The sequence below is a fragment of the Streptomyces sp. NPDC046977 genome (assembly GCF_040644455.1).
Lineage (GTDB): Bacteria > Actinomycetota > Actinomycetes > Streptomycetales > Streptomycetaceae > Actinacidiphila.
Genome location: NZ_JBEYWO010000049.1, coordinates 1 through 42,382, shown reverse-complemented (window position 1 = coordinate 42,382; position 42,382 = coordinate 1). Strand labels below are relative to the sequence as shown.

The window sequence follows — 42,382 nt, the reverse complement described above, 5'->3', positions numbered from 1 at the left end:
CACCGGCCCCTCCGGGCTTTCCCTTCGTTGTCACCAGCTTATCAGACTCTTTCGGGCCCGATTCCCGCCGGCGGGGATTCTTGCTTTCCTGCTTTTGCGTTCCGGCCTTTCGGCTTTCCCGCTTCACCGACTTTAGCAGATGCTTTCCGTCGGATTTACCACCCGAATACGAGGACACGCGTTTCCGCAGTGACTCGTCCCGGGGGTTGTGACAACGTACTGGAGCGGGCCGCCCCGATGCAAATCGGGGCGGCCCGCTCCTGGTGGGTCGTCAGACCTCCACGACCACAGGGAGGATCATCGGGCGCCGGCGGTAGGTGTCGGAGACCCACTTGCCGACCGAGCGGCGGATGAGCTGCTGCAGCTGCCGCACCTCGGCGACACCGTCGGACGCCGCGCGGGCGAGGGACTCCTCGACCTTGGGAAGCACGGCGGCGAATGCCTCGTCGTCGATGCCGGAGCCGCGGGCCTGGATGAACGGGCCCCCGACGAGCTTGCCGGTGCTGGCGTCCACGACGACGAAGACCGAGATGATGCCTTCCTCGCCGAGGATGCGCCGGTCCTTGAGCGAGCTCTCGGTGATGTCGCCCACGGAGAGCCCGTCGACGTACACGTAACCCGCCTGCACCTTGCCGACGACCTTGGCGACGCCGTCCACGAGGTCCACCACGACACCGTCCTCGGCGATGACGCAGCGCTCCTGGGGAATGCCCGTCGCCGCGCCGAGTTCGGCGTTGGCGCGCAGATGGCGCCATTCCCCGTGGACCGGCATGAGGTTGCGCGGCTTGCAGATGTTGTAGAAGTACAACAGCTCGCCCGCGGAGGCGTGGCCCGAGACGTGCACCTTGGCGTTGCCCTTGTGCACGACGTGGGCGCCCCACCGGGTCAGGCCGTTGATCACGCGGTACACCGCGGTCTCGTTGCCGGGGATGAGGGAGGACGCCAGGACCACGGTGTCGCCCTCGACGATACGGATCTGGTGGTCCCGGTTGGCCATGCGCGAGAGCGCGGCCATGGGTTCGCCCTGGGAGCCGGTGCAGACCAGCACGACCCGCTCGTCGGGGATGTCGTCGAGCGTCTTGACGTCGACGATCAGGCCGTTCGGCACCCGGAGGTAGCCGAGGTCGCGGGCGATGCCCATGTTGCGGACCATGGAGCGCCCGATGAAGGCGACCTTGCGGCCGCGTTCGTGGGCGGCGTCCAGGACCTGCTGGATGCGGTGGACGTGGCTGGCGAAGCTGGCCACGATGATCCGCTTCTCGGCCTTGGCGAAGACCTGCCGCAGCACCGGCGCGATGTCCCGCTCGTGCGGGATGAAGCCGGGGACCTCGGCGTTGGTGGAGTCCGACAGCAGGAGGTCGATGCCCTCCTTCGACAGCCGCGCGAACGCGTGCAGGTCGGTGAGGCGGCCGTCGAGCGGCAGCTGGTCCATCTTGAAGTCACCGGTGTGCACGACCATGCCGGCCGGCGTCCGGATCGCGACGGCCAGTGCGTCGGGGATGGAGTGGTTGACGGCGACGAACTCGCAGTCGAAGGGGCCGATGCGCTCGCTCTGCCCCTCGGCGACCTCCAGGGTGTACGGCCGGATCCGGTGCTCGGCGAGCTTGGCCTCGATCAGGGCGAGGGTCAGCTTGGAGCCGATCAGCGGGATGTCCTCCTTCTCCCGCAGGAGGAAGGGGACGGCGCCGATGTGGTCCTCGTGCCCGTGCGTCAGGACGATGCCGACGATGTCGTCCAGGCGGTCCCGGATCGACGTGAAGTCCGGCAGGATCAGGTCGACTCCGGGCTGCTCCTCCTCCGGGAAGAGCACCCCGCAGTCGACGATCAGGAGGCGTCCCGCGTACTCGAAGACCGTCATGTTGCGGCCGATCTCACCGAGACCGCCGAGTGGGGTGATCCGCAGGCCGCCCGTGGGCAGCGCGGGGGGTGGGCCGAGCTCAGGGTGCGGATGGCTCAAAGTCTCTCCTCACCACACACGCCGCATCCCCCGGGGGAATCCCCCGGGGGCACGGGACGCGTGTGACATCGTGTTTTCTTCTGTCTGGTGCTTCTCTTGGCCGGTATTCAGTTGTGAAGTCTGTGATTACAGCTGTACCCCGCCGGCGGCCAGATCTTCCTTCAGCTGCGCGGTCGCCGCCTCGCCGAGCGCGTCGAGGCCGACGAGCGGCAGTCGCAGCGGTCCGGCCGGGAGTCCCTGCCAGGCCAGCGCGGCCTTGGTGGTGATCACGCCCTGGGCGCGGAACATCCCGGTGAAGACGGGGAGCAGCTTCTGGTGGATCTCGGTCGCCTTGTGGGCGTCACCGGAGAGATACGCCTCCAGGAGGGCGCGGAGCTCAGGGGTGACCAGATGTCCCACGACGGAGACGAAGCCGACGGCGCCGACGGACAGCAGCGGCAGGTTCAACATGTCGTCGCCGGAGTACCAGGCGAGACCGCTGCGGCTGATGGCCCAGCTCGCGGCGCCGAGGTCGCCCTTGGCGTCCTTGTTGGCGACGATGCGGGGGTGCTCGGCGAGCCGGACGAGGGTCTCGGTCTCGATGGGCACCCCGCTGCGGCCGGGGATGTCGTAGAGCATGACCGGCAGGCCGGTGGCGTCCGCGACGGCGGTGAAGTGCCGGTACAGGCCCTCCTGCGGGGGCTTGTTGTAGTACGGCGTGACCGCGAGCAGGCCGTGTGCGCCGGCGCGCTCGGCCTGGCGGGCGAGTTCGACGGTGTGGTGGGTGTCGTTGGTGCCGATGCCGGCCACCACGAAGGCGCGGTCCCCGACCGCTTCCAGGACGGCCCGGACGAGCTGCTCTTTCTCCACGTCACTGGTGGTCGGGGACTCACCGGTGGTGCCGTTGACGACCAGGCCGTCATTGCCTGCGTCGACCAGGTGCGCGGCGAGGCGCTGCGCGCCGTCGAGGTCGAGAGCACCGTCCGCGGTGAACGGTGTGACCATTGCGGTCAAGACCCGGCCGAAGGGGGTCTGCGGGGTGGAGGTCGGAGCCATGAGTACAACGCTACTCGGTGCCGGTGTCCGGAGGACCCCTCGGGACCTGCGAGGAGGACTCCGGCGCTGCCTGCTCGGGGGTTCAAGCAGCACCGGAATCCGTTTCTGCAGACTAGACGAACTGCAGGAAACCCGGCAATCGGAACATTCCGGATGAGTGGCGCACCGCTACGGAGCGATCCGGCCGTTCGCGTTGAACGCACTGTGCGTGAGCGGCATGAGCTTCGCCCATTCGGCTTCCATCCGCTCCCCGACCATCTCGATCTCGCGCTGCGGGAAGGACGGCACCTTGGCCAGCTCGTGCTGGGTGCGCAGGCCCAGGAAGTGCATCAGCGAGCGGGCGTTGCAGGTGGCGTACATCGACGAGAACAGGCCGACGGGCAGCGTCGCCCGGGCCACCTCGCGGGCCACGCCGGCGGCGAGCATGCTCTGGTACGCCTCGTAGGACTGGCGGTAGGAGGCCTCCATGGCCTCGCTGACCGCCTTGTGCTGCTCGGGGGTGCCGTGCACGAACTCGTACTTCCCCGGCCGCCCCTGCTGCACCAGTTTGCGGTCCTCGCCGGGCACGTAGAACACCGGCTGCAACTCGCGGTAGCGGCCCGACTCCTCGTTGTACGAGTTGTGCACGACGATGCCGTCGGCGAGGAAGTTGTGCCACGGGCCCTCGACCGACAGGTCGTAGGTCATCTCCTCGCCGTCCTGCGCGATGGAGACGATCGGGTCGGGCAGGGCAGGGCCGGCCGCGGCGCCGTCGCGCGCCTGCGCCCGCTCCTCGGCGCTCCTGCGGGTGTGGCACTCCTCGCAGACGGCGGCCAGGTTGCGCTCGTCCAGGGCCAGCGCGAGGTCCGCGGCGACGGGGACCCGGTGGTCCAGAGCCAGTTCCTCACCGGGGAAGGACCGGGCGCACACGTGGCACGTGCCGGTCGCGCCGATCAGGCGCTCGCGCTGCCGGGCGGTCCACACCCCGATGCCGCGCTCCAGGGCCGGGGGCACCGGCGGCCGCGAGGGCTCCCGCTCGGGGCCCGCGCCCAGGACGGCGTCGCCCACGGCCAGCTCGCCGGCCTTGGCCCAGCCCTCGGGCGTCAGGACGGCATGGTCCACTGAGCAGCGCAGGACCCGGCCGGAGGACGTGGTGATCTTCAGGAGTTGCTTGGTCCCCGACTCCATCACGTCGGTGATCCGGGCCCGCCCCGGCAGCAGCGTCTCCTCGTCGTAGCAGCGCACCTGCGTGCGGCGCACCGACTCCAGGGTGCGCAGCCGGGTGCCGGGGTCCTGCTCGCGGAACTCGACGACCGCGCTCTCGGCGGCCTCCCGGCTCCCGTACAGGCCGAGGTAGTGACTCCGGTCGGTCCCGTGGACCTCCGCCCGCCAGCGGCCCGCCGCGGGGTGCCAGGTCACGCCGCCCGCGGAGGCCGGCAGCCGGTCCTCGGCGTCCAGGTGCCACAGGCGGTGCAGCTCCCTGATGCTCCTGCGGCGGAGGGTGCCGGCCTCGCTCTCCAGCGTGATCTCGGTGTCGCCGGCGAGGCACCAGCCGACGCGGTGGCGCATGAACTCGCGGAAGACGAAGATCGGGGCGCTCACGAAGAAGGTCATCGAGTTGTGCTCGAAGGGGCTGCCGTGGCGGTCCCGCATGAGGTAGTTGATCAAACCCTTGGACCGCTCGGGGTCCTTGCTGAGCTCCGCGAGGGACTGCTCGCCGGCGGTGGACACGCGAGCGGCCCACAGGACGTCGGAGTCCGAGGCACTGTGCTTGACGAGCTCGACGGTCACGTCGTCGCGGAACTGCACGGACTCTGCGGACTCCGCGAACTCTGCGGAATCGTCGGCGGGGGTGTCGGTCACCGGGGCGTCCTTCCTCTGGCGCTGTGGACGGCGACCACTTTATGGGGCGGCGCAGACGGCGCCGACAGCACCGATATCGCCGACAACGCGGCACGCGCGGCAAAGCGGCGCAAAGGCCGACGGTGGCCGACCAGCGGTGGCCCGGTCCAAGAGTCCCCTATAGCCTCACGGTGTGTCTCTGCCCTTCCTCGCCGCGGACAGCGGCCATGACGAGCACTTCTCTGACGCCGCACTCCCCCACCGGTCCGTGGACCGGTGGACGCGTCCGTACCGGCCGGGCCCCTGGCGGGTCGGGGCGGCGGCGCTGCTGCTGGTGCTCGCCTCGTACATGCTCTTCGCCGCCGTGGTCATGGGGCTCGCCGGGAGCGGGTCCGGTGTGACATGGACGGCGGGCGGCGCGGTGCTGGTGATCGCCGGCGTGCTGCGGCTGCTGCACATGGGGTTCTGGGTGAGCGCCCGGGGCGTGCGACAGGTCGGGCTGCTCCACACCGTGACGCTGCCGTGGGACCGGGTGGCCTCGGTCCGTACGGTCCAGCAGCCGGTGAAGTGGCTTGCGATGCCGCGGACCGTGCAGGGCCAGGCGCTGGTCGTCACCCGGACGGGCGGCGAGCGGCTGCGCCCGCTGCTGACGGACCACAACGCGGACTTCCTGGGCCGCACGGAGGCCTTCGACCAGGCGGCCGACGCCATAGAGGCCTGGGCCGCGGGGCCCCGCTAGGACCCCGCCGCTTCGCGGGACCGGATCGCACGCCCAACCACCCCGGGGGACCGGGGTGGTTGGGCGTGCGGCATGTGGACGGCTCCCCTCCCCGGGGCCCGGACGGGCGGGCACGGCGGTGTGACACCCACGACACGTCCCGCCGGGGCCGGCCCGACAGCCGGCCGTCATCGCGCGTTTCCCTGGGCCTGTTACGTTCCGGCGCGGCCCACGCGACGCCCTGGCGACGGCGACCGGCGGGCCGACCCCGACGAGGATCTGGAGCGACTGGTGCACGGACCGTTCGGCCCGTTCGGCCCCCCTTCCGACGCGTTCCCCCGCGACGACCGTCCGGCCCGTCCGTGACCGCCCTCCTCACCTCCGCCTCGCCGGGTCCCGCGCTGGAACTCCTGCGCGGACGCACGGTGGTGGTCAAGTACGGGGGCCACGCCATGACGGACGACGCGCTGCTCGCCGCCTTCGCCGACGACGTGGTACGGCTGCGGCACGCCGGGGTGCGGCCGGTCGTCGTGCACGGCGGCGGCCCGCAGATCAGCGCGCACCTGGAGCGGATGGGCGTGCAGGCCCGCTTCCTGGCCGGGCTGCGGGTCACGACGCCGGAGACGCTGGACGTCGTGCGGATGGTGCTGGCCGGCAAGGTGCAGCGCGAACTCGTCGGCCTGCTCAACCGGCACGGCCCGTACGCGGTCGGGCTCACCGGTGAGGACGCCCACACCCTCACCGCGGTGCGCCGCTACGCCGAGGTCGACGGCGAACTCGTCGACATCGGGCTGGTCGGGGACGTGAGCGAGGTCAACACCGGCGCCGTCGACGTGCTCCTGGACCACGGCCACATCCCCGTGGTGTCCCCCATCGGCCGCGGCACCGACGGCCAGGCCTACAACGTCAACGCCGACACGGCGGCCGGCGCCATTGCCGCCGCCCTGGGGGCCGATTCGCTGGTCGTCCTGACCGACGTACCGGGCCTGTACGCGGACTGGCCGTGCCGCGAGAGCGTGGTGGACCGGCTCACCGCCGACGAGCTGGAGACGATGCTGCCGTCGCTGGGCGGCGGCATGGGCCCGAAGATGCGCGGCTGCCTGCTGGCGGTCCGGGCCGGCGTCCGCTCCGCCCGGATCCTGGACGGCCGCGTCCCGCACGCGCTGCTGCACGCCCTGGTCGGCGGGCCCGCGGGCGGCGGCACGACGGTGCTGCCCGACTGACGGACCGGGCGCGTCCCTACGTCTGCGGCGCCTTGCCGCGCAGGGCGATCGCGCGCTGCATCGCCTTGCGGGCCCGGGGGGTGTCGCGGGCGTCGTGGTAGGCGACGGCGAGCCGGAACCAGGTGCGCCAGTCCTCGGGCGCGGCCTCGGTCTCCGCCTTGCGCCGGGCGAACACCGCGTCCGCCGAGGAACGGTCGATCCGCCCGCTGGGGGTGCGCACCAACTCGTCCTCGGGCAGCCCGCCTTCGGCCTCCAGCTCCCGGGCCAGCCGGCCCGCGTCACGCGCGAACCGGGTCGTACGGACCAGGAACCACACACCGATCACCGGCAGCACGAGGACGGACAGGCCGAGCACGACCGTGACCGGGCGGCCGTCCTGGATCAGCCACACGCCGCGGGCGCCGACCAGGGCGAAGTAGACGACGAGGACGGCGGCGGTGACGAAGTAGGTGATCTTTGCGCGCATGATGGGCGATCCGGTTCTCGGTCTTCGACTCTGGCTCTGACTCTGGCCCTCAGTCCAGGTCCATGAAGTGTTCCAGGCCGAAGGTGAGTCCCGGCGTGGAGACGACCCGCCGCACGCCGAGCAGCACGCCCGGCATGAAGGAGGCGCGGTTCATGGAGTCGTGGCGGATGGTGAGGACCTCGCCGGCGTCGCCGAAGAGGACCTCCTGGTGGGCGACGAGCCCGCGCAGCCGTACCGAGTGCACCGGGACCCCCTCCACGTCGGCGCCGCGCGCCCCGTCCAGGGCGGTGGCGGTGGCGTCCGGCTGCGGGCCGAGACCGGCCTCGCGGCGGGCGTCGGCGATCAGCTGGGCGGTACGGGCGGCCGTGCCGCTCGGGGCGTCCACCTTGTCGGGGTGGTGCAGTTCGACGATCTCCGCGGACTCGAAGAAGCGGGCCGCCTGGCGGGCGAAGCGCATCGTGAGCACCGCGCCGATGCCGAAGTTGGGGGCGATGAGCACACCCGTGCCCGGCGCGGCGCCCAGCCAGCCGCGCAGGGTGTCGAGGCGGTCGTCGGTCCAGCCGGTGGTGCCGACGACGGCGTGGATACCGTGCCGCAGGCAGAAGTCGAGGTTGCCCATGACCGAGCCGGGCGCGGTCAGCTCGATCGCGACCTGGGCGCCGTTCTCGGCCAGCGCCTCCAGCTTGTCCTCGCGGCCGATGGCGGCGACCAGCTCCATGTCCCCGGCGGCCTCGACGGCCTTGACCGCCTCCGTGCCCATACGGCCACGGGCCCCGATCACACCCACGCGGATTGTGCTCATCGTTCCTGTCCTTCGGTCGGTAGGGCTGGAGGGAGGACGCCGGGCCGGCCGGTCCGGCCGGCCCCGGCGCTCACGCCACGCAGTCGTGGAGGCGGGCCACCTGCTTGTCCTTGAGCGGGCCTATGACGGCCAGCGACGGCCGCTGCCCGAGCACGTCCCGGGCGACCGCGCGGACCTCCTCGGGGGTCACCGCGGCGATCCGCTCCAAGGTGGCGTCCACCGACATCTGCTCGCCCCAGCACAACTCGCTCTTGCCGATACGGTTCATCAGGGCGCCGGTGTCCTCCAGGCTGAGCACGGTCGAGCCGGAGAACTGGCCGACGGCGCGCCGCAGTTCCTCGTCGTCCAGGCCGTGCTCGGCGACCTGCTGGAGTGCCTCGCGGCAGATCTTCAGCACCTCGGGCACCCGGCGCGGCTGGCAGCCCGCGTAGACGCCGAACAGGCCGCTGTCGGCGAAGGACGAGGTGTAGGAGTACACGCTGTAGGCGAGGCCGCGCTTCTCGCGGACCTCCTGGAACAGCCGTGAGCTCATCCCGCCGCCGAGCGCCGTGTTGAGCACGCCCAGCGCCCAGCGCCGATCGTCGTGCCGGGACAGGCCGGGCATGCCGAGCACCACATGGGCCTGCTCGGTGCGCCGTTCCAGCACCTCCACATGGCCGTGGCTGCGCAGGGTCTTGCTGCCGCCGCGCGGCGGCCGGGGCACGGCCTCGGGGTCGCGGAGCGCGCCCGCGCCCTCGAAGGCCTCGCGCACCTGCCGGACGACGGCCTCGTGGTCGATGTTGCCCGCCGCGGCCACGACGAGCCTGGTGGGGTCGTAGTGCTTCTTGTAGAAGCGGTGCACCTGGTCGCGGGTGAGGGCGTTGATGGTCTCGACGGTGCCGAGCACGGGGCGGCCCAGCGGGGAGTCGCCCAGCAGCGCGGTGGCGAACAGGTCGTGCACCTGGTCGCCGGGGTCGTCCTCGGTCATCGCGATCTCCTCCAGGACGACGCCGCGTTCGGCGTCGATGTCCTCCTGGCGGATGAGCGAGCCGGTCAGCATGTCGCAGACCACGTCGATGGCGAGCGGCAGATCGGTGTCGAGGACACGCGCGTAGTAGCACGTGTACTCCTTGGCGGTGAACGCGTTCATCTCGCCGCCGACCGCGTCGACCGCGGAAGAGATCTCCAGCGCGCTGCGCCGTGCCGTGCCCTTGAAGAGCAGGTGCTCCAGATAGTGCGTGGCGCCGTTCAGGGCCGGGGTCTCGTCGCGGGAACCGACGGCGGCCCAGATCCCGAAGGTCGCCGAACGCACGGTGGGCAGCGTCTCGGTGACGACGCGCAGCCCCCCGGGCAGGACGCTGCGGCGCACGGTGCCGATGCCGTCGAGGCCGGGGAGCAGGGTCTGCGTGCGGACGGCCCGCCCCTTGGTGGAGGGGCGGGCCGTCACGCGTGTGGAGCGGTCGGTCACTGCTCGGACGCGTCCTCGGACTTGTCGTCGGCAGCGGCGTCGGCGCCGGCACCGTCTTCGTTCTCTTCACCCTCGACGACGGGGATCAGCGAGAGCTTGCCGCGCTGGTCGATCTCGGCGATCTCGACCTGGACCTTGGTGCCCACGGGGAGGACGTCCTCGACGTTCTCCACGCGCTTGCCGCCGGCCAGCTTGCGGATCTGCGAGATGTGCAGCAGGCCGTCCTTGCCCGGGAGCAGGGAGACGAAGGCACCGAAGGTGGTGGTCTTCACGACCGTGCCCAGGTAGCGCTCGCCGACCTCGGGCATCGTCGGGTTGGCGATGCCGTTGATGGTCGCGCGGGCGGCCTCGGCGGACGGGCCGTCGGCGGCACCGATGTAGATGGTGCCGTCGTCCTCGATCGTGATCTCGGCGCCGGTGTCCTCCTGGATCTGGTTGATCATCTTGCCCTTGGGGCCGATGACCTCACCGATCTTGTCCACCGGGATCTTGACGGTGATGATGCGCGGGGCGTTCGGCGACATCTCGTCCGGAGTGTCGATCGCCTCCATCATCACGTCGAGGATGTGCAGACGCGCGTCGCGGGCCTGCTTGAGGGCCGCGGCCAGGACCGACGCCGGGATGCCGTCGAGCTTGGTGTCCAGCTGGAGCGCTGTGACGAACTGCTTGGTGCCGGCGACCTTGAAGTCCATGTCGCCGAACGCGTCCTCCGCACCGAGGATGTCGGTGAGGGTGACGTAGTGGGTCTCGCCCTCGATCTCCTGGGAGATCAAGCCCATGGCGATACCGGCGACGGGGGCCTTCAGCGGCACACCGGCGTTCAGCAGCGACATGGTGGAGGCGCAGACCGAGCCCATCGACGTGGAGCCGTTGGAGCCCAGCGCCTCGGAGACCTGGCGGATCGCGTAGGGGAACTCCTCGCGGGTCGGCAGGACCGGCAGCAGCGCCCGCTCGGCGAGCGCGCCGTGGCCGATCTCGCGGCGCTTGGGGGAGCCGACGCGGCCGGTCTCACCGGTGGAGTACGGCGGGAAGTTGTAGTTGTGCATGTAGCGCTTGCGCGTCTCGGGCGCCAGCGTGTCCAGCTGCTGCTCCATGCGCAGCATGTTCAGCGTGGTGACGCCCAGGATCTGGGTCTCGCCGCGCTCGAACAGCGCCGAACCGTGCACGCGCGGGATCGCCTCGACCTCGGCGGCCAGGGTGCGGATGTCGGTGACACCGCGGCCGTCGATGCGGACCTTGTCCTTGATGACGCGGGCGCGGACCAGCTTCTTGGTCAGCGAGCGGTAGGCGGCGGAGATCTCCTTCTCGCGGCCCTCGAACTGCGGCAGCAGCTTCTCGGCGGCGAGCGCCTTCACGCGGTCCAGCTCGGTCTCGCGGGCCTGCTTGCCGGCGATGGTCAGCGCCTGCTTGAGCTCGTCCGCGACGGCCGACTCCAGCGCCTCGAACACGTCGTCCTGGTAGTCCAGGAAGATCGGGAACTCGGCGGTCTCCTTGGCGGCCTTGGCCGCCAGGTCGGCCTGCGCCTTGCACAGCACCTTGATGAACGGCTTGGAGGCGTCCAGGCCGGCCGCGACGATCTCCTCGGTCGGCGCCTCGGCGCCGCCCTCGACCAGCTTGATCGTCTGGGTGGTGGCCTCGGCCTCCACCATCATGATCGCGACATCGCCGTCCTCGAGGGTGCGGCCGGCGACGACCATGTCGAAGACGGCTTCCTCCAGCTCGCTGTGCGTCGGGAAGGCGACCCACTGGCCGCGGATCAGCGCGACGCGGACGCCGCCGATCGGGCCGGAGAACGGCAGGCCGGCCAGCTGCGTGGAGCAGGAGGCGGCGTTGATGGCGACCACGTCGTAGAGGTGGTCGGGGTTGAGCGCCATGATCGTCGCCACGACCTGGATCTCGTTGCGCAGGCCCTTCTTGAAGGACGGGCGCAGCGGGCGGTCGATCAGACGGCAGGTGAGGATCGCGTCCTCGGAGGGACGGCCCTCGCGACGGAAGAAGGAGCCGGGGATCCGCCCGGCCGCGTACATGCGCTCCTCGACGTCCACCGTGAGGGGGAAGAAGTCGAGCTGGTCCTTCGGGTGCTTCGAGGCGGTGGTGGCCGACAGCACCATGGTGTCGTCGTCCAGGTAGGCCACGGCCGAGCCGGCGGCCTGGCGGGCCAGCCGGCCCGTCTCGAAGCGGATCGTACGGGTGCCGAAGCTGCCGTTGTCGATCACGGCTTCGGCGTAGTGGGTCTCGTTCTCCACTATGGGGATTCTCCTCTTTCGTGCCGCCGGGCGTCTTCCCGGTGGCCGTCGGTGGAGGGGCGTCCCGCCGGGCCGGTCTTCGATCGAAGCCACCGGGACGTATGTGCTGCCCGGCGGCCACTACCGAGGACCGGCTCTGGTGGCGCTTAGGAGGACGCTCCCTCCGCATGCTCTATGGCGTTGTGTATGGGACCAGCCTACAAAGCTTCGGCCCCGCTCTCGCGCCCAGCGCGGTACCCCACGTACGCCAAGGGAGCGGCTCCCGTACGGGAACCGCTCCCTCTACGGCGTCTCAGCGGGCGCCGGCCGCACCGCGGCGGATGCCGAGGCGGTCGACGAGCGCGCGGAAGCGCTGGATGTCCTTCTTGGCCAGGTACTGCAGCAGACGGCGGCGCTGGCCGACCAGGATCAGCAGACCACGACGGGAGTGGTGGTCGTGCTTGTGGGTCTTGAGGTGCTCGGTGAGGTCCGAGATGCGGCGCGAGAGCAGCGCAACCTGGACCTCGGGGGAGCCCGTGTCGCCCTCCTTGGTGCCGAACTCGGCGATGATCTGCTTCTTCGTCGCGACGTCGAGCGACATACGGTCTCCTAGTGTGTCGATGCCTTCGAGCGCCCCTGGTCTGTGTCACAGGGGAAACTGCGATGACTCAAAAGGCGGGACGCGCCGCACGGGGGCAGACGCATCGGTTACACAGAGTACCACCCCGGGCCCGGTGCGATGTCCGGATCCGGGGTGGCGGGCACCACGTGTGAGCGGCGGCGCGGCGGGACCGGCCCGCACGGCGTGGCGGCCTCAGCCGCTCGTCATCCCGCGGGCCTTGGCGTACAGGTCGAGCACGGCGAGGCAGATCGGGATCAGCGAGAGCAGCACCGCGGCCTCGGTCAGGTCCAGCATCCGCCCCCAGAAGGGGGTGACGCCCTTGTTGGGGACGATCAGGGCGATCGCCACCAGGAGGGCGGCGCCCAGTGCCACCGCGGCCGACAGCCACACGGTGCGGATGTCGAGCGAGGAGTGGTTGCCGCGCATCAGGTCGGTGAGGATGCCGGACGGCAGGTTGAGCGCGAGCCCGGCGACCAGCAGGCCGATCGTGACGACGCCGGCGACCATCAGCGTCACGACCTGCGAGGTGTAGCGGAACAGCCGGGCGCGCATCAGCGTCGCCAGGCCCGTCACCAGGGCGAGCAGCTGCGCCCAGGCGCTGTCGGAGAAGCCCAGCACGACACCGGCGGAGCCGACGATCGCGGCGGAGCAGCCGGCGACCAGGCCGAGCAGCAGCTCGTGGCCGCGGCGGGCCTGGTTGGTGATGAGCGCGAAATCGACCGGCTCCTCCTCGCCCTGCCGCTCGGCGTCCCCGCGGTGCCGCATGGCGACCTGGTCGGGCGAGCGGAAGCCGATCGGCAGCCGCGCGAACCGCGCCGACCAGCCGGGCAGGAACCCGACGACGGCGATCATGACGACGGCCGTGACGGCGGCCGCCTCGCGCGGCGCGGCCTCGGTGAGGATCGCCACGAAGGTGGCGAGGGTGCCGACGCCCGCGGTGAACGACGCCGCGACGAACGGGGCGTCACCCTGCGGCAGCAGCAGGACGAGCAGCACGGACGCGGTCAGCACCACGACGCAGCCGATGAGGAAGTGCAGCCGGCCCGGGCCCTCGCCCTTGTCGACGCCCATCACGCCGGAGCCGGCGACCAGCAGCAGAGGCAGCGAGGCGAGGCCGAGTGCGACGGCGGAGTGCCGGTCGTCGTACACCCGCGCGCGCACGCCCGCCAGCGCGACCAGCACCAGGCCCGCGGCCCCGGCGAGCACACCGGGCAGGCCGTGCATGTCGTGCTCGACCGGCTCGGAGAACCACAGCACGAAGGCCATCAGGACGAGCAGGACCACGCCGGCGGTGAGGCCGACACCGCGCATCAGTGCGTCGTTCCAGCTGCGCCGGTCGGTCTGCACGGCGGCGGCGACCGCGTCGACCACGTCGTCGAAGACGGCGGGCGGCAGCGAGTCGGCGAAGGGACGCAGGAGGAGCAACTCACCGTCGTGAACGCGCTGTTCGGTCAGGGAGAGGGTGTCGTCGAGCACCCTTCCGTCCCTGCGGACCAAGTTGTACCCGGTGGGTGCGGCTTCTTCCGGGGTCTGGCCCGACAGGCGCAGGATCTCCGGATAGATGTCGGAGAGCGGCACGTCCTCCGGGAGTGCCACGTCGATCCGGCTGTTCGGCGCCGCCACCGTGACTCTGCAGAATCCGGTTGCTGAGACCGTGCTCACCTGGAGTTGTCCCCCTCGTCCGACGGTGGGTGGTTTGGGGTGGCAGTGACGCGGCCGTCCAGGGTCGGACCCCCGTCCGCGCTGCGCGATCCGTCACCCTACCCCGTGCCCCACGCCCCTTGCCCCCCACCCGACCCACTGCCTCGCGGCTGTCATGCCCAGTAGGATCGCCACCTGCCTGTGGTCCAACACCCGTCCCCGCAGGGGCCGGTGCGCGACCGGGACGTGCCATACGGGGGACCGTCGCCACGGGGGCGGCCCGAAACTGCGATTCGCGTGAAGGACTGGTGCATCGGTGAGCGTGGTCGTCGTCAAACGCCCGCCGCGGGTATACCCGCCGGAGGTGCCGAGTGAGGAGGTACGGCTCGTCGCGCCGCCCGAACTGCCGCGCGGCGAGGACCAGGGCCTGCTGATGAACCTGCTGCCCATGCTCGGCATGGGCTCGTCGGCCGCCTTCTTCTTCCTGCCCACGGGGAGCGGGGGCTCCGGCGGGTTCATGAAGATCATGGGTGTGCTGATGATGGGCTCCACCCTCGCGATGGTGGTCGCCCAGATCGTCCGCTCCCGCAAGGGCCCGTCCGGCCAGATGGCCGAGGCCCGCCGCGACTACCTCAAGTACCTGGCGCAGGTGCGCCGCGGGGTCCGCAAGACCGCCCGCAAGCAGCGTGACGCACAGTATTACCTGCACCCCGCTCCCGAGCAGCTGTGGGCGCTGGTCGCCGAGGGCTCGCGGGTGTGGGAACGCCGCGCCTCCGACGCCGACTTCGCGCAGGTGCGGGTCGGGCTCGGCCCGCAGCAGCTGGCCACCCCGATCGTCGCGCCCGAGACCGCCCCGGTCGACGAACTGGAGCCGCTGACCGCGCACTCGATGCAGCAGTTCATCGCCGCGCACGGCTCGCTGGACAACCTGCCGCTGGCGGTGGGGCTGCGCTCCTTCTACCACGTGACGATCTCCGGCGACCCGGACACCGTCTACGGCCAGACCCGGTCCGTCGTCGGCCAGTTGTGCTCCCTGCACTCCCCCGAGGACCTGGTCGTCGCCGTGGTCGCGGCGCCCGGCGCCCAGTCGGAGTGGGAGTGGACGAAGTGGCTGCCGCACGCGCAGCACAAGGAGCAGGACGGCGCGGGTTCGCGCCGGCTGGTCTGCGGCGATCTCGGCGAGGCCGAGGAACTGCTCGCCGACGAGCTGGACGGCCGGCCGCGCTTCAACCGCGACGGCCAGACGGTCCTGGACCAGCCGCACGTGGTGATCGTGCTCGACGGCGGCGGCGTGCCCGCCGACTCGGTGATCGCCTCGGCCGAGGGCCTGCAGGGCGTGACGATCCTGGAGGTCGTGCCCGGCGAACTCGACGAGATGCGCGGCTCGCTGTCCATCCAGGTGTGGCGCGACCAGCTCTACTTGGAGGCCGGCTCCGGCACCTTCGTCGGCACCCCGGACGTGCTGTCCCCCGTACAGGCGGAGTCGCTGGCCCGGCAGCTGGCGCCGCTGCGCCTGGGGGCGGCCGACGCCGACGAGCCGCTGCTGGCGAACCTGGACTTCACCGACCTGATGGGGATCGGCGACGCGTCCTCCGTGGACGTCTCGCGGACCTGGCGGCCGCGGACCCTGCACGAGCGGCTGCGCGTGCCGATCGGCCTCGGCGAGACCGGCGAGGCGGTCATGCTGGACGTCAAGGAGGCCTCGCAGGAGGGCATGGGCCCGCACGGCCTCTGCGTCGGCGCCACCGGTTCCGGCAAGTCGGAGCTGCTGCGCACGCTGGTGCTGGGCCTGGCGGTCACCCACTCCTCGGAGACGCTGAACTTCGTCCTGGCGGACTTCAAGGGCGGCGCCACCTTCACCGGCATGGGCACCATGCCGCACGTGTCGGCGGTCATCACCAACCTCGCCGACGAGCTGACCCTCGTCGACCGCATGCGCGACTCCATCACCGGTGAGCTCACCCGCCGCCAGGAACTGCTGCGGCAGTCCGGCAACTACGCCAACATCACGGACTACGAGAAGGCCCGCGCGGCGGGCGCGGCACTGGACCCGCTGCCCTCGCTCGTCCTGATCATCGACGAGTTCTCCGAACTGCTCGCCGCCAAGCCCGACTTCATCGAGATGTTCATCCAGATAGGCCGCATCGGCCGGTCGCTGGGTGTGCACATGCTGCTCGCCTCGCAGCGCCTGGAGGAGGGCAAGCTGCGCGGCCTGGACACCTTCCTGTCCTACCGCATCGGTCTGCGCACCTTCTCCGCCGCCGAGTCCCGCACGGCGATCGGCGTGCCGGACGCTTACCACCTGCCCAACGTGCCCGGCGCGGGCATCCTGAAGTACGGCACCGACACCATGGTGCAGTTCAAGGCCGCGTACGTCTCCGGCACCTACCGCGCGCCCGGCACCCGGACGGCGAACGGCGCCCGCATCGACCGCTCCCCCGTGCTGTTCACCGCGGCGCCGGTGCCGCTGCGCATCCTCACCGAGCCGGAACCGCAGCCGCGCTCCGGCCAGGTGGACGACGCGCTGGCCGACACCGTCCTCGACGTGATCGTGGGCCGCCTCGAAGGGCAGGGCCCGCCCGCCCACCAGGTGTGGCTGCCGCCGCTGGACGAACCGTTCAGCGTCGACCAGGTGCTGCCGCCGCTGACGGTGAGCGCCGAGCGCGGTCTGCACGCCGAGGGCTACACGGCCACCGGCAAGCTCGCGGTGCCGGTCGGCCTGGTCGACAAGCCCTTCGAGCAGCGCCGCGACGTGATGTACGCCGACCTGTCGAGCTCCGGCGGCCACGCGCTGGTCGTCGGCGGCCCGCAGTCCGGCAAGTCCACCCTGGTGCGCTCGCTCATCGCGTCCTTCGCGCTGACCCACACTCCGAATGAGGTCCAGTTCTACGCGCTGGACTTCGGCGGCGGCGGCATGCTGGCGCTGGACGGGCTGGCGCACGTCGGCGGGGTCGCCTCCCGGCTGGACGCGGAGAAGGTCCGCCGCACGGTCGCCGAGGTGCACGGCATCCTCAATGCGCGCGAGGAGTTCTTCCGCAGCAACGTCATCGACTCCATGAACACCTTCCGCTCCCGGCGGGCGGCCGGGCACTTCCCGGACCAGCCGTGGGGCGACGTGTTCCTGGTCATCGACGGCTGGGGCACGTTCAAGACCGACTACGAGCAGCTCGACCCGGTCATCAACGACATCGCCACCCGCGGCCTCGGCTTCGGCATCCACCTGATCGTCACCGCCACCCGCTACACCGAGATCCGGCCCGCGCTGCGCGACCAGATCCTCAGCCGGCTGGAACTGCGGCTCGGCGACCCGATGGAGTCCGAGTTCGACCGCCGGCGCGCCGAGAACGTGCCGGTCGGCAAGCCCGGGCGCGGGCTGTCCCCGGAGAAGCTGGACTACCTGGCGGCGCTGCCGCGCATCGACGCCTCCTCCGCCGTGGAGGACCTGTCCGAGGGCATGGCGCAGTTCGTCGCCCAGGTCAACGCCAACTGGCCGGGGCCGGTCGCACCGAAGGTGCGGATGCTGCCGACGATGCTCCCGGCGACCGAACTCCCCAAGGGCGGCGACTTCTCCGACCGCGGCATCGCGATCGGCGTCGACGAGCTCACGCTCTCCCCGGTGTTCGTGGACTTCGAGACCGATCCGCTGATGGTGGTCTACGGCGAGAGCGAGTCCGGCAAGTCCTCGCTGCTGCGGCTGATCGCCAAGCAGGTCAGCGAGCGCTACGAGCCCGGCAAGGCGCTGTTCGTGGTCTCCGACTTCCGCCGGGCGCTGCTCGGCCAGGTGCCGGAGAGCCACATGTACAAGTACTGCGCCTCGGGCCCGCAGTTGCAGGAGGTCATGGAGTCGCTTGCCGGCTCGATGGGCCGCCGGATGCCCGGCCAGGACGTGACGCCCGAGCAGCTGCGCAACCGCAGCTGGTACACCGAGCCGGACGCGTGGGTCTTTGTCGACGACTACGACCTGGTCGCGACCTCCATGGGCAACCCGATGCAGGTGCTGATGGAGTACCTGCCGTTCGCCCGCGACCTGGGCCTGCGCATCATCCTGTCGCGCAGCACGTCGGGCGCCTCGCGGTCCTCCTTCGAGCCGTTCCTCACCCGGACGAAGGAACTCGGCGCGACCGGGATCGTCCTGTCCGGCGACCCGGGCGAGGGCCCCGTCTTCGGCAGCACCAAGGCGGTCAAGCTGCCGCCGGGGCGGGCGCAGTTCCTCACCCGGCGGCGCGGCAACCAGCTGATCCAGACCGGGTTCCTGCCGGAGAGCTGACGGCACGGGGCGGGGCGGGGACGGACCGGGCGTCCGTCCCCGCCCCGTTGCCGTGCGGAGGCCGTGGGGCGGTTCAGTCGCGCGGGGTGGGCGGGCGGTAGGCGGGTGGGACGTCGCGCGGGTCGGCGGCACCGGCGCCGGGCGCTTCGGGCCCGACCCGCTCTTCGTCCCGATTCTGCTGGTCCTGCTGGTCCTGCTGCTCGAACCACCGCGCGGCGCGCTCACGCGCCTCGGCGCGCTCCTCGGGCGTCATCCGCTCGTCGATCCTGCGCAGTTCCGCCATGCGGTCACCGACGGCCCCGCGCCAGACGTCGGAGTCCAGGGCCTCGCGCATGCCGAGACGGCCGTTCAGGACCTCGCGCGCCATGTCCTTCAGCGGGCCGGTCACCTTCGGGTTGTCGGCCAGCGTCCTGAGCGCCTTGTGCAGGCGGCGGGCCTGCTCCGGGTCGGCGGCGACCTCCATCAACTCGGCGTCGCTGATCTCCTTGCTCATCGGCTCGGTGCCCCCGGTCGTGTGCGTCGCGAGAAGGGTGTGCGGGCCATCGTGCCACTCCCCGGCACGGGACGGCGGCGTACCTCAGGAGGTACCGGAGGACGGTACGAAGGACGGTACGAAGGACGTGTCGATGACGCAGAAGCGGTTGCCCTCGGTGTCGGCGAGCACGACGAAGTCGGGGTCCGGCGGGTACCGGTCCCAGTCGACGCGCCCGGCCCCGAGGGCGACCAGCCGCTCGACCTGTGCCGCCTGATCGGCGGCGTCCTCGGCGTACAGGTCGAGGTGGACCCGCGGGTGCTCCTGGACGGGGGTGGCGCTGCGGCCCACGGCGATGCCGGGGCCCGCGCCGCCGTCGGCGGGGACCAGCACCGCCCAGTCGTCCCCGGCCTCCCCGTCACGCGGCACGTACCCGAGTGCGGCACCCCAGAAGGCCGCGGCACGGTGCACGTCCGCGGCGCCCAGCACGATGGTTCCCAGGCTCAGCATGGATCGATGATGACAGCTGCCACCGACAGTGCCCCCGCCGCGAAGCCCGCTGCGAGGATGGGCACATGACCCGCATCCGCGTCGACGTCGCCCACACCGCCGACCTGGACCGCGCCGACCTGGACGCGGCACGCGCCCTGCTCGTCGCGGCCTTCGACGGCGGCTTCGACGACACGGACTGGGAGCACTCCCTCGGCGGCCTGCACACGCTGGTGCGGGAGGGCGCGGAGCTGATCGGGCACGCCGCCCTCGTGCAGCGCCGTGTGCTGCACGACGGCCGTGCCCTGCGGACCGGTTACGTCGAGGGCGTGGGCGTGCGCGCGGACCGCCGCGGACGCGGTCACGGCGCCGCCCTGATGGACGCGCTGGAACGCCGGGTGCGCCGCGCGTACGACCTGGGCGCACTGGCCGCCGCCGACGGCGCGGGCGGCTTCTACGCGGCCCGCGGCTGGCGGCCGTGGCGGGGCCCCACCTCCGTGCTCACGCCGTCGGGGGTCCTGCGCACCCCGGACGACGACGACTGCGTGTACGTGCTGCCGACGGCCGCGCCGCTCGACCTCGCCGGCGACCTCGTGTGCGACTGGCGGGACGGCGACGCCTGGTAGGTCCCCGGCCGCGGTTCGCCGGTCCGCCGCCGCGTCAGCCGGCGGGGGTGAGCTCCAGCCGCCAGTCGTTGCAGCGGATGGGATGGCCGGCGGGGTACTCGAAGTCGCACTCCTCCACGAGCGTGAAGCCGAGTCGACGGCAGATCGCGTTCGACGCGGGGTTGTCCACCTTCGGGTACGCGTGCAGGGACCGCGGCCCGTCCCCGGCCGACGCCGCCTCCGTCGCCAGCCCGATGATCTCGCGCCCCGCCGCCACGGCGATGCCGCGCCCCTGGTACTCCGGCAGGACGCTCCAGCCCGTCTCGTACACCGTCTCCCCCCGCCAGGGACGCTCCCAGTAGCCGATGGTGCCCGCCGGTTCGCCCGTGGGCGACAGCACGATGCGGAACATCCCCCCGCCACCGGCGCCGCGCCGCTGCAGATACCGCTCGTGCCGGGCCCGCAGTTGCTCCTCGGTCTCCGGGCCTCCCAGGTGCGCCATCATCTCGGGCGCGTTCGTGCGCCGCAGCAGGGCGAGATCGTCCTGCCCCCACGGTTCGATCCTCACCTCGACGGTCATGCCCCGGCTCCTCTCCTCGCTCCTGCCGATGACATCACGAGGGTCGGACATCGGGGCGTGCCGACCGATGAGTCCCGGTCCCGCCGCCGGTCTGCCCCCTCGTGAGAAGGAGTGCGCCGGACGCGCTCCGCCGCCGTACCGAGGAAGGCATGCCCCCATGAACGACATCACCGTCACCCGGGTCTTCGACGCGCCGCTCGCCAAGGTCTGGAAGGTGTGGACCGAGCGCGAGTACTTCGCCCAATGGTTCGGCGCCCCGCTGCCGACGGTCGTCAGCGACGTCCGCACCGGCGGCACGTGGAGCGCCACCGTCACCACCCCTCAGGGCGACATGCCGCTGGGCGGCACCTACCGCGAGGTCGTACGGCACGAGCGGCTGGTGTGGACGATGGTCGGCCCCGACGGCGCCGAGGTCGTCATGGACGCCGCGTTCACCGACCACGGCGACAAGACCGAGGTCGTCTACCGCCAGCCCGACGTCCCCGCCGAGCACTTCACCCGGACCGAGGCGGGCGTCCACCACATCCTCGACAGCTTCGCCTCCGTCCTGGCGAGGGCGTGACGGCAGGACGGAGCCCCCGACCGTGGCGACCACGACCTACGCCCTGATCCCCGGAGCGGGCGGCGACAGCGCCTGGTACTGGCAGCTCGTGGTGCCGGAGCTGCGCCGCCGCGGCCACGAGGCCCTGGCGGTCGAACTCCCCGTGGACGACGACGCGGCGGGGCTGGAGGAGTACGCGGACGCGGTCGCCGCGGTCGTGGGCGATCACGAGCACCTGGTGCTGGTCGCCCAGTCGATGGGCGGGTTCACCGCGCCCCTGGCGTGCGAGCGTCTGGGCGACCGGGTCCAACTGCTCGTCCTGGTCAACGCGATGATCCCGGCACCCGGGGAGACCGCGGGGGAATGGTGGGCGAACACGGGCCAGCCCGAGGCCCGGCGGACGCTCGACCTCGCCGAGGGCCGACCGCCGGACGCGGACTTCGACCCCCTGGTGACCTTTTTCCACGACCTGCCGGGGCCCCTGGTGGAAGCGGCCCTCGCCCGGGAGCCCCGCCAGTCCGACACCCCGTTCGGCGTCCCCTTCCCGCTGTCCGCCTGGCCGGACGTGCCCACCCGCGTCGTCGCCGGCCGCGACGACCGGCTCTTCCCGCCGGAGTTCCAGCGACGCGTCGCCCGCGAGCGCCTCGGCGTCGAGGCGGACGTCCTGCCGGGCGGCCACCTGGTGGCACTGAGCAATCCGGCGGGCCTGGCGGAGCTGCTCGTGGGCTACCGGACACCTTGACGCGGCCCGCAACGCGGCCGCAGGGCACCGGGCCTCTCCGGGGCCCTGCGGCTCTCGTCAGCAGGTACTTGGTGAGCGTGATAGCGACGAACAGCGGCGCGAGTCCGCCGCACGGCGATTCCCACCGGGCGACCTCACCTGCGCCCGCGTCACGACGGGAGCAGGTTGCTCCCTGACCGCACAACGGCCTGGGCATAGGCGACCCGGACATCCAGGCGCTTCGGGTCGAGTTCGTACACCGCGGTGCTGACGCCCCGCCGGTCGAGCGCGGTGCCCGCACCCGCCGTACGCCACCTCGTGCGCTGCGGGCCGTCGAGGTCGACGGGATCCGAGCCGTCGATCAGCGAGTACACCAGCTGCACGAGCCACAGCGGGAACCAGAGCGGTGCGAGCAGCAGGTAGAACGTCCACGCGTACCAGGAGCCCGCCTTGCCGACAGCCGCCGGTGACGCGTCGACGGGCCGGATCGTCCACCGGACACGACGCGGCCAGGGCAGGACGCGCCCGGAACGGCGGGTGATCCACGCGAGCGGGGCGCCTTCGGCCGTGCAGACCTCGTACTCCCCACGGTCGCCCGGGCGCACGACGCACAACGGGCCGCCGTCCGCCCCGCTGTGGATCCACAGCGCGGTCGACGAGACCGCGCCCGGGTTCAGGGGCCCGGCGGAGTCGTAGACGTACGCCAAGGCCGCCGCGTCACGCCGGGTGCCCGGCTGCCTGATCGCCAGGACCAGCCGGGATCCCGGCCGCTCGGGGTCGGCGGGACCGGGCGGGGAGACCTGGAACACCTGCCGGGACTCGGGCGCGGGGAACGGCGTCTGCTGAGCCGGGGCGGACCACCCCGGGTGACTGTTGCTCACGGCTATCCGAAAGGGTTGAGGGTGTCGACGATCCGACCGGCCGTGGAACGGGCCTGGTCGATACTTTCATGGACCTTGTCCGACGTGTACTGCACGTCCTCCGTCACGTGGCGCACGCCCTCCTTGTAGAGATCCTTCGCGCCCATGGCGGCCTCGTAGCCGCGCGCCGTCCACGAGCGCGGGTCGATGTACTTCCCGACGACGGTGCCCGCCTCGTCGACGACCGGCCTGACGGAGTCCGCGAGAGCCGGGATACGTGACAACGGTGTGCGCTCGATGAGCTCCGGCATGATCTTCCGGAACGGGGCGTCGAGAAGGGACGTCCCCGCCCGGTACAGCGTGGAGTCGCCGAACTCCTTGGCGACGGCGAGCGCGAACCGGTCCGCGAACTTGTCCGCGGTGACGTGGATGGCGTGGGCCTTGTTGCCGAGGGAACCCCAGTTGCGCGCCACCCATTGCTCGGCGTCGTCGCCGAACTTGGCGGTACCGCCGACCGCGTCGATCAGATCGCCGGCACGTTTCCACGAATCCGCGGCCTTCGCACCGAAATCCAGGACGTTCATCGGGATCTTGACGCCCTTGAATGCGCCCAGGGCCACCTTGCCACCGCGGGCGAAGTCGCCGAACGGCACAAATCCGACGATGTCGAGGCCGATGTCCAACCACGAGCCGTCCTTGGCTCCCAGAGCCCAGCCGCCGGCGTGGAAGGCGAGCGCTCCGGCGTTGAGGACCATGCCGATGGCCTCGAACACCACGGCGCCCACGATGGTCTCCGAGAAGACGACGGCCAGGACGTCGCACGCCGCACTCGCGTAGCCGAGCCAGTCGCCGATCTTGTAGAGCAGGTCCGCGTTGTTCTTCAGCCAGTCCAGGACGTCGGCGGCGAGATCCTTGATCCTGTCGCCGAGGTCCTTCAGGGAATCGAGGAACCGGTCGAAGAGCCCCGGTTCGTCCGGGGCACGTTCGGCGGCCTTGCGGATGGCCTCGGCCGCGGCACGGGCCGCCGCCTCGTGGTCGCTCAGCAGGTCCTGGGCCTTCTTGATGACCGTGTTCAGGCCGTCCGTGGCCTCGTTGACCTGCTTGACGGCGAAGTCGAGACGCCTTTGCGCGTCCTGCAGCGCGGCGTCGGTGTCGAAGGTCCGCCCGGCCAGTTGAAGATCCGGCGCGGACTGCGCCGAGGTGAGGACCCGGCGGGCCTGCTCGGCCTCCGCCTCGTAGCGGACCGCGAGCGTCTGGAAGTCTGTCAGTTGGGACTGCCACCAGTGCAGGGCGTGAGCGGCGTCGATCAGCGAGCCGTGTCCGTCGAGCAGATATTTCGGCAGTTCGCCCACCTTCTTGGCGAAGCCGTCGGCCGCGTCCCCCTCCCAGATACCGTCGCTCTTGCCCAGCCGCGTCAGCGTGCCGTGCGCCTCGTTCAGCTGGTTGCCGACTTTGCTCAGGATGGTCACGAGCTGGGCCACCGAGGCCGGGACCCCGGGCGCCGGGTCAAACCCGAGGGCGTCGTACGTCTGCGCGGTCATGCGAACGCGGTCCTCTCCTGGGTGCTCGAGGCGATCGCCGTCGAGGACTCGGCACCTTCACCGGAGCCGTCCTCTCCGCCCGCGAAGGTGACGGTGTCGGCGATGTCGGCGAGAACCGCCTGGTAGTGGAAGAGATCCTGGGCGTCGGAAGTGCTCAGACAGAACAGGAGCAGCCGGTTCTCCTGCGGGAACGGCAACCAGAGCTCGATCCGGACGAAGAACCTTTCCTGTTCGCCGTCCGGGAGTGCCCACACAGCACGCGACCCCGCGACATTCACCACGGCCGGTCCCGCGGGGAGGGTGACGAGCTGGGCTTCGCCCCCGTCGTTGGTGCGCGCGAGCGTCTCCACGATGCCGGCAGCGGCAAGCGCGGGATCCGGAATGTCCAACTCCCGCACGCTGATCAACAGCGTGCAACGGCTCACTCGTTCCGGTGCCTGCGTGCCGTCGGCCGTTCCCCCGATGGGAAAGATGCCAAGTGCCTGGTAGACGACGCCGTCGGCAGCGAGTTGCTGCGCGTTCGCCGCGTGCACGGCCGTGAACATCCTGCGCAGCGGCTCCCAGTCCTCCCGGTCACCCCAGTAGTCGCGCGCGTACGCCCGCATGCGCTCGGTAAATGTCTCGTCGTCCAGCCCAATGCCGAGAGGTATCTCGTGGAACTCGGACTGCACCTGGAACCGGAATGCCGCGGCGCCGTCCTCCGGACCGTCCTCGGGTGTCGATGTCACGTGGTCCCTCCCTTGCCCGACGGCTTGAAGGAGTCCGCGACCTGCTGCTCCAGGGTCTCGTACACCTTCCGGGTATCGGCGAGACCCTTGGTGACGCCGCCCGTCGCGTCCGCGATCAGCCCGATCCCGTACCCCCAGGCGTCCTGGAACTCGTCACAGGCCGCCTCCAGATCGGCGAAGCCGGAGCCCTTCGGGCCGATGTCCTTCAGGACCTTCATCGCGGAGCGCATCTCGTCGGCGCAGTTCCCCAACTGCGTACCGAGATCAGCGAGCGCGTCGAGTTCCACCTTGTAGTAACCGGCCATGGCCGATGTCGTCTCCCCGTTGAATGTGTCGGACGTGCGAGCGGCTGTGCGTTACTGGCGCCCCGAGCCCCACGACGAGGGCGGCGGCGTCTGCTGCTGCCCCCCGTACGGGTTGTTCTGGGCATACGGGTTGCCCTGCTGCTGGGGCTGGGGCTGGTACTGCTGCGGCGGCTGCGGCCCGCCGTACTGCTGATACCCGCCGCCGGGCGCACCGGGACCGCCCGGGCGGTCATCGCCGCCGCCCTTGTTGCGGCGGGCGATCCTGACGATCACAAAGACGATCAGAGCGAGGACGAGAAGTCCGACCAGCCCGATCACGCTGAGGGCGATGACCTGCTTGCGGTCGGCCGCCGCCTGCTCGTCGTCGCTCATGGCGCCGCCGGTGGTGTTCGGCGCGGCGCCCGACGGGTCGGGCGTCGCCCCTTGGCCGCCGTCGTTCTGCCCGGTCTTCAGCGACTCCGGCACGGCCAGCGGACCGTACGTGGACCCGGCAGGGACGTCCCGGGTCAGGGCGGCCAGTGGCTGGATGAAGCCGTAGCCGTAGTGCTCGTCCGGGAGGGATGTGCCCTTGGCCGACGCGGGGAGCCCTGCGGTCCTGGTCAGGCGGTTGACGATCTGACCTGCGGTCAGGTCTGGGAACTTGGCGCGCAGGAGCGCGGCCGCCGCGGCAACGAACGCACTCGAGTCGGAGGTACCGGTGCCGGACCGGTAGGCCGCGTTTGCCTGGCCACCGGCGCTCACGATGGAGGTTCCGGGTGCCGCAAGCAGTACCTGGGGACCTGAGTTGGAGCCCTCCCAGATCTCGCCGTTGTTCTTGACACCCCCCACCGCGACTGCACCGGGGTGACCTGCCGGATAGCTCACCTCAGTGCCCTCGTTACCCGAGGCCGCAACCACGACTACGTTTTTCCGGAGGGCGTACGCAACAGCGTCCGCCTCCTGCTCGGTCTTGACCGCGCCTCCGGACGACACGTTGATCACGGATGCTCCGTGGTCGACCGCATAACGAATCGATTCGGCGAAGCCGCCGTCGCGATGCCCGTCGTCGCGGATGTCGAGAATCTTGGCGTCGGGGGCAAGCCCCATGACCCCGTCGGCCCCCGCAGGTCCGTGGCCGTGCGCGGCAATGATCGAGGCCATGGCAGTGCCGTGGTCGTCGCCCGGGGCCGGAGCCGTTGAGCCGCCGTCGATGAAGTCCTTGCCTTCGATCACATTGCCACTGAGATCGACGTGATGGGCGTTGACACCGGAGTCGATGACCGCGACGGTGACGCCCTTGCCCTTCGAAACCTTCCAGATGGAGGCCGCGTCGAAGGCCTTCAGAGGCCACTGGTCTTCTCGCGTCTGGTCCGCCGAGGCGACCGGTGCGGCGGCGAGGATCAGCGCACCTGCGAGCACAACACCGCCCACTGAGCGCAGCGTCGGTGTGAAGGCCATCCCATGTCCTCTCTCAGGCAGTGCGGGGGCGGGCCGCTGCGGATTCTCCGGCCGAGCCCCCACACTGTTCTACAGGCTGCTGTGCGCCGCTACTCGATGACCCGAGGAGCGTTGTTGCGTTCCGGCGTCCAGGTCTCCTCGTCCTCGACCAAGTAGTCGGGACGCTCGCCCTCGCGCCGCTCTTCCTCTTCCGCCCGATCGGTCTGACCACGGCCCATCATGCGGTTGGCGCCCTTGCCGACGTTGCTGCCGCCGGCACCCGTGGCCCCACGGCTCTTGTGCAGGCCCGAACCACCCGGCGTGCCCCGCATACCGGACCCGGTGCCCTTGGCGGCCCCCGCAACGCCGCCACCGCGGCGGGCAAGGCTGCCCCCGCGTCCGGCGGTGGCACCGCCCCTGCCACCTGCTCCAGCCCCGGCACCACCGGCCCCGGGCATGCCGCCCCGGCCGGCAGCGCCCGCGCGACCGGCACCACCGGCGCCGGAACCAGCCGCCTTACCCCCGCGTCCGCCAAGGCCGCCCAAGGCTCCCGGAAGACCCGCACCGGCGCCGCCGACACCCGCGGTACCACCCGCCCCGGGGGCGCCGACTCCGCCGACGCCACCACCGATGCCGGCCGTGCCTCCGCCGTACCCACCGGTGCCGGTCGTGCCCCCGGCAATGCCGTCGATGGCAGTACCGACCTGAGGCTTCGTGCTCGAAGGAGGCTTCTGCACCCCACCGGTGATGCCGCCTTCCCGGGGCGACTTCACCTCCTTGACCGGCGTCACCGTGCCGGTCGACGTCCGAGCCGTGGGCCGGCTCGAAGTGTCCGTGCTGGGCCGGGTGATCTCCGGGGGCACCACCACCGGAACGGGAGCAACGCCACCCGGGTCGCCCGGGTAGTCCTCTGATTCGTCGTAACGCCTCGGCGTCGGCTTCTTCGTCCACGTCCCCATCGCACGCGACTGCGCGTTGTACCCCGCCCCCAACTGCTCCATCTTCACAGCCATTTCGAGCTGCGCTTCCTTGCCCGCCGACAGCGAGCCGCGGCTGCGGTCGAGCGCAGACTGCGTGTCCACCCCGTTCGCGAGGTCGGTGTGCAGCTGCGCGTCGCTGCGGTCGAAGCCGTCGCCGAGCGCGTCGCCCCAGCTGGACAGGGTGCCGGGCTTCTCCATCGCGTCGACCTGCGGCTTGATGGTCTTGAGCACGGACGCCGCGTTGGTCATCGCCTGCGAGGTGTACTTGGCATACGTGGAGCAGTCGGTGATCATCTTGCTGATCACCGTGGCCTGCGCGCGGAACCCCTCCGCCGCGGCGCCGTCCCAGTGCTGGGTGATGTGCTCGACGGCGGCCTCGAAGACGGCCTTGGCGCTGCCGGATCCGGTGACCAGCTGGTCGTGCACCTGGAGCCAGCCCTGGGCGCAGGACTCGACCTCGACATGGTCGGCGTTGGCTAGCATGGCCTTCATCTGGTCCATGTTCTTCGTGCCGGCGAAGTTCGTGGTGTGCTCCCCGGCATAGCACTGCGTCGGGGCCTGGTACTCGTAGTAAGTTCCCTCGTCAGCCATGATGCGTGTCCCCCTTTGCGACCGGCACGACGTTCATCGATCCGCGCATGATGTGTTCACTTGCCGCTGCCGGACATGCCGCCCTGCGCGTCGTATTCGGCGTCCGAGTAATGGCCGTGCACCTTCTTGGTCTTGCCGCCAAAGTCGTTCATGACGCCGTGGATGTAGGCCACAACCGACTCGATGTGCGTCTTCATCTCCTCGTGCGCGCGGGCCAGTTGATCGGCTTCCTCGAATGCCGATCCGAGCGCGCCGGGCGGCAGGTAGGTGTCGTTCTTCGCGCAGACGTTGGCGACGCCCAATTGGCTGATCACCCCGTTGAGCTTGGTGATCGTGTCCTCCAGCTCACTGAGATCGACCTTGTACTGGTCAGTCATCGTGTCGCTTCCCCGTTCCTGCTCATGTGTGGATCCCTCGCTTGCGACGCCAGTCGCCGAGGACGACCCCGCCTCCCACCAGCAGGGCGATGCCCGCGGCCGTGCCGCCGACCGTGTAGACGGCGTAGCGCTCGGTGCGTTGCTCGGGGCTCTCGCCGAGGACGACGGTGGCGGCCTCGATCTTCTCGTGGCCACCGGGGTTGACGACCGGGTCGGGCGTCGGGGCGGCCTGAGGGGTGGTCGCGTCGTCGTTGACCGCGGCGACCGGGTCGACGACGCCCCAGCCGACGAAGTCGTCGCGGCCGGGCTTGCCGCGGTCGGCGGTCTGCTCGATCTGGGTGATGACCTGGCGGTAGGTCCAGTCGGGGTGCTTGGCCCGGATGAGGGCGGCGACGCCGGAGACGTACGGGGCGGAGAAGCTGGTGCCCTGGTCGATGCAGTGGCCGCCGTAGGGAACGGTGGAGACCATGTCGACGCCGGGGGCCGCGACGCCCACGAACGGGCCCGGCTGGGAGAAGTTGGCGCGGGCGTTGTCGCGGTCGGAGGCGCCGACGGCGAGGACGCCGTCGTAGGAGGCGGGGTAGGTCAGCTTGACCTTGCCATCGGCGCCGTCGTTGCCGGCGGAGGCGACGATGAGGACGTCGTGGTCCTTGGCGTAGTCGACGGCCTTCTCCAGCGCCGAGTCGGGCGACAGCCTGGACGCGGTGTCCTGGGAGATGTTGATGACCTTGGCGCCGGTGTCCACCGCGTGACGGATCGCCACGGACATCGTCCTGACCGTGCCGCCGCCCTGGTTGTCGTTCTGGCGGATGGCGATGATCGAGGCGCGTGGGGCGATGCCGACGAAGCCGGTGTCCGGGGCGGGGCGGGCGGCGATGATGCCGGCGACCTTGGTGCCGTGGCCGACGTCGTCCTTGGTGCCGTCGCCGTGTTCGTCGAAGACGTCCAGTCCGGCGCGCTTCTTGCCGACCTCGCGGGCGATGGCCGGAGCGAGCTGTTTGTTCCCGTCGTCCACACCGGTGTCGATGACGGCGACGAGGACGCCGAGGCCCTGGGTGTCCTGCCACAACTGGTCAAGGACGATGCGCTGCAGCGACCACGGCGTGCCCGCGATGGGGTCGGACGGGAACGAGCACTGGGTGTCGTCGACCTGGAAGCGCTCCCCCAGGCCGCCGCCGTCCGCGAGGACGGTCCGCACGCCGTCGGCCGGGGCGTCCACCGCGGGCGCGGCACCGGCGGCGGGCCCGGCAGCCGGTGGGCCGAAGGCGGTGATCGCCGCGGCTGCGGCGAGTGCGGCGGTGCGCCTCACGGCGTGCGATCCCACTGGTGTTCCGTCCTCCCGTTGTGTGCGGTTCGTGGGCCGAACCGCCGATGAGGGCGAGCACGTACGTCGTCCGTACCGCCCGCCCTCATCGCGTATGACGCGGCCTGGCGCGCGTCATCAGCCCCAGATCTGCCGGTTCTTGTTCTCGGTGTCCTGGTAGTTCTGCGCGGCGGTGTCGAGGGCGCGGGCGATGGCCTCCAGCGTCTGGTGCATGGAGGCGGCGCGCTGGTCCCACTCGGTCTGCTTGGCGCGGTAGGCCTCCTGCGCGGAGCCCTCCCACGTGGCGGCGATCTTCTTCACGCCGGCCTCGAGGTCGTCCAGCTGGCGCTTGATGTTGTTGGCCGTCGTACGGACGTCCGTCGCGGCCTGGGAGATGGTCTGGAAGTTGACCAGGATCTGCCCGGACATGTGGTGTCTCCTCAGAGGTTGGATTCGGACGGGAACGGCTGGTACGGCGTGCGCGGCCGCCCGCCCGTGCTGGGCGGCGGGCACCGGCGCACGGGGCCGGTCATCCGAACGGGTTGCCGCCCTGGCCCGAGATGCTCTGGATGGACGCGCGCTGCTCCTCCTCGGAGGCGGAGTAGTTCCGGGTGCTCGCGTCGACGGCTTCCTTGATGTCGCCCAGGATCTGGTTGATCTTGTTGGCGTCCTGGTTCACCTGCGTCTGCAGGTTGTTGTACGCCGTGGCGGCGGAGCCCTTCCAGCCCGAGGTGATCGTGTCGATCACGGTCTGGAGGCGGCGAATCTCGCCCTGGATCGAGGAGTTGACCGTGGAGATACGGCTGCTGAAGGCAACCATCTCCTCCTCGGTCATGGTGAACTGCTGTCCAGCCATGTGTGGAGTCCCCCATGAGACGTAGAAGATCCGGTATCCGATCGACAACGTTGGGTGTCGTCGGTCTTCAACTCTAGCCAATACCCACGACAGGGCGAACAGATAACCGGTTCCGTATCGGGATCCTGACCGTCATCACCAAACCCTCACGTTGCTAAGGGCGTTGAGGGGCGGCGAGGGTATTGTTCCGGCCTTGATCAGGAACCCTGCGCCTGTTTCGCGGCGCCTTCGTCGAGGGTCGGACCGGTCGCCAGAAGATCGGACCAGATCTTCGGCACGGGCACCGGGGAGTTCTTCCCGTACCCCAATTTGGTCTGGACGACCCCGACTTCCGCGTCCTGTTTCGCGGCGCCGCCCGCGTCGCTGTCGCCCGTCGTCGGCACCGAGTAGCGCAGGCCGGTGTCGGTGACGAGATAGATGGACCCGATGCGCTTGTCGGTGCCGTCGTACGCCTTGTAGAACAGGCCGCTGCCCGGGGAGACGTAGGTGTTCGTACCGCTCTGCGCGACGTCCCGGGGGAACTTGCGGCCCGCCCACATCGTCATCGACGGCTGCTGGGTGAGCTTGTCGTCGCTGCCGCCGTACACGCTGCACGCCACCCGGCGGCCGGTGTTCTCGTCCTGGGTGTTGGCCTGGGTGACGGCCTTCTCGGGCCAGCCCAGGTTGTTCAGGTACGTCTCGCTCGCCTGCGCCGAGGCGACCTCGCCGATGCCGACGGACGCGGGCTGCGGCGAACCGCTGTAGAACGACGCCGCTTGCGGGATGTTGAGCAGCAGCTTCGCCATGAAGTCCGTGACCCGCACGACCCGGTCCTTCTGCACCACGTACTGGTCGTTGTTGGCCTTGAGGACCAGGCCGACCTTCGCGTGCTCCGGGCTCAGGCCCGGGGCGGCGGAGGGGGCACCGAGGTCGGCGACGGGCGGGAAGTACAGGGCGCCGTTCCTGCTGTTGAGCGTCGACAGGAAGGCGGCGTCCACCTTCTGCGGCTGCGCGGAGGCACCGAAGACGACCTGGCGCAGCAGGTTCACGGTGACCGGGTCCTGCCGGCCGGCCGGGTCGCCCAGCAGATAGGCGTTGCCCTTGTCCGTCACCAGGTACTGGGCGCCGCCGGGCACCTCGATGTACATGGCCTCGTCGTCGCGCAGCCGGTTGCGTCCGCCGACGAGCGCCGCCTCCTTGGGCTTCTGCTGGTTGATGACGAACACCGCGCGTTGCGTGGACCCGTTGGTGCCGCCGCCCGGCGACTCGCACAGCGCCCAGGTCTTGGCCCTGCCCGCGTCGTCGGCGCCCGGCAGCCGGTCGGGGGCGTACGGGATGCCGATCGTCGTGCCCAGCGTCATGCCGCTGTTGTCCAGCACCGATTCCTTGACCTTGATGACCCCGAACTTCTCCGGGTCCAGGAGCAGCCGGGCGGAGGCGAGATTGAGAACGGGGTGCAACTGCGGCTCGCCGTCGGTCTTCAGCACCACGTAGCGCGTGGTCGACTCGTCGCCGACGATGACCTTCTCGGCCGGCTTGTTCCAGCCGGTCGGCGCGGAGGGCTTGAGTATGCCCCAGAAGCCGAAGGCGACGACGATCAGCAGGGCCACGACGAGGCTCGGGGCGACGGTCCTGAGCGGACGCGGGGCCGCCTCCTCCGAACCGTGCGGCGACGGCTGGAGAAACGCGGCCACCGTGCGCTTGCGCGCGAACGAGTAGGCGTTCAGCTCATCCCTGCGTGTCGCCATCCCTGCGTCAACTCCCCGTTGTTCGCGCTTGTGTCGGCGTGCCCGGCGCCGGGGCCCGCGCCGCCGCGACGACGGCGGGGGCCGATGGGGCCCCTACTATGCCGTGTGACGATCGCACCGTACGGTACGGGGTAGGGTGATCGGCCCGCCAGCCGCTGCCGGCAGCGTCCCGTGGGGCGTAGCGGGGCCCGGGGCCCCGATGCACACGCGAAGCGGCGGAGCAGACGTACGAACGGAAGCAGAAGGGTTGTACGGGGGATGACCACCGCGACCAGGTCCGGGCGCACGTCCGGGAACCAGCCACCGTCCGCCCACGGCGGGCCGCCCGGGATGCCGGGCGACGCCGCCCGCGCCCCGCGGGGCCGGTCCGCGGCCCCGGTGACGACCCGCCGGCCGGGCGGCATAGGCCCGGTGCGGGTGCAGCAACTCGTGCTGATAGAGCTGGCGTTCGCGCTCGTACTGGGCGGCTGGCTGGTCCACAGGGTGATGGGATCCGTCGTGGCCGCCGCCGTCGCCCTCCCCCTGGTGCTCTTCGGGCTGCTGCGCAGACGCGGCCGTCCGATGCCCGAGTGGATGTCCGCAGGGCGGGAGCTGAAGGCCCGTCAGCGGCGCAACGCGGCCCCGGTGCCGCCGGGCACCGACCCCGGTTTCGTGCCCGCCGTCGAGTGCGATCCGGCGCTGCGCACCTACAGCTTCACCGACGAGCGCGAGCAGCGCGAGATCGGCATGGTCGGCGACGGCACCTTCCTGACCGCCGTGGTGCAGGTGCAGGCGGTCGACGAACCGCTGCGCCCGGCGCGCGGCACGCGCTCGCTGCCGCTCGACCTGCTGCACGGCGTGCTGGAGGTGGACGACATCCGCCTGGCCTCCGTGCAGGTCGTCCAGCACACCCAGCCGGCGCCGGCGCCGCACCTGCCGCCGCAGGCGGTGGCCGCACGGTCGTACGCGCCGCTCCAGGCGCAGTCGCAGACCCCGGGGCTCCGGCTGACGTGGATCGCCCTCAAGCTCGACCCGGAGCTGTGCCCGGAGGCCGTCACGGCCCGGGGCGGCGGCATGGCCGGTGCCCGGCGGGCGCTGCTGCGCGCCGCCGACCACCTGACGAGCCGGCTGGTGGGCGCGGGCCTGCGGGCCCGTGTGCTGACCGAGCCGGAGATCATCGCCGCGGTGGCGACATCGAGTTGCGTGAACCCGCTGGCCACCACCGGCGGCGCCGCCCTGGACGGCAGCCGCCAGGCCCGCCGTACGTCGGAGGGCCCGCGCGCCTGGCGCTGCGACGACCGCTGGCACACCACGTACTGGGTGAGCCGCTGGCCGCAGCTGGGCGACCGGGCGACCGGGCTGCCGGACCTGGTCGGGCTGCTGACCTCCTCCCCCGCCCTGGCGAGCACCTTCTCGCTGGTCGTCGCGCCGGGCGGGAGCCGGGCGTCGCTGCTGTCGGGGTACGTGCGGCTGACCGGCCGCAGCGAGAACGAACTCCTGGAGGCCCGCACCCAGTTGGAGCTGCGCGCGACCGTGTCCAAGGTGGGCCTGGTGCGGCTGGACCGCGAGCAGGTGCCCGGCATTCTCGCCACGCTGCCCCTGGGAGGTACCCGCTGATGTCGTCCCCGACCGTTCCCGCCTTCGGCGGACAGCGCCCCGGCGGCACCGGACCGCGCCCCTCGCACCTGCCGCTCGGTCCCGACCACGGCGGCCCCGTGGCCGGGGGTACCGCGCGGCGCTCCCTGCGCGCCGCCTTCGGGCTCCTCGGCCCGCGCCGTGACCGTCACACCATGGCCACCGGGCAGCTGTCCGGCCTGTCCCTGCCGATCGGTGACGACGGTGTCGTCATCGGCGTCGACGCCACCGGCCTGCCCGCCGTGCTGGCCCTGAGCCGGCCGGCCCGGCTGGACGTCCTGCTCATCGGCAGCATGTGGCTGGCGCAAGTGCTGTCGCTGCGGGCCGCGGCGACCGGGGCGCGGGTGGCGGTGGAGACCGCCCGTCCGCAGTCCTGGGCGCCCATGGCGCAGGCGGCGGGCGGCGGCCAGCAGTGCGTGACGGTGCACGAGGTCGGCCGGATCGCGCCGCAGGGCCCGTCCGTGCAGAGCCCGGTGGTGATCGTCCGCGACTGCGGCGCCCGGCCGCCGCGCAGCCGGGTCGCAGCGCAGTCCTGGCAGTCCGTCATGACGCTGCTCCCCTATCTCGGCCCGACCGCGCCGCGTCTGCTGAACAGCGCGGACGTGGTCGGCCTCCAGCGGGTGTCCCCGCAGGAGGCCGAGGTCATCGGCCGGGTGATGGGGCTGTCGGAGACCGATGTCGCCGCGCTGCCGACCCTCGGCGACAACGTGACGATGTGGTGCACGCGCAAGCACCGGCAGTTCGTCATGACGCAGCCGACGGACGCGGAGACGGGACTGCTGGGGCCGGCCCGGCGGGTCGACTGACAACAGTGCCCCGCTCCTTCGGGCCCGGTAGCGCCCGGCCGGGGACGGGCGTTTCCCGTTCCCGGTGGCGGGCATGGGGCACAGGGGCCCGGTGCGGGTACCGGGACGTCAACTCGGCGACGCCCGGCTTCCGTACGGGGACACAACGGGCCTCGTGTCGTGGTGCGGGGTGTGAGGCCAATGGCACTTGCCGTCCGTGCGGGGCAAGTGATTAGGCTCTTGCGGTGAGCCGCGAAAGGCTTGCCGGGGGATGCCTGCCCTTCCCGACGGGCCGGGCACGTACATCAGTTGACCAGGAGGCACAGTGAGCAGCGATCAGGACGACATCCGCGCGGGCGCGGCCGCCCCGGACGGGGATCAGTCCGACGCGGACCTCACGGGTGAGTTCCAGATCGACTACGCGCCCCCGTCCTGGTACACGCAGCAGGCAGGCGGCGGTTCGACGGCCGCCGCGGGGGGCACTCCGCCGCAGCCGTCGCCGGTGGGACCGCAGGCCCCCGCCGTGACGCCCCCTCCCGCCGCCGAACAGCCGGCGAGCGGCGGCACCGGGCAGACGCCACCGGCCCTCCAGGTGCCCGACGCGGCCGCGGCCGCCGGCCCGGAGCCGGAGGAGCAGACGCCCGCGGCCCCGGAGCCGGACGCGCAGCAGTCCCAGGAGAGCCGGCAGCCCGAGCCGCCGGCCCCCGGCCCCGCCCCGGCACCCGCGCCGCAGTCCCTCGTACCGCCCCTGCCGCCGGAGTACCGGGCCGCGGCCGCACAGCAGCAGCCGCCGCAGCTCCAGCAGCCGCCGCAAGCTCCGCATCCCCAGCAGGGCTACGGCTATCCGCAGCCCACCGAGGGCGCGCCGTGGGCCGACCCCAACGCTCCGCAGCAGGCCCCGCCGGCCCAGCCCCCGTACGGCTACGGCTATCCGCAGCCGGCGCAGGGCGGTTACGGCTATCCGCAGCCCGCCCAGGGGGCGCCGTGGGCCGACCCCAACGCGCCCCGGCCGCCGCATCCCCAGCAGGGCTACGGCTATCCGCAGCAGCCGCCGGCGCCGTACCCGCAGCAGGGCCAACCGCCCTACGCCCAGCCGCCGTTCCCCGGTCCCGTCCCGGCGCAGCCCCTGCCGCCGCAGGCCGGCCCCGACCCGTCCGCCCCGCAGCAGGGCCACGGTCAGCCGCAGCCGCCGGCTCCGCAGCCGCACCAGCCGCACCAGGGCCGGCCGGATGCGGAGGCCCAGCCGCCGCAGCAGCAGCCCCCGGTCGACCCGCGGATCGCGGCCGGCTGGGGAGGCCCAGGTCCCGGCCAGGACCAGCAGCAGCGCGTCACGCACGGCGCCCCGCTGGGCTACAACGCGGCCGTCGAGCTGTCCTCGGACCGTCTGCTGCGCCAGCAGCCCAAGGCGCGCAGGAACAACAACCAGCCGTCCCGCTTCAAGATCGGCGCGAAGAAGGAGGAGCAGGAGCGCCAGCGCAGGCTGGAACTGATCCGCACCCCGGTGCTCTCCTGCTACCGCATCGCGGTGATCAGCCTCAAGGGCGGCGTGGGCAAGACCACGACGACCACCGCGCTGGGCGCCACGCTCGCCTCCGAGCGGCAGGACAAGATCCTCGCCATCGACGCCAACCCGGACGCCGGCACCCTCGGCCGCCGGGTGCGCCGTGAGACCGGCGCGACCATCCGCGACCTGGTCCAGGCGCTGCCGCACCTCAACAGCTACATGGACATCCGCCGCTTCACCTCGCAGGCACCCTCCGGTCTGGAGATCATCGCCAACGACGTGGACCCGGCGGTGTCCACGACCTTCAACGACCAGGACTACCGGCGCGCCGTGGGCCTGCTCGGCCAGCAGTACCCGATCATCCTCACCGACTCGGGCACCGGCCTGCTCTACAGCGCCATGCGCGGCGTGCTCGACCTCGCGGACCAGCTGATCATCGTCTCCACGCCGTCCGTGGACGGGGCCAGCAGCGCCAGCACGACCCTGGACTGGCTCTCCGCGCACGGCTACGCCGATCTGGTGCAGCGCAGTCTCACCGTCATCTCGGGGGTCCGCGAGACCGGCAAGATGATCAGGGTGGAGGACATCGTCGCGCACTTCGAGACCCGCTGCCGCGGTGTCGCCGTGGTGCCCTTCGACGAGCACCTGGCGGCGGGCGCCGAGGTCGACCTCGACATGATGCGGCCCAAGACCCGTGAGGCCTACTTCAACCTCGCGGCCATGGTCGCCCAGGACTTCGTGCGCGCGCAGCAGGCACAGGGCCTCTACCAGCACCCGATGCCGCAGCAGGGCGGCTACCCGCCGCCGCAGCACGGGCAGCCCTACCCGGCACAGCCGATGCCGCCGCAGCAGGGCGGCTACCCGCCCCCGCCGCCGCAGCACCAGGCGTACGGGCAGCCGGCCCCGCCGCCCCCGCCCGTCCCGGGAGCCGTGCCGCAGGGCTGGACCCAGCAGCCGCCCCCGCCGCCGCAGGCCCAGCAGGCGCCGCAGCAGCAGCCCGAGCAGCCCGAGGAGCCCGAGCAGCAGGGTCAGCCGGGGCAGCAGGCCGCTCCGGGACCGATCCCGCCGGGCTGGACGCACCAGCAGTAGGAAGCGCGGAAGACCGAGGGCCCGCCCCGCCGTGACGGCGGGGCGGGCCCTCGGTCGTGAGTGGGTGCGGCCGCTCAGTCGGCGTCGTGTGTGTCCACGATCTCCCGGGCCCGCTTGACGTCGTCCGCCATGCGCTCCAGCAGCGCGTCGATCGTGTCGAACTTCTCCATCCCGCGCAGGTACGCGAGGAAGTCGACGGCGACGTGCAGTCCGTACAGGTCCAGGCCGACGCGGTCGATGGCGTACGCCTCGACCGTGCGCGCCGTGCCGTCGAAGGTGGGGTTGGTGCCGACGGAGATCGCGGCGGGCATGGCCTCGTCGCCGACGTGCAGCCAGCCCGCGTACACGCCGTCCGCCGGGATCGCGGTGTGCGGCACGGTCTCCACGTTCGCGGTCGGGTAGCCCAGGTCGCGGCCGCGCTGCGCGCCGCGGACGACGACGCCCTCGACGCGGTGCGGTCGGCCGAGGATCTCCATGGCGCCGGCCACGTCGCCCTCGGCGATCAGGCGCCGGGTCATCGTGGACGAGAAGGGCTGGCCGTCGCCCGCGGCGCCGGTCAGGTACAGGTCGACGACATCGACCTCGTAGTCGTACTTCAGGCCCATCGCCGACAGGAACTCCACGTCCCCGGCCGCCTTGTGCCCGAACCGGAAGTTGGGGCCCTCGATGACGGTCCGCGCGTGCAGCGCCTCGACCAGCACCGTACGGATGAAGTCGCCGGGCGAGAGCCGGGAGAACTCGGCGGTGAAGGGGAGGATCAGCAGGGCGTCGACGCCGAGCTCCGCCATCAGCTCGGCGCGGCGGTGGTGGGCCGCCAGCAGCGGCGGGTGGCTGCCGGGCCGCACGACCTCGCTCGGGTGGGGGTCGAAGGTGACGACGACGGAGGCCGCGCCCAGCTCACGGGCGCGCTCCACGGCACGGCCGATGATCAGCTGGTGCCCACGGTGCACGCCGTCGTACGAGCCGATGGTGACGACGCTGCGTCCCCAGTCGCCCGGGACGTCCTCCAAGCCTCGCCAGCGCTGCACTGTGACCGCTCCTCGACCGCTGTTGGTTGTCCGATTGCAGGTCCAAGACTGCCATGCCGGGCGCCCCACCGGCGCGGCGCCCCCACGGACGCGGCGGGCCGCGCGGCGCGGTACCGCCCGCGGGAGCCCGCTCACGGGACCAAGGCGGTCGCCTCCGGTGCCCTTGCGGTCCGGGCACCCGGGGCCGGCCGGTCGAAGGCGCGCCGGGCGCTCGGCCCGACGAGCGTGTCCCACACCCCGCCGCTGTCCGCGGCGAGCCAGCCGCGCACCTGGCGGGCGAAGCCGGGATGGGCGGCGGCCAGCTGCACCAGCCGGCGGTCGAAGAGCGTCGCCCCCTCGGGGGAGCGGCAGAGCGTGACGCCGACGCGGTGCACCAGGTCGCGGGTCAGCGGCACGGGCCGCAGGGCACAGCCCTCGGCGGCCGCCGTGAGCAGGGCGTCAAGCACACCGTGGTCGCGTTCGCGCTCCAGGAGGACGTCCAGGAGCTCCTGGCGCAGCGGCCGCGAGGCGTGGCCGCCGGGCGCGGCCAGCACGGGCGCCAGGGCGCGCCGCACCTCGGGCGCATGCTCCCGCAGCAGCCCGGCGGTCAGCGGTAGCAGCACGGCGCGGACCCCCGGACCGTCCTCCAGGCGGCGGTCGAGGTACTCCGCGACGTGCGCGGCACCCTCGGGACGGTGCTCCAGGTGGTCCCGGACGAGGTCGGCGGCGCGGCGGGCCAGCGACTGCTCGCCGATCCCGGCCAGAGCGCGCAGCACCTCGGCGCCGCCCCCGCCCGGCTCGCGCAGCCGGGCGCGGAAGACGGCGAGGACCGGTTCGGGATGGGTGGCGAGGGCGGTGGCCAGCGCGTCGGCGGGCAGCCGCGGGTCGCCGGCCGCGAAACGCTCCAGGGCGGCCGGCAGGTGGAAGGAGCGGGCGGCCGGGTCCCGTACGAGGACGGCGAGGGCGGCGCCGTGCAGGCTGCAGTCGGCGGGGCGGGCGAGGATCGCCAGCGCGGCGTAGCGCAGCAGGCGGCCGTCGGCGGGAACGGTGACGTACGGGGCCGTGCGCAGGCCGTACGCGGCGGCGGCCACATGGCGTTCCGGCCGTCCGTCGTGGGCCCAGCGGTCGACGGCCCGGCAGACGGCGGCCGGTTCGTCCTCGGCGAGCGCGGCCAGCAGCTCGTCGGCCCGCGGATGGGCGGCGGCGACCAGGGTCTCGGTGAGATCGTCCACGGCGCGGTGCCGGTGGGTGTGCAGCAGGGCCTGCGCGGCGGTGGCCACGCTCGGGCGGGGGCCGCCCGGGAGCGCCTGCAGCGGCCGCTCGTCGGCGAACCAGGCGCAGACGGCGGGCAGCGCCTCGCGGGGCGCGGCGGCCAGCTCCTCCCCCGCGGCGGTCAGGAAGCGCTCCTCGTCCCCGCGCTGCGGCGGGGCGTCGGCGGGCAGCAACTGCCGCAGCAGTGCGAGCCGTTCGTCGAGCGGCAGGCGCAGCCGGCGCCAGAACCACGGCCCGAACTGCCCGAGCCCCGGCGCCTCCCGGAATCCCCCGGCCTCGATCGACCGGGCCGTGATCCGTTCCGCCAGCAGCCGCAGCACGCCCCGGTACGGCAGCGCGTCCGGCACCCTCAGCAGCGCCTCGCCGAGCAGGTGCGCGGCCCACCACACGGCGTCCGCCCGGCGCGCCCGCTCCCACTCCGGACCCGCATCGCCGCGGTCGCGCGGGCGCGGCACCCCGTCGAGCAGCGGGAGCCCGCCGCCACGGGCGGCGGAAGCCGTCGCGTGCCCGTCGAGGGCGCGCACCAATTCCTCCAGCCTGCGGGCGAGTTCGGCGGCCCCTGAGCGGCGGGCGGTCAGCAGCAGCGACTGCACGACCGGCCCGATGCGGTGCCGGGGCACGGGCAGGGAGTGCGGCGCGGACGGCGGCGCCAGGGGCGGCGCGGGCGGTACCGGCGGCGTACCGCCCCGCCCCGCGGCCGCCGGGGGCCGCGCCGGCAGCCGCACGGGGGCCTCCCCCGTACCCCCCGCCGGGGCCGACCAGCGGTGCACCAGCGCGTGCAGCGCCTGGTCCAGCTCCAAGTGGCCGCCCTGGAGCCAGTCCGCGAACTCCTCGTGCGCGAAGCGGTATCCGGCGCCCGCGGGAACCACCAGGCCCTCGGTGAGCACCGCGGAGGCCCATCCCGTACGCCACGGGAACAGCTCCTCGAACGACTCGCGGTCCAGCTCCCCCTGCCCCGGGCCCAGGCAGCGCCGCGCCGCCTCGTGCGCCCGGCCCGCGACCCGCGCCGCGAGGCGCCGCACCGCCGGGCCGCGCGAGTCGCCCCGCCCGTCCGCGGCCAGCCGCACCGCCACCCGCAGGCAGACCAGGTCCAGGTACGCCCCGAAGACCTCCGCCCGGTCCGGGCACCCCCCGGCGCCCTCCGCAAGCTCCGCCCGCACCTCCGACAGCAGGCGCAACGCCAGCGGATGCGCCTCGTCCTCCGCCGCCAGGGCCCCCTCCGGGACGCCGAACCGCTCACGCGCCGCACGGGCCTGCGGCTCCGGCAGCGCCCCCAGGCGCACACAGGCGGGCAGCGACCGGGTGCCGGCACGCCGGCCCGGATCGTGCAGCACGCCCCGCGGGAACAGCCCGCCCGCCTGCTCCCAGAACTCCGGGCGGCACGCCACGACCAGCCGCACCCCGGCCGCCCGCAGCCAGCTCGCGGTGCCCGCCACCCAGTCCGGCAGGCGGTGCGCCAGCACCGGAGGCATCTCCTCGGGCCCGTCCAGCACCACCAGCAGCGGGCGCCCGGCGTCCTCGGCCAAGTGGGCCACCGCGTCCGGCGAGGTCTCCGGCGCGGCGTCCCCGGGCGTCGCCCCCGCGTGCACGATGCGGCCGGCGGCACGCAGCGACCGCTCCACCGCGTCCTTCAACCCACCGTCGCCCGCGTGGAGTTCGGCCCCGCGCAGCCACAGCGTCGGCGCGGGTTCGGCCCCCGTCGCGCGCCGCACGGCCAGCGCCGCCAGCTCCGTCGTCCGGCCGCAGCCCGGGTCCCCCACCAGGCCCAGTACCAGCGGACGCCCCGCCTCCCCGCAGCCGCCCTCCGCGAACGCCCGCAGCACCGCCTCCGTCGCCGGGCGCACGACCGGCTCCCGCTCCCACAACCCCCGCGGCGCGCCGGCGGAGGCCACCGACGTGGCCGTCAGCTGCAGCGCCCCCGCCGCATTCAGATGCGCCCCGTACGCCGGGACCGTCGCCGCGTTCCGGTCCAGCAGCTCCCCCAGCCCCCGCAACGGCACCGCGAAACCGTCCGCCCGGTGCCCGGCGTGCAGCGCGGTCACCACCACGCCCAGCACGGCCCCCGTCCCCGGATCGAGCACCGGCGCGCCCGACACCCGCGGATCCGGCTCCCACCCCCGCGCGGACAACTCGTACACCTCGTCCAGCAGATGGAAGCGGTCCGTGGCCGTGTACGTGACGGACGCCGTGCCGACGATCTCCGCCTCCGTCCACTCCCGGCCCCGCAGCCGCACCCGCCCCGGCCGCACGGCCGCCGCGACCGGCAGCGGCGGCACGCCCTCCAGCCCCTCCACCGCCACGAGCGCCAGCCCGAGCCCGGGCAGCGGCGTGATGGCGTCCGCCTCCGCGAGGATCGTCTGTTCGCCCCACGCGTGCAGTACGACGCGCACCAGCCCGTCGACTGCCTCATGACTCGTCACGAGCGTCCCGCACCCACCGGCCGCCTCCGCGAGGAACCCCGTCCCCCGCGGCCGTCCGGCCAGGTCACAGACCCGCACCAACGCCCTGTCCACCTCGGCGGACCACACCGACATCCGCGCACCTCCCCGCCACAGTGCCCGTTTCGACCGTAGAGGTCCGGTGATCGTTCCAACAGATCCCCAGGTGAACGCGCCCCCTGACGCTCCCTCTCTTCACTCCGAGCGCCTGCCCGTTGGGGTGAATTGATCTTGCGGCCTGGATAGGCACCACTGCGGGGGGAATCGTGGGGCGCGGGGCGCGGGGGGGGGGGGGCCCCCCCCCCCCCCCCCCGGGGCGCGGGCGGCGTTGTTTTAGGGCCCCCACCACCCCCCCTG

General features: G+C 72.3%; 33 protein-coding genes and 3 pseudogenes. 9 read left to right on the top strand and 27 right to left on the bottom strand.

The annotated features are described in order from the left end of the window. Nucleotides 1-271: 271 nt before the first annotated feature. The 5 genes and pseudogenes from ABZ883_RS40070 to ABZ883_RS40050 form a co-directional block, all read right to left on the bottom strand. The gene (locus tag ABZ883_RS40070; protein ID WP_360916177.1) at nt 272-1,957 is read right to left on the bottom strand and encodes a ribonuclease J; all 1,686 of its coding nucleotides are present in this window, start codon (nt 1,955-1,957) and stop codon (nt 272-274) included. A 126-nt stretch (nt 1,958-2,083) separates the two neighbouring features. Further along, nucleotides 2,084-2,992 carry a 4-hydroxy-tetrahydrodipicolinate synthase gene (gene dapA / locus ABZ883_RS40065; RefSeq protein ID WP_360916174.1) on the bottom strand — a complete coding sequence of 303 codons (909 nt, stop codon included), beginning with the start codon at nt 2,990-2,992 and terminating at the stop codon, nt 2,084-2,086. 168 nt (nt 2,993-3,160) lie between these two features. Then, nucleotides 3,161-3,610: pseudogene (gene thyX, locus ABZ883_RS40060) on the bottom strand (FAD-dependent thymidylate synthase); the annotation flags it as partial. A gap of 3 nt (nt 3,611-3,613) precedes the next feature. Then, nucleotides 3,614-4,540: pseudogene (locus tag ABZ883_RS40055) on the bottom strand (HNH endonuclease); the annotation flags it as partial. Continuing rightward, nucleotides 4,520-4,834: pseudogene (locus ABZ883_RS40050) on the bottom strand (FAD-dependent thymidylate synthase); the annotation flags it as partial. The pseudogenes ABZ883_RS40050 and ABZ883_RS40055, both read right to left, overlap by 21 nt. A 172-nt stretch (nt 4,835-5,006) precedes the next feature. Here ABZ883_RS40050 and ABZ883_RS40045 point away from each other — a divergent pair. After that, nucleotides 5,007-5,552: a hypothetical protein gene (locus ABZ883_RS40045; protein WP_360916171.1), complete on the top strand. Its 546-nt coding sequence runs from the start codon at nt 5,007-5,009 to the stop codon at nt 5,550-5,552. Nucleotides 5,553-5,893: 341 nt separating this feature from the next. Continuing rightward, nucleotides 5,894-6,754 (top strand): acetylglutamate kinase, encoded by an 861-nt coding sequence (argB, locus tag ABZ883_RS40040; protein ID WP_360916168.1) that lies wholly within the window; start codon nt 5,894-5,896, stop codon nt 6,752-6,754. 16 nt (nt 6,755-6,770) lie between these two features. On the opposite strand, the gene ABZ883_RS40035 is transcribed toward argB, so the two are convergent. From ABZ883_RS40035 to eccD, 6 genes are all read right to left on the bottom strand, one after another. After that, entirely contained in the window at nt 6,771-7,220 is a 450-nt protein-coding gene (locus tag ABZ883_RS40035; RefSeq protein WP_360916165.1) for a hypothetical protein, read from the bottom strand. Nucleotides 7,221-7,269: 49 nt separating this feature from the next. Then, nucleotides 7,270-8,022, bottom strand: a complete 753-nt coding sequence (dapB, locus tag ABZ883_RS40030) for a 4-hydroxy-tetrahydrodipicolinate reductase (protein ID WP_360916162.1) — start codon at nt 8,020-8,022, stop codon at nt 7,270-7,272. Between the two features lie 70 nt (nt 8,023-8,092). Further along, entirely contained in the window at nt 8,093-9,469 is a 1,377-nt protein-coding gene (locus ABZ883_RS40025) for a pitrilysin family protein (RefSeq protein ID WP_360916159.1), read from the bottom strand. Then, on the bottom strand, nt 9,466-11,715 hold the full coding sequence (locus tag ABZ883_RS40020; RefSeq protein ID WP_360916156.1) for a polyribonucleotide nucleotidyltransferase: 2,250 nt from the start codon (nt 11,713-11,715) through the stop codon (nt 9,466-9,468). Before ABZ883_RS40020 ends, ABZ883_RS40025 begins: the two co-directional genes overlap by 4 nt. Before the next feature lie 292 nt (nt 11,716-12,007). Next, nucleotides 12,008-12,295, bottom strand: coding sequence for a 30S ribosomal protein S15 (gene rpsO / locus ABZ883_RS40015; protein ID WP_018562610.1), 288 nt, complete (start codon nt 12,293-12,295; stop codon nt 12,008-12,010). A gap of 213 nt (nt 12,296-12,508) precedes the next feature. Beyond that, nucleotides 12,509-13,978, bottom strand: coding sequence for a type VII secretion integral membrane protein EccD (gene eccD / locus ABZ883_RS40010; RefSeq protein WP_360916152.1), 1,470 nt, complete (start codon nt 13,976-13,978; stop codon nt 12,509-12,511). A gap of 295 nt (nt 13,979-14,273) precedes the next feature. Between eccD and eccCa the strand changes: the two genes are divergently transcribed. Continuing rightward, nucleotides 14,274-18,224, top strand: a complete 3,951-nt coding sequence (gene eccCa / locus ABZ883_RS40005; RefSeq protein WP_360916149.1) for a type VII secretion protein EccCa — start codon at nt 14,274-14,276, stop codon at nt 18,222-18,224. Between the two features lie 73 nt (nt 18,225-18,297). On the opposite strand, the gene ABZ883_RS40000 is transcribed toward eccCa, so the two are convergent. Next, nucleotides 18,298-18,717 (bottom strand): hypothetical protein, encoded by a 420-nt coding sequence (locus tag ABZ883_RS40000; RefSeq protein WP_360916145.1) that lies wholly within the window; start codon nt 18,715-18,717, stop codon nt 18,298-18,300. Between the two features lie 84 nt (nt 18,718-18,801). Further along, complete coding sequence (locus ABZ883_RS39995; RefSeq protein ID WP_360916141.1) at nt 18,802-19,206, bottom strand: VOC family protein; 405 nt, start codon at nt 19,204-19,206, stop codon at nt 18,802-18,804. A 65-nt stretch (nt 19,207-19,271) separates the two neighbouring features. Between ABZ883_RS39995 and ABZ883_RS39990 the strand changes: the two genes are divergently transcribed. After that, complete coding sequence (locus ABZ883_RS39990; protein ID WP_360916138.1) at nt 19,272-19,811, top strand: GNAT family N-acetyltransferase; 540 nt, start codon at nt 19,272-19,274, stop codon at nt 19,809-19,811. Nucleotides 19,812-19,845: 34 nt separating this feature from the next. Here the strand turns inward: ABZ883_RS39990 and ABZ883_RS39985 are convergent, their stop codons facing one another. After that, complete coding sequence (locus tag ABZ883_RS39985; RefSeq protein WP_360916135.1) at nt 19,846-20,370, bottom strand: GNAT family N-acetyltransferase; 525 nt, start codon at nt 20,368-20,370, stop codon at nt 19,846-19,848. A gap of 157 nt (nt 20,371-20,527) precedes the next feature. On the opposite strand from ABZ883_RS39985, the gene ABZ883_RS39980 reads away from it, so the two are divergent. Together ABZ883_RS39980 and ABZ883_RS39975 are read left to right on the top strand one after the other, a co-directional pair. Further along, nucleotides 20,528-20,932 (top strand): SRPBCC domain-containing protein, encoded by a 405-nt coding sequence (locus tag ABZ883_RS39980; RefSeq protein ID WP_360916132.1) that lies wholly within the window; start codon nt 20,528-20,530, stop codon nt 20,930-20,932. 22 nt (nt 20,933-20,954) lie between these two features. After that, nucleotides 20,955-21,653 carry an alpha/beta fold hydrolase gene (locus ABZ883_RS39975; protein WP_360916129.1) on the top strand — a complete coding sequence of 233 codons (699 nt, stop codon included), beginning with the start codon at nt 20,955-20,957 and terminating at the stop codon, nt 21,651-21,653. A 149-nt stretch (nt 21,654-21,802) separates the two neighbouring features. Here the strand turns inward: ABZ883_RS39975 and ABZ883_RS39970 are convergent, their stop codons facing one another. The 11 genes from ABZ883_RS39970 to eccB all read right to left on the bottom strand — a co-directional run bounded on the left by ABZ883_RS39970 (nt 21,803) and on the right by eccB (nt 32,316). Continuing rightward, complete coding sequence (locus ABZ883_RS39970) at nt 21,803-22,513, bottom strand: hypothetical protein (protein WP_360916126.1); 711 nt, start codon at nt 22,511-22,513, stop codon at nt 21,803-21,805. 2 nt (nt 22,514-22,515) lie between these two features. Beyond that, nucleotides 22,516-24,033: a putative T7SS-secreted protein gene (locus ABZ883_RS39965; RefSeq protein WP_360916123.1), complete on the bottom strand. Its 1,518-nt coding sequence runs from the start codon at nt 24,031-24,033 to the stop codon at nt 22,516-22,518. Further along, a complete protein-coding gene (locus ABZ883_RS39960) occupies nt 24,030-24,761 on the bottom strand; it encodes a hypothetical protein (protein ID WP_360916120.1) in 732 nt (243 codons plus the stop codon). The genes ABZ883_RS39965 and ABZ883_RS39960 overlap by 4 nt, the downstream gene beginning before the upstream one ends. Beyond that, nucleotides 24,758-25,066, bottom strand: coding sequence for a hypothetical protein (locus ABZ883_RS39955; protein WP_360916118.1), 309 nt, complete (start codon nt 25,064-25,066; stop codon nt 24,758-24,760). Before ABZ883_RS39955 ends, ABZ883_RS39960 begins: the two co-directional genes overlap by 4 nt. A gap of 51 nt (nt 25,067-25,117) precedes the next feature. Then, complete coding sequence (locus ABZ883_RS39950; protein WP_360916115.1) at nt 25,118-26,503, bottom strand: S8 family serine peptidase; 1,386 nt, start codon at nt 26,501-26,503, stop codon at nt 25,118-25,120. An 89-nt stretch (nt 26,504-26,592) separates the two neighbouring features. After that, nucleotides 26,593-28,053 (bottom strand): hypothetical protein, encoded by a 1,461-nt coding sequence (locus ABZ883_RS39945; RefSeq protein ID WP_360916112.1) that lies wholly within the window; start codon nt 28,051-28,053, stop codon nt 26,593-26,595. A gap of 56 nt (nt 28,054-28,109) precedes the next feature. Continuing rightward, nucleotides 28,110-28,430 carry a hypothetical protein gene (locus tag ABZ883_RS39940; protein WP_360916109.1) on the bottom strand — a complete coding sequence of 107 codons (321 nt, stop codon included), beginning with the start codon at nt 28,428-28,430 and terminating at the stop codon, nt 28,110-28,112. A 22-nt stretch (nt 28,431-28,452) separates the two neighbouring features. Beyond that, nucleotides 28,453-29,739: a type VII secretion-associated serine protease mycosin gene (gene mycP / locus ABZ883_RS39935; protein WP_360916106.1), complete on the bottom strand. Its 1,287-nt coding sequence runs from the start codon at nt 29,737-29,739 to the stop codon at nt 28,453-28,455. A 132-nt stretch (nt 29,740-29,871) separates the two neighbouring features. Continuing rightward, nucleotides 29,872-30,162, bottom strand: coding sequence for a WXG100 family type VII secretion target (locus ABZ883_RS39930; RefSeq protein WP_360916103.1), 291 nt, complete (start codon nt 30,160-30,162; stop codon nt 29,872-29,874). A gap of 100 nt (nt 30,163-30,262) precedes the next feature. Then, entirely contained in the window at nt 30,263-30,589 is a 327-nt protein-coding gene (locus ABZ883_RS39925; RefSeq protein ID WP_360916100.1) for a WXG100 family type VII secretion target, read from the bottom strand. 197 nt (nt 30,590-30,786) lie between these two features. Then, nucleotides 30,787-32,316 carry a type VII secretion protein EccB gene (gene eccB / locus ABZ883_RS39920; RefSeq protein WP_360916097.1) on the bottom strand — a complete coding sequence of 510 codons (1,530 nt, stop codon included), beginning with the start codon at nt 32,314-32,316 and terminating at the stop codon, nt 30,787-30,789. Between the two features lie 258 nt (nt 32,317-32,574). On the opposite strand from eccB, the gene eccE reads away from it, so the two are divergent. From eccE to ABZ883_RS39905, 3 genes are all read left to right on the top strand, one after another. Next, on the top strand, nt 32,575-33,912 hold the full coding sequence (gene eccE, locus ABZ883_RS39915) for a type VII secretion protein EccE (RefSeq protein WP_360916094.1): 1,338 nt from the start codon (nt 32,575-32,577) through the stop codon (nt 33,910-33,912). Further along, nucleotides 33,912-34,736, top strand: a complete 825-nt coding sequence (locus ABZ883_RS39910) for a hypothetical protein (protein ID WP_360916091.1) — start codon at nt 33,912-33,914, stop codon at nt 34,734-34,736. The genes eccE and ABZ883_RS39910 overlap by 1 nt, the downstream gene beginning before the upstream one ends. 304 nt (nt 34,737-35,040) lie before the next feature. Continuing rightward, entirely contained in the window at nt 35,041-37,308 is a 2,268-nt protein-coding gene (locus tag ABZ883_RS39905; protein WP_360916088.1) for an SCO5717 family growth-regulating ATPase, read from the top strand. A gap of 74 nt (nt 37,309-37,382) precedes the next feature. Here ABZ883_RS39905 and ABZ883_RS39900 read toward each other — a convergent pair whose 3' ends face one another. Together ABZ883_RS39900 and ABZ883_RS39895 are read right to left on the bottom strand one after the other, a co-directional pair. Then, nucleotides 37,383-38,336: a bifunctional riboflavin kinase/FAD synthetase gene (locus ABZ883_RS39900; protein WP_360916085.1), complete on the bottom strand. Its 954-nt coding sequence runs from the start codon at nt 38,334-38,336 to the stop codon at nt 37,383-37,385. A gap of 131 nt (nt 38,337-38,467) precedes the next feature. Further along, nucleotides 38,468-42,121, bottom strand: coding sequence for a serine protease (locus ABZ883_RS39895; RefSeq protein WP_360916082.1), 3,654 nt, complete (start codon nt 42,119-42,121; stop codon nt 38,468-38,470). Nucleotides 42,122-42,382 lie beyond the last annotated feature (261 nt).

What these genes read in the sequence shown, in the direction of transcription:
- ABZ883_RS39955 (WP_360916118.1), bottom strand. Translation starts at nt 25,066, where the DNA reads ATGGCCGGTTACTACAAGGTGGAACTCGACGCGCTCGCTGATCTCGGT.
- dapA (WP_360916174.1), bottom strand. Translation starts at nt 2,992, where the DNA reads ATGGCTCCGACCTCCACCCCGCAGACCCCCTTCGGCCGGGTCTTGACC.
- ABZ883_RS40035 (WP_360916165.1), bottom strand. Translation starts at nt 7,220, where the DNA reads ATGCGCGCAAAGATCACCTACTTCGTCACCGCCGCCGTCCTCGTCGTC.
- ABZ883_RS39965 (WP_360916123.1), bottom strand. Translation starts at nt 24,033, where the DNA reads ATGACCGCGCAGACGTACGACGCCCTCGGGTTTGACCCGGCGCCCGGG.
- ABZ883_RS39925 (WP_360916100.1), bottom strand. Translation starts at nt 30,589, where the DNA reads ATGGCTGGACAGCAGTTCACCATGACCGAGGAGGAGATGGTTGCCTTC.
- ABZ883_RS40000 (WP_360916145.1), bottom strand. Translation starts at nt 18,717, where the DNA reads ATGAGCAAGGAGATCAGCGACGCCGAGTTGATGGAGGTCGCCGCCGAC.
- ABZ883_RS39985 (WP_360916135.1), bottom strand. Translation starts at nt 20,370, where the DNA reads ATGACCGTCGAGGTGAGGATCGAACCGTGGGGGCAGGACGATCTCGCC.
- ABZ883_RS39980 (WP_360916132.1), top strand. Translation starts at nt 20,528, where the DNA reads ATGAACGACATCACCGTCACCCGGGTCTTCGACGCGCCGCTCGCCAAG.
- dapB (WP_360916162.1), bottom strand. Translation starts at nt 8,022, where the DNA reads ATGAGCACAATCCGCGTGGGTGTGATCGGGGCCCGTGGCCGTATGGGC.
- ABZ883_RS39910 (WP_360916091.1), top strand. Translation starts at nt 33,912, where the DNA reads ATGTCGTCCCCGACCGTTCCCGCCTTCGGCGGACAGCGCCCCGGCGGC.
- eccB (WP_360916097.1), bottom strand. Translation starts at nt 32,316, where the DNA reads ATGGCGACACGCAGGGATGAGCTGAACGCCTACTCGTTCGCGCGCAAG.
- ABZ883_RS39995 (WP_360916141.1), bottom strand. Translation starts at nt 19,206, where the DNA reads ATGCTGAGCCTGGGAACCATCGTGCTGGGCGCCGCGGACGTGCACCGT.
- ABZ883_RS39895 (WP_360916082.1), bottom strand. Translation starts at nt 42,121, where the DNA reads ATGTCGGTGTGGTCCGCCGAGGTGGACAGGGCGTTGGTGCGGGTCTGT.
- ABZ883_RS39930 (WP_360916103.1), bottom strand. Translation starts at nt 30,162, where the DNA reads ATGTCCGGGCAGATCCTGGTCAACTTCCAGACCATCTCCCAGGCCGCG.
- ABZ883_RS39950 (WP_360916115.1), bottom strand. Translation starts at nt 26,503, where the DNA reads ATGGCCTTCACACCGACGCTGCGCTCAGTGGGCGGTGTTGTGCTCGCA.
- ABZ883_RS39945 (WP_360916112.1), bottom strand. Translation starts at nt 28,053, where the DNA reads ATGGCTGACGAGGGAACTTACTACGAGTACCAGGCCCCGACGCAGTGC.
- eccE (WP_360916094.1), top strand. Translation starts at nt 32,575, where the DNA reads ATGACCACCGCGACCAGGTCCGGGCGCACGTCCGGGAACCAGCCACCG.
- ABZ883_RS39990 (WP_360916138.1), top strand. Translation starts at nt 19,272, where the DNA reads ATGACCCGCATCCGCGTCGACGTCGCCCACACCGCCGACCTGGACCGC.
- ABZ883_RS39940 (WP_360916109.1), bottom strand. Translation starts at nt 28,430, where the DNA reads ATGACTGACCAGTACAAGGTCGATCTCAGTGAGCTGGAGGACACGATC.
- rpsO (WP_018562610.1), bottom strand. Translation starts at nt 12,295, where the DNA reads ATGTCGCTCGACGTCGCGACGAAGAAGCAGATCATCGCCGAGTTCGGC.